The sequence below is a fragment of the Vreelandella arcis genome (assembly GCF_900103865.1).
In the GTDB taxonomy this organism is placed as follows: domain Bacteria; phylum Pseudomonadota; class Gammaproteobacteria; order Pseudomonadales; family Halomonadaceae; genus Vreelandella; species Vreelandella arcis.
The window spans coordinates 1-56,526 of record NZ_FNII01000001.1; the positions used below are offsets into that span (position 1 = coordinate 1).

60 protein-coding genes (1 of these 60 only partly in view) are annotated in these 56,526 nt (G+C 53.2%); 33 read left to right on the top strand and 27 right to left on the bottom strand.

The window, feature by feature from the left end; genetic code table 11:
• Window positions 1-289: 289 nt before the first annotated feature.
• From BLR97_RS00005 to rdgB, 7 genes are all read right to left on the bottom strand, one after another.
• Window positions 290-1,009 (bottom strand): hypothetical protein, encoded by a 720-nt coding sequence (locus tag BLR97_RS00005; protein WP_089701221.1) that lies wholly within the window; start codon window positions 1,007-1,009, stop codon window positions 290-292.
• Window positions 1,010-1,026: 17 nt separating this feature from the next.
• Window positions 1,027-2,040, bottom strand: coding sequence for an AAA family ATPase (locus tag BLR97_RS00010; RefSeq protein WP_089701224.1), 1,014 nt, complete (start codon window positions 2,038-2,040; stop codon window positions 1,027-1,029).
• Window positions 2,041-2,106: 66 nt separating this feature from the next.
• Window positions 2,107-2,436 (bottom strand): HigA family addiction module antitoxin, encoded by a 330-nt coding sequence (locus BLR97_RS00015; protein WP_089701226.1) that lies wholly within the window; start codon window positions 2,434-2,436, stop codon window positions 2,107-2,109.
• A gap of 489 nt (window positions 2,437-2,925) precedes the next feature.
• Complete coding sequence (locus BLR97_RS00020) at window positions 2,926-3,771, bottom strand: 23S rRNA (adenine(2030)-N(6))-methyltransferase RlmJ (protein ID WP_089701229.1); 846 nt, start codon at window positions 3,769-3,771, stop codon at window positions 2,926-2,928.
• 74 nt (window positions 3,772-3,845) lie between these two features.
• On the bottom strand, window positions 3,846-4,529 hold the full coding sequence (locus BLR97_RS00025; RefSeq protein WP_089701231.1) for a YiaD family glycine zipper/OmpA-like lipoprotein: 684 nt from the start codon (window positions 4,527-4,529) through the stop codon (window positions 3,846-3,848).
• A gap of 34 nt (window positions 4,530-4,563) precedes the next feature.
• On the bottom strand, window positions 4,564-5,733 hold the full coding sequence (gene hemW / locus BLR97_RS00030; RefSeq protein ID WP_089701233.1) for a radical SAM family heme chaperone HemW: 1,170 nt from the start codon (window positions 5,731-5,733) through the stop codon (window positions 4,564-4,566).
• Entirely contained in the window at window positions 5,726-6,334 is a 609-nt protein-coding gene (rdgB, locus tag BLR97_RS00035; protein ID WP_089701235.1) for an RdgB/HAM1 family non-canonical purine NTP pyrophosphatase, read from the bottom strand. Before rdgB ends, hemW begins: the two co-directional genes overlap by 8 nt.
• Before the next feature lie 268 nt (window positions 6,335-6,602).
• On the opposite strand from rdgB, the gene BLR97_RS00040 reads away from it, so the two are divergent.
• The gene (locus tag BLR97_RS00040) at window positions 6,603-7,295 is read left to right on the top strand and encodes a response regulator transcription factor (protein ID WP_089701237.1); all 693 of its coding nucleotides are present in this window, start codon (window positions 6,603-6,605) and stop codon (window positions 7,293-7,295) included.
• Window positions 7,296-7,512: 217 nt separating this feature from the next.
• On the opposite strand, the gene BLR97_RS00045 is transcribed toward BLR97_RS00040, so the two are convergent.
• From BLR97_RS00045 to BLR97_RS00090, 10 genes are all read right to left on the bottom strand, one after another.
• The gene (locus BLR97_RS00045) at window positions 7,513-8,592 is read right to left on the bottom strand and encodes a transporter family protein (protein WP_244511078.1); all 1,080 of its coding nucleotides are present in this window, start codon (window positions 8,590-8,592) and stop codon (window positions 7,513-7,515) included.
• Between the two features lie 189 nt (window positions 8,593-8,781).
• A complete protein-coding gene (locus BLR97_RS00050) occupies window positions 8,782-9,594 on the bottom strand; it encodes a hypothetical protein (RefSeq protein WP_089701241.1) in 813 nt (270 codons plus the stop codon).
• A 32-nt stretch (window positions 9,595-9,626) separates the two neighbouring features.
• Complete coding sequence (locus BLR97_RS00055) at window positions 9,627-10,334, bottom strand: C39 family peptidase (RefSeq protein ID WP_211605008.1); 708 nt, start codon at window positions 10,332-10,334, stop codon at window positions 9,627-9,629.
• 76 nt (window positions 10,335-10,410) lie between these two features.
• On the bottom strand, window positions 10,411-11,328 hold the full coding sequence (locus tag BLR97_RS00060; protein WP_089701243.1) for a hypothetical protein: 918 nt from the start codon (window positions 11,326-11,328) through the stop codon (window positions 10,411-10,413).
• A 64-nt stretch (window positions 11,329-11,392) separates the two neighbouring features.
• Complete coding sequence (locus BLR97_RS00065) at window positions 11,393-12,142, bottom strand: hypothetical protein (protein ID WP_089701246.1); 750 nt, start codon at window positions 12,140-12,142, stop codon at window positions 11,393-11,395.
• Between the two features lie 387 nt (window positions 12,143-12,529).
• Window positions 12,530-12,895: a hypothetical protein gene (locus tag BLR97_RS00070; protein ID WP_244511080.1), complete on the bottom strand. Its 366-nt coding sequence runs from the start codon at window positions 12,893-12,895 to the stop codon at window positions 12,530-12,532.
• 75 nt (window positions 12,896-12,970) lie between these two features.
• On the bottom strand, window positions 12,971-14,251 hold the full coding sequence (hemL, locus tag BLR97_RS00075; RefSeq protein WP_089701248.1) for a glutamate-1-semialdehyde 2,1-aminomutase: 1,281 nt from the start codon (window positions 14,249-14,251) through the stop codon (window positions 12,971-12,973).
• 35 nt (window positions 14,252-14,286) lie between these two features.
• Window positions 14,287-15,096 (bottom strand): bifunctional hydroxymethylpyrimidine kinase/phosphomethylpyrimidine kinase, encoded by an 810-nt coding sequence (gene thiD / locus BLR97_RS00080; protein ID WP_089701250.1) that lies wholly within the window; start codon window positions 15,094-15,096, stop codon window positions 14,287-14,289.
• A complete protein-coding gene (hemJ, locus tag BLR97_RS00085) occupies window positions 15,096-15,527 on the bottom strand; it encodes a protoporphyrinogen oxidase HemJ (RefSeq protein WP_089701251.1) in 432 nt (143 codons plus the stop codon). The genes thiD and hemJ overlap by 1 nt, the downstream gene beginning before the upstream one ends.
• Window positions 15,528-15,536: 9 nt before the next feature.
• Complete coding sequence (locus tag BLR97_RS00090; protein ID WP_089701253.1) at window positions 15,537-17,342, bottom strand: chloride channel protein; 1,806 nt, start codon at window positions 17,340-17,342, stop codon at window positions 15,537-15,539.
• Between the two features lie 135 nt (window positions 17,343-17,477).
• Here BLR97_RS00090 and argC point away from each other — a divergent pair, with 135 nt between their 5' ends.
• The 5 genes from argC (at window position 17,478) to BLR97_RS00115 (ending at window position 21,506) form a co-directional block, all read left to right on the top strand.
• A complete protein-coding gene (argC, locus tag BLR97_RS00095) occupies window positions 17,478-18,512 on the top strand; it encodes an N-acetyl-gamma-glutamyl-phosphate reductase (protein WP_089701255.1) in 1,035 nt (344 codons plus the stop codon).
• A 134-nt stretch (window positions 18,513-18,646) separates the two neighbouring features.
• Window positions 18,647-19,000 (top strand): iron-sulfur cluster insertion protein ErpA, encoded by a 354-nt coding sequence (gene erpA, locus BLR97_RS00100; protein WP_089701257.1) that lies wholly within the window; start codon window positions 18,647-18,649, stop codon window positions 18,998-19,000.
• 186 nt (window positions 19,001-19,186) lie between these two features.
• Entirely contained in the window at window positions 19,187-19,960 is a 774-nt protein-coding gene (locus tag BLR97_RS00105) for a transporter substrate-binding domain-containing protein (RefSeq protein WP_089701259.1), read from the top strand.
• 104 nt (window positions 19,961-20,064) lie between these two features.
• The gene (locus tag BLR97_RS00110; RefSeq protein ID WP_089701261.1) at window positions 20,065-20,736 is read left to right on the top strand and encodes an amino acid ABC transporter permease; all 672 of its coding nucleotides are present in this window, start codon (window positions 20,065-20,067) and stop codon (window positions 20,734-20,736) included.
• An 11-nt stretch (window positions 20,737-20,747) separates the two neighbouring features.
• Window positions 20,748-21,506 carry an amino acid ABC transporter ATP-binding protein gene (locus BLR97_RS00115; RefSeq protein WP_089701263.1) on the top strand — a complete coding sequence of 253 codons (759 nt, stop codon included), beginning with the start codon at window positions 20,748-20,750 and terminating at the stop codon, window positions 21,504-21,506.
• 2 nt (window positions 21,507-21,508) lie between these two features.
• Here the strand turns inward: BLR97_RS00115 and BLR97_RS19495 are convergent, their stop codons facing one another.
• Window positions 21,509-21,754: a hypothetical protein gene (locus BLR97_RS19495; protein WP_139172865.1), complete on the bottom strand. Its 246-nt coding sequence runs from the start codon at window positions 21,752-21,754 to the stop codon at window positions 21,509-21,511.
• A 309-nt stretch (window positions 21,755-22,063) separates the two neighbouring features.
• On the opposite strand from BLR97_RS19495, the gene mnmG reads away from it, so the two are divergent.
• From mnmG to mgtE, 14 genes are all read left to right on the top strand, one after another.
• On the top strand, window positions 22,064-23,968 hold the full coding sequence (gene mnmG / locus BLR97_RS00120) for a tRNA uridine-5-carboxymethylaminomethyl(34) synthesis enzyme MnmG (protein WP_089701265.1): 1,905 nt from the start codon (window positions 22,064-22,066) through the stop codon (window positions 23,966-23,968).
• The gene (gene rsmG / locus BLR97_RS00125) at window positions 23,965-24,630 is read left to right on the top strand and encodes a 16S rRNA (guanine(527)-N(7))-methyltransferase RsmG (RefSeq protein WP_089701267.1); all 666 of its coding nucleotides are present in this window, start codon (window positions 23,965-23,967) and stop codon (window positions 24,628-24,630) included. The genes mnmG and rsmG overlap by 4 nt, the downstream gene beginning before the upstream one ends.
• On the top strand, window positions 24,631-25,398 hold the full coding sequence (locus tag BLR97_RS00130; protein WP_089701269.1) for a ParA family protein: 768 nt from the start codon (window positions 24,631-24,633) through the stop codon (window positions 25,396-25,398). It begins immediately after the preceding gene.
• 38 nt (window positions 25,399-25,436) lie between these two features.
• Window positions 25,437-26,366 carry a ParB/RepB/Spo0J family partition protein gene (locus BLR97_RS00135; protein ID WP_089701271.1) on the top strand — a complete coding sequence of 310 codons (930 nt, stop codon included), beginning with the start codon at window positions 25,437-25,439 and terminating at the stop codon, window positions 26,364-26,366.
• A gap of 273 nt (window positions 26,367-26,639) precedes the next feature.
• Entirely contained in the window at window positions 26,640-26,975 is a 336-nt protein-coding gene (locus tag BLR97_RS00140; RefSeq protein ID WP_244511110.1) for an ATP synthase subunit I, read from the top strand.
• A 16-nt stretch (window positions 26,976-26,991) separates the two neighbouring features.
• Complete coding sequence (gene atpB / locus BLR97_RS00145) at window positions 26,992-27,819, top strand: F0F1 ATP synthase subunit A (protein WP_089701273.1); 828 nt, start codon at window positions 26,992-26,994, stop codon at window positions 27,817-27,819.
• 64 nt (window positions 27,820-27,883) lie between these two features.
• Complete coding sequence (atpE, locus tag BLR97_RS00150; protein WP_089701275.1) at window positions 27,884-28,111, top strand: F0F1 ATP synthase subunit C; 228 nt, start codon at window positions 27,884-27,886, stop codon at window positions 28,109-28,111.
• 77 nt (window positions 28,112-28,188) lie between these two features.
• Complete coding sequence (locus BLR97_RS00155) at window positions 28,189-28,659, top strand: F0F1 ATP synthase subunit B (protein ID WP_089701277.1); 471 nt, start codon at window positions 28,189-28,191, stop codon at window positions 28,657-28,659.
• Between the two features lie 11 nt (window positions 28,660-28,670).
• Complete coding sequence (locus tag BLR97_RS00160) at window positions 28,671-29,207, top strand: F0F1 ATP synthase subunit delta (RefSeq protein WP_089701279.1); 537 nt, start codon at window positions 28,671-28,673, stop codon at window positions 29,205-29,207.
• Between the two features lie 16 nt (window positions 29,208-29,223).
• Entirely contained in the window at window positions 29,224-30,768 is a 1,545-nt protein-coding gene (gene atpA / locus BLR97_RS00165; protein WP_089701282.1) for a F0F1 ATP synthase subunit alpha, read from the top strand.
• Between the two features lie 68 nt (window positions 30,769-30,836).
• The gene (atpG, locus tag BLR97_RS00170) at window positions 30,837-31,724 is read left to right on the top strand and encodes a F0F1 ATP synthase subunit gamma (protein WP_089701284.1); all 888 of its coding nucleotides are present in this window, start codon (window positions 30,837-30,839) and stop codon (window positions 31,722-31,724) included.
• A 73-nt stretch (window positions 31,725-31,797) separates the two neighbouring features.
• Window positions 31,798-33,177, top strand: a complete 1,380-nt coding sequence (gene atpD, locus BLR97_RS00175; RefSeq protein WP_089701286.1) for a F0F1 ATP synthase subunit beta — start codon at window positions 31,798-31,800, stop codon at window positions 33,175-33,177.
• Between the two features lie 24 nt (window positions 33,178-33,201).
• Window positions 33,202-33,630, top strand: a complete 429-nt coding sequence (locus BLR97_RS00180) for a F0F1 ATP synthase subunit epsilon (protein WP_089701288.1) — start codon at window positions 33,202-33,204, stop codon at window positions 33,628-33,630.
• Between the two features lie 131 nt (window positions 33,631-33,761).
• Window positions 33,762-35,144 carry a magnesium transporter gene (gene mgtE, locus BLR97_RS00185; RefSeq protein ID WP_089701290.1) on the top strand — a complete coding sequence of 461 codons (1,383 nt, stop codon included), beginning with the start codon at window positions 33,762-33,764 and terminating at the stop codon, window positions 35,142-35,144.
• A gap of 2 nt (window positions 35,145-35,146) precedes the next feature.
• On the opposite strand, the gene BLR97_RS00190 is transcribed toward mgtE, so the two are convergent.
• Window positions 35,147-36,340 (bottom strand): cation diffusion facilitator family transporter, encoded by a 1,194-nt coding sequence (locus BLR97_RS00190; protein ID WP_089701292.1) that lies wholly within the window; start codon window positions 36,338-36,340, stop codon window positions 35,147-35,149.
• 188 nt (window positions 36,341-36,528) lie between these two features.
• Between BLR97_RS00190 and BLR97_RS00195 the strand changes: the two genes are divergently transcribed.
• The 5 genes from BLR97_RS00195 (at window position 36,529) to nhaD (ending at window position 43,368) form a co-directional block, all read left to right on the top strand.
• Window positions 36,529-37,329: an undecaprenyl-diphosphate phosphatase gene (locus BLR97_RS00195; protein WP_089701293.1), complete on the top strand. Its 801-nt coding sequence runs from the start codon at window positions 36,529-36,531 to the stop codon at window positions 37,327-37,329.
• Between the two features lie 15 nt (window positions 37,330-37,344).
• On the top strand, window positions 37,345-38,463 hold the full coding sequence (locus BLR97_RS00200) for an FAD:protein FMN transferase (RefSeq protein ID WP_089701296.1): 1,119 nt from the start codon (window positions 37,345-37,347) through the stop codon (window positions 38,461-38,463).
• Window positions 38,464-39,831: a bifunctional UDP-N-acetylglucosamine diphosphorylase/glucosamine-1-phosphate N-acetyltransferase GlmU gene (gene glmU / locus BLR97_RS00205; RefSeq protein WP_089701298.1), complete on the top strand. Its 1,368-nt coding sequence runs from the start codon at window positions 38,464-38,466 to the stop codon at window positions 39,829-39,831. It begins immediately after the preceding gene.
• A 15-nt stretch (window positions 39,832-39,846) separates the two neighbouring features.
• Complete coding sequence (gene glmS, locus BLR97_RS00210; RefSeq protein ID WP_089701300.1) at window positions 39,847-41,676, top strand: glutamine--fructose-6-phosphate transaminase (isomerizing); 1,830 nt, start codon at window positions 39,847-39,849, stop codon at window positions 41,674-41,676.
• Between the two features lie 225 nt (window positions 41,677-41,901).
• Window positions 41,902-43,368: a sodium:proton antiporter NhaD gene (nhaD, locus tag BLR97_RS00215; protein WP_089701302.1), complete on the top strand. Its 1,467-nt coding sequence runs from the start codon at window positions 41,902-41,904 to the stop codon at window positions 43,366-43,368.
• 94 nt (window positions 43,369-43,462) lie between these two features.
• On the opposite strand, the gene BLR97_RS00220 is transcribed toward nhaD, so the two are convergent.
• The 3 genes from BLR97_RS00220 to BLR97_RS00230 all read right to left on the bottom strand — a co-directional run bounded on the left by BLR97_RS00220 (window position 43,463) and on the right by BLR97_RS00230 (window position 46,248).
• Window positions 43,463-44,062, bottom strand: a complete 600-nt coding sequence (locus BLR97_RS00220; protein ID WP_089701303.1) for a CBS domain-containing protein — start codon at window positions 44,060-44,062, stop codon at window positions 43,463-43,465.
• Window positions 44,063-44,182: 120 nt separating this feature from the next.
• Window positions 44,183-45,574, bottom strand: a complete 1,392-nt coding sequence (locus BLR97_RS00225; protein ID WP_089701305.1) for an ATP-binding protein — start codon at window positions 45,572-45,574, stop codon at window positions 44,183-44,185.
• Window positions 45,571-46,248, bottom strand: a complete 678-nt coding sequence (locus BLR97_RS00230) for a response regulator transcription factor (RefSeq protein ID WP_089701308.1) — start codon at window positions 46,246-46,248, stop codon at window positions 45,571-45,573. The genes BLR97_RS00225 and BLR97_RS00230 overlap by 4 nt, the downstream gene beginning before the upstream one ends.
• Window positions 46,249-46,385: 137 nt before the next feature.
• Between BLR97_RS00230 and BLR97_RS00235 the strand changes: the two genes are divergently transcribed.
• Window positions 46,386-47,309: a GNAT family N-acetyltransferase gene (locus BLR97_RS00235; protein WP_089701310.1), complete on the top strand. Its 924-nt coding sequence runs from the start codon at window positions 46,386-46,388 to the stop codon at window positions 47,307-47,309.
• 170 nt (window positions 47,310-47,479) lie between these two features.
• Window positions 47,480-47,926 (top strand): c-type cytochrome, encoded by a 447-nt coding sequence (locus BLR97_RS00240; protein WP_244511082.1) that lies wholly within the window; start codon window positions 47,480-47,482, stop codon window positions 47,924-47,926.
• Between the two features lie 132 nt (window positions 47,927-48,058).
• On the opposite strand, the gene rep is transcribed toward BLR97_RS00240, so the two are convergent.
• Entirely contained in the window at window positions 48,059-50,128 is a 2,070-nt protein-coding gene (rep, locus tag BLR97_RS00245) for a DNA helicase Rep (protein WP_089701313.1), read from the bottom strand.
• 96 nt (window positions 50,129-50,224) lie between these two features.
• On the opposite strand from rep, the gene BLR97_RS00250 reads away from it, so the two are divergent.
• The gene (locus BLR97_RS00250; protein ID WP_089701314.1) at window positions 50,225-50,686 is read left to right on the top strand and encodes a tRNA (cytidine(34)-2'-O)-methyltransferase; all 462 of its coding nucleotides are present in this window, start codon (window positions 50,225-50,227) and stop codon (window positions 50,684-50,686) included.
• A gap of 12 nt (window positions 50,687-50,698) precedes the next feature.
• On the opposite strand, the gene pyrE is transcribed toward BLR97_RS00250, so the two are convergent.
• On the bottom strand, window positions 50,699-51,364 hold the full coding sequence (gene pyrE, locus BLR97_RS00255; RefSeq protein ID WP_089701316.1) for an orotate phosphoribosyltransferase: 666 nt from the start codon (window positions 51,362-51,364) through the stop codon (window positions 50,699-50,701).
• Between the two features lie 138 nt (window positions 51,365-51,502).
• Between pyrE and BLR97_RS00260 the strand changes: the two genes are divergently transcribed.
• Window positions 51,503-52,270 (top strand): exodeoxyribonuclease III, encoded by a 768-nt coding sequence (locus BLR97_RS00260; protein WP_089701318.1) that lies wholly within the window; start codon window positions 51,503-51,505, stop codon window positions 52,268-52,270.
• A 97-nt stretch (window positions 52,271-52,367) separates the two neighbouring features.
• Here BLR97_RS00260 and BLR97_RS00265 read toward each other — a convergent pair whose 3' ends face one another.
• The 3 genes from BLR97_RS00265 to BLR97_RS20060 all read right to left on the bottom strand — a co-directional run bounded on the left by BLR97_RS00265 (window position 52,368) and on the right by BLR97_RS20060 (window position 54,296).
• Window positions 52,368-53,117: a transporter substrate-binding domain-containing protein gene (locus BLR97_RS00265; protein ID WP_089701320.1), complete on the bottom strand. Its 750-nt coding sequence runs from the start codon at window positions 53,115-53,117 to the stop codon at window positions 52,368-52,370.
• Window positions 53,118-53,182: 65 nt separating this feature from the next.
• Window positions 53,183-53,635 carry an FAD-dependent oxidoreductase gene (locus tag BLR97_RS20055; protein WP_089701322.1) on the bottom strand — a complete coding sequence of 151 codons (453 nt, stop codon included), beginning with the start codon at window positions 53,633-53,635 and terminating at the stop codon, window positions 53,183-53,185.
• On the bottom strand, window positions 53,526-54,296 hold the full coding sequence (locus BLR97_RS20060; protein WP_089701324.1) for an NAD(P)/FAD-dependent oxidoreductase: 771 nt from the start codon (window positions 54,294-54,296) through the stop codon (window positions 53,526-53,528). The genes BLR97_RS20055 and BLR97_RS20060 overlap by 110 nt, the downstream gene beginning before the upstream one ends.
• A 97-nt stretch (window positions 54,297-54,393) precedes the next feature.
• On the opposite strand from BLR97_RS20060, the gene BLR97_RS00280 reads away from it, so the two are divergent.
• The 4 genes in view from BLR97_RS00280 to BLR97_RS00290 are tightly spaced (at most 47 nt apart) and all read left to right on the top strand, a layout consistent with a single transcriptional unit that may run on beyond the window.
• Window positions 54,394-55,326: a LysR family transcriptional regulator gene (locus tag BLR97_RS00280; protein WP_089701326.1), complete on the top strand. Its 933-nt coding sequence runs from the start codon at window positions 54,394-54,396 to the stop codon at window positions 55,324-55,326.
• Entirely contained in the window at window positions 55,323-56,231 is a 909-nt protein-coding gene (locus BLR97_RS00285; protein ID WP_089701328.1) for a LysR substrate-binding domain-containing protein, read from the top strand. The genes BLR97_RS00280 and BLR97_RS00285 overlap by 4 nt, the downstream gene beginning before the upstream one ends.
• A gap of 47 nt (window positions 56,232-56,278) precedes the next feature.
• Window positions 56,279-56,419, top strand: coding sequence for a hypothetical protein (locus BLR97_RS19675; protein WP_155705954.1), 141 nt, complete (start codon window positions 56,279-56,281; stop codon window positions 56,417-56,419).
• Window positions 56,416-56,526, top strand: partial view of an ABC transporter substrate-binding protein gene (locus tag BLR97_RS00290; protein ID WP_027958524.1) — the 5' end (the start) only. 924 nt of this gene lie beyond the right edge of the window; only the first 111 of its 1,035 coding nucleotides appear in the window; it begins with the start codon at window positions 56,416-56,418; the stop codon falls past the right edge of the window. The genes BLR97_RS19675 and BLR97_RS00290 overlap by 4 nt, the downstream gene beginning before the upstream one ends.

Sequence of the window (56,526 nt, forward strand, 5' to 3'; positions counted from 1 at the left end):
ACGCCCGTCGCATCACGGTGCATCTCGGCGATGCCGCCGACAAATGGTGGCCGACCTTGCTGAAGGGCCTGCCTCGGCTGACGGCCCTAGCCTGACACTCGGCATCACATGAACCAATCAGCCAGCAGAGCGGCCACAACGAAGGTCGGCGGGCGCGGCTGCGCCAGTGCTCGATATTGATGCTTATAAGGTATGAATGGACGAGTTGTGAGTCGGATAAGGAATAGACTACCCGGCTATCAAGTGGCTTGATGACGTTGAAGTAGGCCGGTACCGGCAATCCCGCGGTTCAACACCCCCATTCGGCTTCCTGATGAATGAGGCGGGCTAAAAGCTGAGTAATAGCGCTCTCAATTCGCGATCTAACTTGCAAACTCTTTCTATAGAACAGCTCTATTTGAAAAGAAATTCTCTCGTCCGGATCTATTGGGTTTAAATAATCTTCCCACCTATCGATCATGCCTGTCTCAATAAGTGTCTCTTCTATCCCCCATCTACGAATCGTCACTAATTGATTAAATACATCACGCCATTTTGTCTTACCTGTTGGCAGTTTCTGATTTTTTTTCCATTTCTCCCAGAGGCTTAGGAGTTCTTCAAGAGATGATTGGCTTGTCATCGAGAGAAACATTCTCCCAGTTACCAGCTTATCGACTCGCTGCCCTTTACTGTTTAATTCGTAAAAGTCATCTGTTGGTTCTATATCGTCAATGTCCCATTCACCGAGCCATTCCATACCGGCTGATTCTATTGCTTGCTTAAAGTCATCAACGCTACCCGCTATTTCTATTACCAGCACAGTTTCAGGCTCTAGACCAGCAACTGCTCCAGATACATTAACCGTATACTCTTGAAAGTCTCTCTTAAGAGAGTTAATTTGACCGCTAAGTCTTCCTACTTGGTTAGCATGGCTTGGGAAACTAGGTTGACTTATGGGGAAACCCTTTCCCTTTTCAGGAGAAATTACCGAAGCGTTAGGAAATACTATAAGTGGAAGATGATCAGCCATACTAAATCCTTTTACTTTTATCCGTTAGTTTCTAATTCAAAAGAGATTTTTTCACTTTTCGGCATTAACCTACTACGCCACTGCTCAATTTTCGTCTTAACTATTGATCTTGCGTTGTCTGTTTTCCTATCTAGTACAGCTCGTCTTATAATACTTAAAGAGAATTCCTCTACCTCAGCGAAATTAGATCCAAGTAGGTGTTTGGCTATTGTTTCATGCGCATAACCGAAGTTAACACCAGACCGACTAGCTATCGATTCGATAAAATCTGACAATTGTGCTCTACTAGGCTTAGGAAGCTCTATTCTTAGTTGAAACCTTCGCCAAACAGCTCTATCTAAAAGTTCTGGATGGTTACTAGCAGCAGCGAGCACAACATAGTCTGGCAGCTCATCAAGTTGCAATAATAGTGAGCTCACGACCCGCTTTATTTCTCCTGTCTCGTGGATGTCTCCTCTTTCTTTTCCTAGCGTTTCAAACTCATCAAAAAACAACACACATCGTTGACTTTTCACATACTCTAGTAGGTTTTTTATCCTCGTAGATGTCTCTCCTAGATAGCTTCCAATGAGTGACTCGTAACGAATCACTATTAGCGGACACATCAACTCAAACGCTAAAGCTTCGACTAGTGTTGTTTTTCCATTTCCAGGAGGACCAGCTAACAATATACGGTTTCGAGGACTAAGATTATAAGCATGAAGAAGCTCAGCTCGCTTCTGTTCTTCTACCAACTCACTAATAAGGGGTCTAATTTTTTCAGACAGCATTAAGCTGTCGAGACCTCGTTCCGGTGTTAATTCGTAAAACAAATCTTTTACCGAGCTTGAAGGTGCAGATCGTTTAAAAGCGTTGCTCCTGGCACTTATGTTGGCACCTTGCTGGAGCGACTTTAGTAACCGCTCTGCAAGGATTCGATGACCTTTATCTTTCTCTTCTTGAACTAACTTTTCGGCTACTTTCCGAAAACTCTGCTGATCGCCAGAGCTGGCTGTTTTCAGAAGCTCAACCAATGTATCAGCTTGTGCCATAAGGGAAGATCCATATGTTTATTAAAATATAAATAAGTCATTGTATAGCAGCTATACGGAACTACTCTATCCGAACTTAGCATCTACTCTTTCGTTTTTTGATTTAACGCGTTTAACATTTTTTGACTCTTTTTCAAAAACCTTATTCCTTATGTCCCATACGTCAACTGCGTACTGAATTTTCAGCCAAAACTCTGGCGTATTACCCAAAGCTGTAGCCAGTTTTATAGCTACTGGCGCAGTAAGCCTACCTTTATCGTGAATTATTCGACTTATCGTATTTCTGTGGACACCCATAGCTTCAGCTAATTCACTGATTTCTATATTCATAGGTTTTAAAAATTCAGACACTAAGATTTGACCGACAGTAATTGGACGATATTTCGAATTTTTCATGACTATTATCTCCAACTACTAATAACTTTAATTTCTGGCTTAGAAGCCCAGTCTCCGTTATTTCGGAGAGGGGCGCCTAAGAAGTTTTCTTTGGTAAAACCGTTAGGAGGCATTAGTCCGAGCCGCAGGTACTGATACTAAATTACCACAATATGCACAATATCATTGTGCGTCAAGTGATGCATAAAATAACTGATTGCGCCACTAATTAGTAATAGCATCTAGGCTGTTTAGGCGAGGCTAAAGAGCAAACAGCATTATCCTGTCTGCGAGATATGAAGTGAGGATTTTTAAGGGTATTGATATCCAACTTTCCCACTTTGGAAATTGATGGTCAGGGGCCTGATTTTAAAAAAATTTGCTTAAATTCACACTTTTTTCGCAAATCTTCTGCACTCCGAGGTGCTTCGAAATATATATAATCTATTGTTTTTAAGAGAAAAAAATATTATACATCGAAAAATAAGCCTCTCGACCTGAGATGCCGTGTTATTCCGGAACCCACCAGTCGGCGTGATAGTGACTCTGCGCACCCAGCAGCGGGGTTAGCTGCGCCATGGCCCCCGCTAAACGCTCATCTAGCCCCCAGGGCGGATTAATCACCAGCATACCGCTGCCGTACATGCCGCGCTCATGGGCATCGGCGGCTCGCAGGTGCAATTCGCTGCGCCATATTTTACGAATGCCACTACTGGCAAGCGCGTCGAGCAGCGCCTGATGATGCCCGGCGGGGAGCAGGGGGTACCAGATTAAGATAACCGCGTGACGTGCCTTCGCCATTGCCAGGCTGAGCGTAGCCGCTACCTCCCAGTATTCGTCTTTACGCTCGTAGCTTGGATCAATCAGCACACATACCCGGGGTGTTGGGACCGGCAACCGTTGGCATAATACCGCCAAGCCGTCCCCATGAACGCGTTCAACTCCTGCCGGTAGCAGTTGGTCGTCCAAATGTTGGTGCTCGCCAGGATGCAGCTCAAACCCATAAAGACGCTCCTTAGCCCGTAGTGCCTGGCTTATCCACCACGGAGAGCCGGGATAATGGGTCAGTTCGGCTGGGTCACGTTGGGCCCTAGACAGGGTGGCTAGCCAGTCGCATAACAAGGGGTCGGATATCGACGCCGAGGCCTGCCAAAGCGGCCATACGCCATCGCGATACTCCTGTAACCGCTGGGTTTCATCGCTCGACAGTGGGTAAAGCCCACGGCCGGCATGGGTATCGATATAGGTCACCGGAGACGGTTTACGCAACAGGTAGTCAAGGGTCGCAAACAGCGTCAAATGTTTATGTACATCGGCAAAATTGCCTGCGTGGTAAGCGTGTTGATAAGACAGCATTTTGGCTCGACAACTCATAAAAAAGCCCGCTACATCAGCATAGCGGGCATGGGGTAGCGCAAGGTAATTAATGCTTAGCCTTGGCGTTGGCCTTCCCCAGTGGGCGTTAAGGTAATTTCGACGCGGCGGTTTTGGCTACGCCCTGCTTCAGTATTGTTACTGGCAACCGGCTGTGATTCACCATAGCCGCGCGTACTTAAACGCGCTGACGACACGCCATTCTGGCCCAGATAGCTGCCCACTGCTTGAGCACGGCGCTCAGACAAGCGTTGATTATAGGCATCGTCACCAGTGCTATCGGTATGGCCGGCAATATTAACCCGGGTGTCGGCATATTGGCTCACCACGTTGGCCACTTCGTTTAGCGAGCTGCGCGCTTGGCTGGTCAACTCGGCGGAATCAAAGCCAAAGGTCACGCTACTAGGCATGTTCAGCACAATATCGTCGCCACGACGATCAATTTCAATGCGTGAACCCTGCAGGTTTTCACGCAGCTGCTGTTCTTGACGATCCATGTAGGCACCGATACCTGCACCGGCAGCAGCGCCTACGGCAGCACCGATTAGCGCCCGGTCGCGACGACTAGTACTACCATCCCCGGACAACGCACCGGCTACAGCCCCGACCGCAGCACCTATGCCCGTGCCGGTGGCTGTACTGGAGCGCTGAGTTTCACCACCACCGTAGGGGCTTGAGGTTGCACAACCGGCAACAAACACAGCCGCCGCTAGCGGGGTTAGTAGTCGAGAAATACGCATCGCTCACTCCTTAACATATCTTGCATCTATGAGATTACTCTTCGCTGACCAACGCCAGCAATTCATTCAAGAATAATAGACCTTGAGGGGAAGCTTGTAGCCTTTTAGGCATTTCCATCAAAAGTCCTTTTTCCTGGGCATTGTGCAAGCGCGCCAGTAACGCATCATCTGGCTGCCCTGTATGGGCCGACCATAGTGAAAAAGGCACGCCCTGGGTTAAACGCAGCGCATTCATCGCAAACTCCAACGGCAATTCGCTCTCGGCGATTGCCTGTTTGCCGGCAATAAATCCGCGGGGATCATTGACGCGCCTTAAATAAGCGTCAGGCTGACGCGTTTTCCAGCGGCGTTCGATGTGCCACGCCCCCTCGAGGTCAATGCGGCTCAGCTTAGCGTGCGCCCCAGCGCCAATCCCCAAGTAATCGCCGAATTGCCAATAATTAATATTGTGCTGACTCTGACAAAGCGGCTTTGCGTAAGCAGAAACCTCATAGCGCTCAAACCCAGCCTGCTCAAGGCGCTGATGACCCTGATCCTGGATATCCCAAAGGGTCTCCTCCTGAGGCAACACAGGCGGATGAACATAAAATGCCGTATTGGGTTCAAGGGTTAGCTGGTACCAGGAGAGATGCTCAGGCGCTAATGCCAGGGCGTGGTCGATATCGTCTATCGCCTGCGCAGCGCTCTGCTGGGGCAGGCCGTGCATTAAATCCACGTTGATATTCATAAAGCCAGCAGCACGGGCTTGCTCGACGGCGTTGATCGCCTCGTTACCGCTATGAATACGGCCAAGCGCTTCAAGCTGAGCGGGTTGAAAGCTCTGAATCCCCAACGATAAGCGGTTAATCCCGGCTTCCCGATACCCGATAAAGCGCTCTTGCTCGGTCGTGCCTGGGTTCGCTTCGAGGGTTATTTCAATGTCATCGGCCAGTGGAAGCCGCATACCTATTGCTTCGAGTAACTGTTGATAAAAACCAGGTGAAAGCAGGCTTGGGGTGCCACCGCCAATAAAAATAGTTTGTAAAGTACGCCCAGCCGCTAGTTCAAGATCGCCATCGAGATCCTGTAACAACGCTTTCAGATAAGCGGCCTCGGGCAATTCTTTGGCTTGGGGCTCGTGTGAATTGAAATCACAGTAAGGGCACTTGCGTACGCACCAGGGCGTGTGGATATACAGCGATAGCGGCGGCAATGGCTCAGCCATGGGCCACCCGTAAAACCTCGACCAACCCGGCAAGGGCACGACCACGATGGCTGAGGCGATTTTTCGACTCGCTGGGAAGTTCCGCCACGCTCATCCCCTGGTCAGGCAGCCAAAAAAACGGATCGTAGCCAAAGCCACCCTCTCCGCGTGGATGAGCAAGCACCTCGCCTTCCCAGCTACGCTGGACAATGACCGGAACCGGATCCTCGGGGTGGCGCAAGTAAACCAGTACGCACCAATAGCGCGCCGTGCGTTGGCCTTCTGGGCAGTCATGTAACGCATCAACCAGCTTGGCGTTGTTGCGTTGGTCGCTTTTGGGTTCGCCGGCATAACGGGCAGAGAAGATACCCGGCGCGCCCTGTAAGGCATCAACTTCTAGGCCAGAGTCGTCAGCTAGGGCGGGCAACCCACTATGACGACTCGCTTCGCGGGCTTTGATAAGCGCATTTTCAACAAATGTCATGCCCGTTTCTGCGACGTCATGGACACCAAAGTCGGCTTGAGGACGTACATCAAAGCCAAGCGGGGATAGTAACTCGTTGAACTCTTTCAACTTACCAGCATTACCGCTGGCAAGCACAAGGGTTTGCGTACTGGTCATCCGGCGACCTCCTGGGGTGAGTAACCAGTTTACGCACGCTAATGGCACGACAAAAGCGATTATCGTGTAACTCGGTGTACTTTATAAAAAATATTTTATTAGTAGGGAAAAAATAATAAACAAATATATTCAATTACTTGCTGTTAATAAAATTATTCAGAGCCACCTTTTTTGATGATTTACTAGTAACATATATTTACATTTTAAAACTAATAGACAACACTTAACGGGTTACCTGCTCATTCGTTATTTCTATGAGGGTTCTCCAATGCCGCAGGAAAAGGCTACCAACACGGTATTCGTCGTTACCGAAAAAAGCCCACAATCACAACTATTTGCGGAATATCTAGGAACTCATACTGAGTGCCGGGTGCATATTCAGCCTCCCCATGAACCGATCACCACACCGGCATCGGGGAACACCTTGATGCTGATCGACAGTGATCACATCAGCGCTGAAACTCTGCCGGACTGGCAGCATCGGTTACCCGAGGCACTCAGCAACACCCCTATAGCCGCCTTTAATATCCGCGATATGGATCACGCCCTAGAAGCCTTGTCCTGCGCGCAATTAAAAGGGGTGTTTTATCGCCATGAGAGCCTGGATGTCATTTGCAAGGGAATCCATGCGTTACTCGAAGGTGAACTCTGGATGTCCCGCGAGCTGATGACGCGGCTGATCCTGTTTTATCGCAAGTATCAGAACAACGCTTTTCGACCCGCCTGCGGCCTTACCAACCGAGAAATGGAAATTATTTCGTTGCTAAGCGCGGGCGCATCTAACCACCAAATTGCCGAAAAACTGTTTTTAAGCGAGCATACCGTTAAGTCTCACCTTTACAACATTTTCCGCAAAATCAACGTGCACAACCGTATTCAGGCGCTGAATTGGATACATCAGAATTTGGGGCCCATTTTACCCAACATTGAAACCGCGCGAAGCTTGCAGCGCCACCGTTAACGTCTAACAAGAGTGAACTGGCTAAGATAACGCCGCACTATAGCTGAATAGCGATACCCGCTAAAAACACGCCTCGCCAGCATACGAACCAGGTCACCACAGTGTGTGGTGATCCGTTTGTCTGTCGGTGGGTATTTATCTTAACTAGTCACTAATATTGCAATGAGCCGTACCACCTGAGTTTATCAAGACTCAGGTGGTACGGTTTAATTAAGGTTTAGATCTGGAAAGGCATACGGAAATTGAGCGTGAAGTCTGGCGCATCGTCGGTCAAGCCAATACCCATACTGGTAACGATCGAGGTAGAGTCCGACAAGCCATATGTAGCCCCAAAATTAAACGAGGCGGCGTTAGCGCTGCTACCGATGACCGACCGCTCAGCCCCTCCCTCAGGAGTAACGTTTGTTTCCAAGGAATGCTGATGGGAAAAAGACATGGAAAGACTGAAGCGCTCATTCAAAGCGAAAGCCGTGCCAAACCCTAGACGAATGCTATCGCCTAAATTTACGTTGGCATTGATATCATCAAAGTCTCGGGCGATGTTATGGGTATAGCCAACATTGGCAAAAATGATGGCCGGATCGACTGTCTTGAGGAACGAAAGCCCAGTGCTTACCCCCCAGACACCATTACCAGTAGGTAAGTCATTCGGCACAGTCAGGTTTTCCACCTCGCCCTCTCCCGAATCTACCGTAGTGGTTTCTATACCGTATGGATGTTTGCCTGTCGGTGCCAGAACGGAAAAATTCCATACCACATCGGGCCGGGACGGAGTTTCAGCCAAGACACGATAGTAGAGGCCAGCACTGATGTCCCCCAAATCGCCTTGACTGACGGTTTCTTCGACTCGCTCGTTTGTCGCCCCACCGGCACCGATGGTTTCATAGTGACTACTACGGTAGACATAAGGGATCACCAGCTCCACTTCTAGCCGGTCTGTTACCCCGTAACGGGTACTCACATCGAAAGTGGTCGTGTGGCTTTCCACCGTATCGACGCTGATATCACCCAGAAAGATGGCATCCAGCACAAGAAACCCGCTTAGCCCCAATTCACTGCGATCAGAATATGAGTAGCTGATGCCTGGCTCAATGGTCAAACGGTCAGAGAAAAGCGCGTGCTCCTCACGTAACACGTTCTGGACGCTCTGGCTGGGCTGGGCCTCTCGGACGACCTCTTCATCGCTACTCTGTGCCATTGCCCCCGTCGACAGACTCCCCGCCGTGAAAAGACACAGCGGGAGCAAAAATCGGTGACCCGCAGACAGCGACTTGCTTGTGGAATTATTATACTGCATTGGTGATCCCCTTAAACTTTAGCTCGGTAAGAGCCTTTCGCCTTCACCCCTTCGATCGCGAAGGAAGACCCTACTTCTTGATACCCTCAGTCAGCTTAACAGGCAATAGCATTAAGCCTATAAGCATGAAAAAGGCCGAAAATAATCGGCCTCTTACGCAATTAAAGCAGGTTGCGATGTTTTTTTTGATTACAGGCGCTCCAGTGCGCGAACTGATTTCAACAAGCTTTTGAAATCGCGGTTAACACCCGCATCTGAGACTTTACCCAGTTGGACATTCAAGCGCGTCATGTTTCTGATTTGCTGATGGTCACTGGTAAGCTGGATGGATTGATGCAGACCACGGCCCGGGCTTATATCCTGGCTTACCACCCCCGCGCCGGGTAGCGTCATCGTCATCCCTATCCCGCCGGCCTGTCTGCCAACCGTCACAAGAGCGCCGCTATGTGCCAACTCTGTTTCGCCATTTACAGGTTCGCTGCTGTTATGCCCGGCACCTTGCCCTACATTCACCAAGAAGGCGTTATTGGCCTTATTGAAATCACCGCCAGCCTGTACTAACTGTACAATTCCTCTTCCTCTGCCCTCAGGCAAGCCCTTATTAGTCAAAGAAGAAGTGTTGGCTATATTCTGCTGATATGCGGCGTACTCCTCCGGGGTGGTAGAGGTGATATGTGTGGAAAACCTTGGCGAAGGCTGACCGCCCGACATATCGATGCCCAAATTCGCCCGCGCATGAATCTTCTCACCCAGCGGCGTTTGCCAGTTCGTTGACATTTCCACACCGAAAAAGAGCACCTGGCGGCCGTTGACGGCCTTACCCCGCAATTGCGCCAACTCATGATCGGTCAATTGCTTGCCATGCTGATACGTTGGATCATTGAAATCAGTCGCCACGGTTGCCGCCTGCACCGCCGGAATGGCGGTTAGCATCATAGAGATGCCTATTATCGGCACGGTTACCGCGTTGCCCCATCGCCGAATACTTTTATGCCCGTCCATGTTTCCATCCTCACGATTATTGCGCCAGGTGCTTAGAACACCTCAGCATGGCGAAACCCGAAATCCAGCAGTTGTTGCTTGGGGACTGGTGAGAAGACGTCCGTGAGTCGGCGTGCCGTCAGTGGCTGGGCCGGATCAAGCAGTACCGTGCTGGTATCGAAGTTCTCCCCCACCACAGCGAAGATGACGTTGTTCCAAGCCTCAACAAATTCGGAGCGATTCATTACCTTATTACCTAACGCAGGGTCGCCAACGTAGACCCGGTCGCCCTCAACTTTTTTCAGCACCACAAAGTGCTGATAGCCATCCAGATCCAGCAGCACAATGACCGGAATCGACACCGTATCCAGGGAGGGCACATCAATCTTATAGCCACGACCGCGCAGACCTACCGTTTCCACATAATTATTGAGATCGAGCAACGAGAAGCCCAAACGCTTGGCCTGATCGGCATCGGCGATTTCAAACATGCCCTGCAGAACCGTTTCCTCAGTAACATCAGACCGCCCATAGGCGTACTTGAGGATAGTGGCTAGCGAAGCCGCACCGCAGGAAAAATCCGTCTCCTGGGCCACCAGGTTCTCGAATTTCAGCTCCCTCATGGACATCACTTGTTTGGTTACCTGGGTACCGGGCACGACGTTACCCATTTGGATCGACGCCGCTGCAACAGGGTCGGCAACACCCAAAGCCGCCATAGACAAGGATAGAACCTGCAGGGAACCCCAAAAGGTCTTCATACTCGCCTCCGGCACGCTGTTAAATTCGAAAACCCGGCCCGCCAAGCAGCGGACCGGGAACAACCTGAGCATCAACTCACTTGGAGCGAGCGATAGACAGCGTATTGCTCTGCAGGTTGGCATTGCCGGAAGCGATGTTGACGCCGATATTACCGTGAGCGCCACCAAAGCTGTTTTTCAAGGTTGCATCATTACTGTTGGATGTGGGAGTACAGTTGCAAGTAACGTCGTTATCCAGATCGTTACCATAGAGCGTTTGAACGGACACCCCGGTGGCTTCAGCGGAGCTATTCTGACCCAGAGCGAGTGACATGGCATTATGCTGCCCATTGCCAAACCCTGATGCCACGTTGACTCCGATATTACCGGCTGCACCGCCAAACGACCCTTCTACCAAGGCACTGTTCTGCGTTGCATCATTGTCGTACTCATTATTCGATGAGGACTGAATCGAGAAGGTAGCAGCCTTGGCAAAGACCATAGCTTCATCAGTAGTAGAAGTGCTGGTAGTTGTTTCCTCTTTATCCTTCAAACCACCCCAAGGATAATAAGAGTACTCGGTTTCAGTGACAGTGGTTTCTGTGGTCATCTCTCCTGTACTACCCTTGGAGAGGGCAGCATCATTACCCTGGGAGTTCAGCCCACCGCTGGACACGTTGACACCGATATTACCCTTGGCGCCACCGCCCGAGCCATACACCTTTGATGTGTTGTCCGTTTGATCATCTTCGACAGTGTTATCGTCGGTAAACTGCTCCCGGTTAATGGTCGCCATCGAGAAGTGGTTCGGATCCAGCACATCGGCTTTCATATCCAGTTCCACCCAGACATCGCTCTCGATCTCATGGCCGATCTCGACGGTAATCTCTTTTTCGAAATCCACATCGAGTTTGGCATCAGTATCGAAAGTATTGTTGTCAGTAGCCAGCGCATAGGGAGCTGCGAGAAGGGCAGCGATAGCCATGGCGAGCGGTGCTTTTGCGAATGTTTTCATGATCTTTCTCCTGAATGAACCTGCAAATAGTGCTTTTGATGTTATGAAGGCACGTCTACCACTGTCAGCGAGCACCAGATGTCATCTGGATACCCACACGGTTCCCGGTAACGTTGCCCCTTCCCGCCGACTGATTCACCTGAATGACACCGCGCGACCCAGCAAAAGCCGTATCCTCAATGGCGACTTTGCGTGACGCCTCGCTGTCATCCGACTCACCGGTCGGCACCTGCGTACGGGACAACACCTGGCTCAGCGACTCGCTGTTCAGTGAACTGCCCCTTATGCCCAGAGCCACACTTAACGTGTTGCTCTGCACATTCTCTTGCCCCGCTGCCTGGTTGACGGAAATCCAGCCAACCGCTTGGCTCAACGCCTGATCTTTGATCACGGCGCTCGCCAGTTCCGGCGCGAGGCGATTATTCGATTCGACCACCTGCACGACAATGTTATTGGCCAGGGCGTAGTCGCCCATGGCAATCACACCGGAGTTACTTTGTAGATTGCTATTACCGGCTGCCATATTGATGTTGATTGCCCCCTGTACGTTGCTCAGGGAGTTACCATCGATGAGCGAGACAGCACGATAGGTGGTGAAAACCCGGTGGTAGCTGTCATCTGTAAGGCGCTCCTGGCCCCAGGCGCTCGCGATGAAGCCGGTCATGACAAGCGTCGACAATCCTTTTGCCAGCATGGACTTAAGTCCTTCAGCACGTTGAGCACGCTTGACCAGGCACTTATTTACGTTACCTGCAGGGCAACTACTGCTAACCTGATCACGCTGCTGATTGGCTGTCGCTTGTGTGGAAATCATCGTTTTAGCCTTTGATCCTGGGGTGAACCCATCGACTAGATACTCAAAGTTACATAAAGATCTAATTCTGTAATATTGATTTACATACTAGGAGAGGATCACAAGAAGGCACACCTGATATTCGTCAAATTGGCAGGTGTTTTTATTCATACGGGAAGGCAAAGAAAAAATGAGATTATGCGACTGGGCTAGTATTATTTTTTTAGTTAAGTGTTATAAAAATTCTTTAAATACAATGTTATAAATAGAAACTAACTACGTTTTCCCCTCCTTTTGGGAGGCCCACAATGTCAGCCGCCATAATCGACAAGCCTCTAAAACGACAGAACCCCACGAAAATGTGGGGTTCTTAAGCAATTTGACTGTTTTTAAGGAGCGTTTTTTTTGTTAACGAATTGATACTATCAAGGTGCCACCTTTGCCTTGGGTAGATGAGTGCGAGCGGTTAGTGCCTTTTAGAATATCCACCGTTAACCGTTCTCCTTCGCTTAGCAGGGTAATGGTTCCTTCCAAAGCTGACCCCTCATAGCTAAATTCCGCCGGTACGCGGCCCTGTTCCTCACGGTATTCCGTGGTCTCACCGTTGTGGGTTACCCGCCAATGAGCAGAAAAAACAGCCCCATCGCTACCGCCCATGGTGATATGGATCTGAGACATCGAATGCTCCTGCTGCGACTGTGCCATTAGCGGTAGGTGAAAAGTTAATCCGATTGCCAACAGGGCGGCGCTGGGTAACGTTAAAAGTCGTTTCATAATGGCTCCCACGACGCAAAGAGCCGCTGGATATCAGCGGCTCTTTGAGTATAGCGGGATTTTCGTTACTAGCTGTTACATAGAGGCAAAGGCTTTCTCGGCAGCATCCAGAGTTAACTGGATGTCTTCCGGCGTATGGGCGCTGGACATAAACCCGGCTTCAAACGCCGACGGCGCGAGGTAAACCCCATGATCCAGCATAGCGCCAAAGAAACGCCGGAACGCTTCAGGGTCACAGGCAGTGGCCTGAGCAAAGTTATCCACACGGCGTTGGCCGGTGAAAAACACACCAAACATACCGCCGACTGACTGCGTCATCATCGGCACGTTGGCGGCATTGGCGCGTTCTTGCAGACCGTTGCAAAGCGTTTCAACTCGCTGTGCCAAGGCATCGTGGAAGCCAGGCACTTTAAGCTTGGTTAATAGCGCAATACCGGCTGCCATGGCCAGTGGGTTGCCGGAAAGCGTTCCCGCCTGGTAGATCGGGCCCATCGGCGAAATGTTTTGCATAATCTCGCGTTTGCCGCCAAAAGCGCCCACCGGCATACCGCCGCCGACAATCTTACCCAAACAGGTGAGATCGGGGATGACGCCGTAGTGGGCTTGCGCGCCACCGAGTGCCACACGAAACCCCGTCATCACTTCATCAAAAATCAGCACGCTATCGTGCTCATTACACACCCGGCGCAGGGTTTCTAAAAACCCAGGCTGGGGGGGAATGCAATTCATATTGCCGGAGACCGGCTCAACGATAATACAGGCGATCTCATCGCCCATTTCCTCAAAGCACGCCTCAACGCCTTCAGGGTCGTTGTACGAAAGCGTAATGGTATGCGCTGCCAGCGAGGCAGGCACCCCTGGTGAGCTGGGTTCGCCATGGGTTAACGCGCCAGAGCCGGCTTTCACCAACAGCGAATCAGAGTGGCCGTGGTAGTTGCCTTCAAACTTGACGATTTTGTCGCGCCCTGTGGCGCCGCGTGCCAGACGAATCGCTGACATCGTCGCCTCGGTGCCGGAACTGGTCATACGTACCATTTCCATGGACGGGATCATCTCGCAAATCAGATCCGCCATGGTGGTTTCGACGGCCGTCGGTGTGCCGAACGACAAGCCGTTATCCAGGCGAGCGCGCACGGCAGCCAGCACATCCTGATCCGCATGTCCGGTAATCATGGGGCCCCAAGAACCCACATAGTCGACGTAGCGGTTACCTTCGACGTCAAACAAATAGGCGCCTTGCGCCCGCTCCATAAAAACCGGCGGACGATGCAAGCCTTTAAAGGCCCGCACAGGAGAGTTAACACCGCCCGGAATATGGCGGCTGGCAAGTTCAAACAGTTCAGCAGAAGTCGTCATGGCGTCCTCTTCATTTATCGCATGGCGTCATAAGGTCAAAAACGTGAAGCACGCGGGGTACGGTTGGGTAAACACTGTCCGCTTGCTGGCTGATAGCCATGTGACAAGCTTTGCCAGGTATAGTGCTGGGCCTGTTCACAGGCAGTAAGTAAGCGCTCACCCACAGCCAAGCGAGCCGCAATGGCAGATGATAATGTGCAGCCCGAGCCATGAAACTGCTCAGGTAAACGCGGCCATTGCCATTGGCGGGTGTTGTCCGGTGAATGCAGCGTCAACTGTACCTGGTCGTCAGTGCCTGGCAGCGGATCATCGGTGGCCGATACCAATACCGCTTGGCAACCTAACGATAGCAACGCTACCGCCCGCGCGGTATCGTCATCGGTTGTCTGGCACTCAGGGGTAAGCATCGCCAGTTCAGCCCGATTAGGCGTCAATATATCCACATGCGCTAGCAGTTGATCCCGATACTGCTGACGTAATTCAGGGGTCGAGAGTTCAGTGCCACCCCCTGCTTTTAACACCGGGTCAGCCACCACCGGTACCCCAGGAAAGCGCCGAATAATCGCAATGGCAGCCTGGAGCGTTGAGGCGCTGCTAATTAAACCCAGCTTAATGGCGGCCACCGGCATCATGGCAATCTCATCGACCATTTGGCCCATTAAGGCAGCGTCGGTAGGCACCACACGCACCACGTTATGGCAATTTTGAATGGTAAACGCGGTGGGGATGGTAACCGCCCAGCCGCCGCAAGCCGCGATCGACTCGCTGTCCGCAATTAGCCCAGCGCCGCCAGTCGGGTCATGTCCCGCCAGCACAAGTACAACAGGGGGTAATGGTTGGCGCATCAGAATGGTTTCACGACCGCCAGCAGGATAATCCCGATCAGTGCAATCACCGGGGCCTCGTTAAACCAGCGGAAAAATACATGACTTTTGCTGCATCGCGCCTGGCTGAACTGCTTGAGATAAATTAAACATACGTGATGATAGGCAATTAACAGAACAATCAGCAACAGCTTCGCGTGCATCCACCCCTGGCTCAACCACGCAGGCGCAAGAAACAAAAGCCAGCCACCAAAGATAAGCACAGCAATCATCGACGGCATCATAATGCCCCGATAAAGCTTACGTTCCATGGTAGTGAAGTAGCTCATCGCCTGGCTATCATCGGCGTCGCGAGCCTGGGCATGGTAGACAAACAGCCTGGGTAAATAAAACAAGGCGGCAAACCAAGTCACCATCGCGATTAGATGAATCGCTTTGATCCATAAATACATCGTTACTCCTTAGGCTGAAGACTCTTTGTTAGCTGAATCGCTGTCGCGAGGATCGCTGTAATGGTAATAACGCTCGATAGCGCCTCGTGTGATGATACCTGAAATACGCCGTTGTTTCGGTCGATATCCATGAACCACGTAAAGCGCCCCCAGCGAATTATCTTGCAACGCCAAAAAAGCCTCGGAAAGGGTGGCCTGCAGTGCAATCGGCGCCATTTCCAGTCGTTGTCCGGGAATTTCCAATAGGTCGATCAGTTCGTTTTGCGTTACGGCATCAGCCGTCGGCGAATTATCGTGTTCGATCATCCAACGCGCCAACTCGGCGGCTTTCAGTCCGAGTGCTGGTTTATCGTCGCGGGAGCGTTCAATCACCAGCCACACCGGGTTGGTTTCGAGTAATCGGCGCGCTTGGTCAGGGCTTATCATCCGCGGGGTACGCACCAGATGACGCTCCATAACCGCCGGCACCGACACCCTCGACAGTGCTTGCATGAGGGGTTGCTGTAACGGATGCAGGCCATAGCGCACGCTGCTTATGAAAAATCCTTCGCACCCGGTGAGTTGGCGCGACGTTAAACAGGCGACCACCACCGCTAACATCCCCGGCAACATAATACCCGGCGTATGCGTGAGTTCCAGTAGCGCCATCAACGCCGCCAGCGGTGCCTGTAGCACTGCCCCCATCATCGCGGCCATACCCAGCATGGCATAAACCCCTGGGTCAGCCGCTTTAGCTTCCCATATCCACCCGCCAAATAAGCCACTTAGCGCCCCGGACGCCGCCCCTACGACTAACACGGGACCAATAATGCCAATGGGCACACCCCCGGCGACCGTTAAGGCAGTAACCACCAATTTTACCGCCATTAGCGCCAGTAATACCTGAACGGTTAATTCGTTATTGAGCGCCGCGGCCACGCTGTCGTAGCCGATACCTTGCACCTCGGGAAACCAGAAAGCAGCCACTCCGGTGATGAAGGCAACCCCGCCCAATCGTCCCCAAAGCGGCCATTGTTGTACGCGTTGCAAACGCGAGAGATGAATAAATCCACCGGCCAGTAAACCAATCACCAAGCCCAACATGACCACCCAGGGCAAATTCATTAGCGAACCCAGTGCGACATCGGGGATATGGAACGCCGGTTGGTTGCCGTATACCAACTGGGCCACCAGCGCGCCCATCATAGAAGCCAATATAACCGGCATAAAACTCATCAGCGTATATTCCATCATCACCACTTCCATGGCGAAGATTACCCCGGCGATGGGCGTATTAAACGAGGCAGAAATAGCCGCCGCTGTACCGCAGGCCACCAGCACACGTAAACTATTGTTGGGCAGCCGCATCCGCTCGCCCAAGCCACTCGACGCTGCTGCCCCAAGGTGAATGGCAGGCCCCTCACGACCCGCCGACAGGCCTCCCAATACAGCAACCACCCCGACCCACCACTGATTGAGCCAATTGCGTAAGGGAAAGCGGCCCTGATGGTAGGTTAAGCGTTCAATCACATGGCCGACACCCAACTTACGCGCGGTGGTTCTTTGACGATAGAGCAAAATGCCGATCAAGCTAACGGCAATAAACGGCAATCCAGCTCGCACCCACGGCGATAGCGACTCAAAGGCCTCCGAATCACCGTCAGGCATGTAAAGCAACGCCCCCGCTGACAACAGCAGACGAAATATCACCATCAACGCCCCGGTAATCGTCCCCGACACCAACCCCAACACACACAGCTGGGGTAAGGCGTCGACATTCGCCAACTGACGTCGAAAACGCTCTAACGTAAAATCGGACCGAGAAAAACGCGCCACAGGCGACCTTCCTTACTCTTGTGTCTTTACACTCTTGTGTATCATAGCTGGATACGCTTAAACAGCTTGGTATCCTATGCTTAGGCTATAGGCGAGTTCGATTTTCTGCTCAGCGACATCCGCAAGGAGTGATGTGTGATTAAGGTAGGTATTGTTGGCGGCACGGGCTACACCGGGGTTGAACTGCTCCGGCTACTCACCCAGCACCCGCATGTCAGTGTGGAAGCAATCACGTCACGCTCAGAAGCAGGCGTTAAGGTCAGCGACATGTACCCTAACCTGCGTGGTCATTACGACACTTTGGCGTTCAGCGAGCCCGATGCCCAACAGTTAGGCGCGATGGACGCGGTGTTTTTTGCCACACCCCACGGCGTGGCTCACGCGTTGGCAGGCGAGCTATTGGACAACGGCACTCGCATCATTGACCTGTCAGCGGACTTTCGCCTGCGCGATGCGGCCGAATGGGCTGCCTGGTACGGCCAGCCCCATGGTGCGCCCGCGTTGCTTGATGAAGCCGTCTACGGTTTGCCTGAAAAACACCGCGAAAAAATCAAAACCGCCCGTTTGGTGGCGGTACCCGGCTGTTACCCAACCGCCGTTCAATTGGGTTACTTGCCGCTATTAGAAGCCGGCTTGGTGGATACCGATCGGCTGATTGCCGACTGCAAATCCGGCGTGACCGGCGCCGGTCGCGGTGCCAAAGTCGGCTCCCTATTGGCCGAAGCCAGTGAGTCCATGAAAGCATATGGCGCCTCGGGCCACCGCCATTTACCCGAAATTCGTCAGGGACTGGCGGATATGCAGGGAGGTTCTGTGGGATTAACGTTCGTCCCCCACCTAACGCCGATGATTCGCGGCATTCATGCCACGCTCTACGCCACACTTAGCCAAGAACCCGGCGATCTTCAGGCGCGCTTTGAACAACGTTTCGCAAACGAGCCGTTTGTCGATGTGATGCCTGCAGGGAGCCATCCAGAAACGCGCAGTGTCAAAGGTATCAATACGTGTCGCATCGCCATTCACCGCCAGGAAAATAGCAACACCGTGGTGGTGCTATCGGTGATCGATAATTTGGTCAAAGGGGCCTCAGGCCAGGCGATTCAGAACCTCAACCTGATGTTCGGCTTTGACGAAACCACCGGGCTTAATGCCCCGGCTATCATGCCCTAATGTTAACGCCATCGGGTAATAGTTGACCCTTTTGCTGGGTATTACTCATAATCATTGCTGATACAGACTATTTGTTTAGGGGCGTGCGTTTTACACTAAGCATTAACCGCCCCACTCGCTCACGGGAGGTAGCCATGAGCAGCGCAGAATCCTTTGTTCCTACACCGTTGTTATTGTCCGATAGCGCCCAAAAGCGCATCAACGCTTTGATGGCAGAAGAAAACAACTCAACGCTTAAGTTACGCGTCTATGTCACCGGCGGTGGCTGTTCAGGCTTCCAGTACGGCTTTGATTTTGCCGATAGCGTGGCGGATGACGACACCATTATCGAATTTGGCGACGCCGCGCTGGTTGTCGACCCGCTTTCTTACCAATACTTGGTGGGTTCAACCGTCGACTATGAAGAGGGCTTGGCGGGTGCACGCTTTCGGGTACAGAACCCCAATGCCACCACGACCTGCGGATGTGGCGCTTCGTTTATGGTGTAACCACCGCCCGCCCACCTCACCGTGCGATAACATCAACCCAACGTTTATCGCAAGCCAATACCCGTGACTTGACGCCCTGAGCGTTTCTCGCCAAGGTTATAGTGTCAATAACAGACTCAGAAACCTGCTGCGGAGCAGTATCAGCTGTCTTCCCAGCACTGGGCCATACAAATCACGGGGAAAAACATGAAATCACTATTACGCACTTTCCTTCCCATGTCAGCGCTTGCGCTGGCATTAGGCAGCACTGCCCACGCACAAGAAACACCGAGCGTTAATGTCGCCACTGATCCAAGTTTCGTGCCGTTTGAGATGATGGATCAAGAAACTGGCGAAATGATCGGCTTCGATATGGATATCATCAACGAAGTCGCCGACCGTGCTGGTTTTGAGGTCAACCTCACCACTATGGAGTTTTCGGGGATTATTCCCGCTGTGCAAACGGGTAGCCAAGAAATCGCCATTGCCGGCACCACGATTACCGAAGAACGCGCAGAAGTGGTCGATTTTTCCGACCCCTACTACGATTCAGGTCTTCGCATTATCGTGCGAGACGATAATGACAGCGTCGAGACACTCGAAGATCTTGAAGGCCTCAGCGTTGCGACCAAAATCGGCTCCACCAGCTACGATTTCCTTCAGCAAGAGCTAGGCGATGATGCCGATATTACCCCCTACCCGGGTACTGCCGACATGTACATGGCACTGCTAGGCCGCAATGTCGACGCCGTTCTGTATGACGCCCCTAACGTCGGTTACTTCTCGAAAACTCGTGGCGAAGGCCGTACCAAAGTCGTTGGCCCGTTATATGAAGGCCAGCAGTACGGCATTGTTTTTCATAAAGGAAGCGAATGGGTAGAACCTACTAATAAAGCGCTAGCTGCTATGAAAGAAGATGGCACCTACGATGAGATCTACACCAAATGGTTCGGTGAAGCACCAAGCGCAAGCGAAGAGTGAGCGTAAAAACTCACTGACAGCGTAACGCCGTTACAGGGCCGGGTGGCCACAACCCCCGGCCCTGCTGCGTTTCTCATCTGTATTTTTGTTTCAGGAGCCTACGCGTGGAAGTCAATTTTCAGTTTGATTGGTTGGCAGCGTTTGAGTCTATCCCTCATCTGCTGCCGGGTATTCCCTGGACGCTGCTTATCTCATTTGGCGGTTTGGCCATCGGGTTTTTTATCGGTATTTTCTTTGGCCTGTTACGCATTAGCCCATTACGTTGGCTTCGCTGGCCCGCGATTTTTTACGTCGAGGTATTCCGCGGCACGCCTATTCTGGTGCAAGTGCTGTTTATTTTTTACGGTTTGCCGCAGATTCTCGGCGGGCCGATTAATGCCCTCGTCGCCGGCATTGCCGCCATTGCGGTGAACTCAGGCGCCTACATCTCAGAAATCGTACGCGGTAGTGTGCAGTCGATTGAGCGCGGCCAAGGTGAAGCTTCCCTCTCCCTGGGCCTTTCCCGCACACAGGCATTTCGCTACGTTATCTGGCCCCAGGCCTTTCGGCGGATGATTCCACCATTGGGTAACCAGGCCATTATCAGTATTAAAGACACATCGCTATTCTCAGTGATTGGCGTCGGTGAATTGGTGCGTCAGGGGCAGATCTATATCGCGACCACCTTCACGGCCCTTGAGGTCTATTTCATGGTCGCCCTGATGTATCTAGCAATTACCTGGACCCTCTCCATCGTACTGCGCCAACTTGAGCTCAGAGGCCTGGCAGGACAATAAGGACACGCGCAATGAACAACACAACGCAGCCAATTGTGCGTATGCAGCAGCTCAATAAACATTTTGGCAGTCTGCACGTACTAAAACATATTGATATGCAGATTACCCCTGGTGAGGTCGTCGTGGTTATCGGCGCAAGCGGCTCGGGTAAATCCACCTTAATTCGCTGCATCAATGGGTTGGAGGAATTCCAAAGCGGATTCCTGGAGGTCGATAGCAATGAACTGCGGCCCTATGGGAAGAGCAGTGAGGCGCTGCAAACCATCCGAACCGAAGTCGGCATGGTGTTTCAGCAATTCAATCTGTTTCCCCATTTGAGCGTTATCGACAATATCACCCTCGCCCCCATGAAAGTACGTGGTTGGAGTCGAACTGATGCCGTAGAAGCCGCTAAGCGCCTGCTAGAGCGTGTGGGTATTGCTGACCAAGCGGATAAATACCCCAGTCATCTTTCAGGCGGCCAACAGCAGCGGGTTGCCTTAGCACGCGCACTGGCAATGGAGCCGCGGCTGATGCTGTTTGATGAACCTACCTCGGCCCTTGACCCCGAAATGATCGGGGAAGTGCTAGACGCCATGCGAGAGCTCGCTAAAGAAGGCATGACCATGGTGATCGTTACCCATGAAATGGGGTTTGCCCGGGAAGTTGCCGACCGCGTGGTATTTATCCATCAAGGAGAAATTACTGAAGAAGGGCCTCCTGAAAAACTGTTTGATACCCCACAACACGAACGTACTCAATCGTTTTTGGCACGCGTACTCAAGCACTAAATTTAGCCCACAACCCGATTAATTGATGATTTTTGATGGCCTGTGATTACCACAGGCCATTTTTTTGCCTGTGGATAAACTTTTTTTGTTGTCTTGTTAAACAGGCCTCTAGCCCCTGCGGTGAAGGGATTAACGAGCATGCCAACCATTGATAGCCAATTGTTCACCGTTGCGGTAACAACCCTGGTATGCAGCGGTGGAAAAGCCGTGCGGGCTTGTATCGGTGGATAAGTGAAGGTTTCATCCACAGGACTAACACCGCTTGTGCGCAGCTAGTCCGCCGTTTAATCATGTAAAGGTCAACATCGTAACATCATGAAATATAGTTAAATAAGTAGCTTATCAACAGATTTTGTCCACACCAGTAATTACAACATTAACAGAACTTCTCTTATTTTATTTATATGTAGTTATTAATAGCAGCTGATGAACAAATTGGCATGTGGAAAAACCTGACGGTTACCCACAGGGGGTTTATACTGGCGGGCTTATTGAATTAAGGTGCTTGCGCACCGCGCTCAACTCATCCGTGCCCAAGGCACAAGACGAGGTGTCTCTTGAATTACCCCGACCGCTTTGACGTGATTGTCATCGGCGGTGGCCATGCGGGAACTGAAGCCGCATTGGCCTCTGCTCGTATGGGCTGTCAGACCCTGTTGCTAACCCACAACATCGAAACCCTCGGCCAGATGTCGTGTAACCCGGCGATCGGCGGGATTGGCAAAAGCCATCTCGTCAAGGAAATCGATGCGTTAGGCGGCGCGATGGGGCTAGCCACCGACGTCGGTGGCATCCAGTTTCGTGTTCTGAACGCACGCAAAGGGCCCGCTGTTCGAGCCACTCGTGCTCAAGCAGATCGTGTGCGTTACAAATCCGCTATTCGCAGCATGTTGGAAAACCAGGCGAATTTGACGATCTTCCAGCAAGCGGCTGGGGATCTGATTGTGGATAACGACACCGTTCGGGGCGTGGTGACTGAGACGGGCATTCGCTTTCATGCCGAATCGGTCGTGCTCTCGACCGGGACTTTCCTAGGCGGCGTCATTCATATTGGCCTGGATCAAAGCCACGGTGGCCGTGCCGGCGATCCACCTTCAAACGCCCTGGCCCAGCGGCTGCGCGCACTGCCGTTCCGCGTTGATCGGCTAAAAACCGGCACACCGCCGCGCATTGATGCTAAAAGCGTTGATTTCTCACAGCTCGAAGAGCAACCCGGTGACACGCCAACACCGGTGATGTCTTACCTCGGCTCGCGGGACATGCACCCCGAGCAGATGAGCTGTCACATTGCGCACACCAACGAGCGTACCCACGAAATCATCATGGCAAACCTTGAGCGTTCGCCGATGTATTCGGGCGTTATCGAGGGCATCGGGCCACGCTACTGCCCGTCCATCGAAGACAAAGTGCATCGCTTCGCCGATAAAACGAGCCATCAGGTGTTTATCGAACCCGAAGGGTTGGATACCCATGAGCTATATCCCAATGGCATCTCCACCTCCCTGCCTTTTGATATACAACTGCAGGTGGTTCGCTCAATCAAAGGGTTGGAAAACGCGCATATCACGCGGCCGGGTTATGCCATTGAATACGATTTCTTTGACCCACGAGATTTGAAGCATTCTCTGGAAACAAAATTTATCCACAACCTGTTTTTTGCCGGGCAAATTAACGGCACGACGGGTTACGAAGAAGCCGGTGCACAAGGTTTGTTGGCGGGCTTGAATGCTGGACGGCGTGCTAAGCAGCTAGACGCTTGGTATCCGCGCCGCGATGAAGCTTATCTCGGGGTGCTGGTGGACGATCTAATCACCATGGGCACCAAAGAGCCTTACCGCATGTTCACCTCTCGGGCGGAATATCGCTTGCTGCTTAGAGAAGACAATGCTGATTTGCGTCTCACCGAAAAAGGCCGCGAACTGGGGCTGGTGGACGATGCGCGCTGGGCAGCGTTTAGCCAAAAACGCGACGCCATTGAGCAAGAGTCAGCCAGGCTTTCTAGCCTTTGGGTACAGCCGAAAAGCCCGGCTGCAGCGGCGGTTGCGGAACATACCGGCAAACCGTTAAACCGCGAGTATCGTGTAAGCGATCTGCTTAAACGCCCGGAATTAACCTATGCCACGTTGACCAATCTGCCTGGGCTTGACGGTTCACCAGTAACCGACGAAGCCGTGGCTGAACAAGTCCAAATTCAGGCCAAGTACCAGGGGTACATCGATCGTCAGCAGGACGAAATCGATAAACTGAAACGCCATGAAGCCATGCCGCTTCCGGATGAGCTGGATTATCATCGCGTCGAGGGGTTGTCCCACGAGATTCGCCAAAAGTTAAGCGAAGCTCGTCCGGAAACGTTAGCTCAGGCAGCTCGCATCTCAGGCGTCACACCGGCGGCCGTGTCGATTTTGCTGATCCATCTGAAAAAACGCCGTCTGGTCTCGACGTCCGAGGTAGCGAACGGATGAGTGGGATAACCACACCGTTGTCCGGGGTGCCCAGCCAAGTCGTCACTCGGCTGGAGGAAGGGCTTTGCGCTATGAACACGCCGGTAAATGCCCTTCAGCGCGATCAACTATTGGGCTTGCTGGCGCTATTGCACAAGTGGAACCGGGCTTATAACCTCACGGCAGTACGTGATATAGGCGATATGGTGTCACGCCACGTGCTCGACAGCGCCGCCGTATTGCCCTATGTGCAAGGGCCGCGGCTGCTGGATGTGGGCGCAGGCCCTGGGTTACCTGGCTTGGTTTTAGCCATTTTAATGCCCGATCTTGACGTAACGTTGCTGGACAGCAATGGCAAAAAAGTGCGTTTTCAACGCCAAGCGGTGATGGAGTTGGGGCTTTCGAATGTCACACCGGTTCAGGCGCGGGTAGAGCAATTTGCTGAAACGTCTTTCGATCAAGTGATTTCGCGAGCGTTCGCCAGCTTAGTGGACTTTGTTAATCTTACCCGGGGGCTAACTAGCGCTGACGGACAGTGGTTGGCGATGAAGGGCCCTGGTGCTAATGATGAACTGCTTGGATTACCGGATGGCATTGAGCTTTACGCGAGACACACGCTGAACGTCCCTTTCGAGACGGCCGAGAGACAGCTGTTGATTCTGACCCCACAAGGAGTTGAGTAAGTGAGCCAGATCATTGCTCTGACCAACCAAAAAGGCGGCGTGGGCAAGTCCACTTCAGCCGTTAATCTGGCGGCGAGTCTCGCTGGCCTTGACCGTCGGGTGCTGCTGGTGGATCTTGATCCACAGGGGCACGCCAGTATGGGCAGCGGCATCGACAAGCACGGCTTGGATAAAAGCGTTCTCGACGTCCTGTTGGGCGAGGCCACGGCCGCCGAGACGATTGTCCGCAAACTGCCCGTCAAGTATGACGTTTTACCCAGCAACGGTGACTTAACTGCCGCGGAAGTGGAGCTCATGCACGCCGAGCAGGGCGAAAGCGGCTTATCGACGGCGCTGGCGAGTGTCTTTTCTCAGTACGATGTGGTGCTGATTGATTGCCCGCCATCGCTCAATATGCTCACTGTGAATGCCCTCGCGGCGGCGCACGGTGTATTAATTCCACTGCAATGCGAGTTTTACGCCCTGGAAGGCCTATCGGCGTTATTGGACACGGTTGAGCAAATTAAACAAAGTATTAACCCTGATCTGGCCGTTTCTGGGATATTGCGCACCATGTACGACAAACGCACTAGCTTGACCCGTGAAGTCGATAAGCAGTTGCGGGATTATTTTGGTGATGCGCTGCTGAAAACCACGATTCCGCGTAACGTTAAAGTGGCAGAAGCCCCCAGTCATGGCCTGCCGGTCACCCAGTACGCGCGCTTTTCTCGCGGTAGCCAAGCTTACCGTGTGTTGGCTAAAGAGCTAATTCGCCGACTCGCGCTATAATCACCGACGACTGATCTATTTATCACGAGGGAATGCCCATGACGCGTAAACCCGCGCTAGGACGTGGCTTGGATGCTCTGATTGGTGCTGGTGCCCGTCGCCGCGATAGCCTTGAATTCACGGCAGATAAAGCGCCGACGGCGTCTGAAGGCAATGATCGTATAGAGTCAATTGCCCCACAGAACCAAGAACGTCTTGAACGCCTACCGTTAGGCCAATTAACCCGCGGTAAATATCAACCCAGGCGGGATATCCAGCCCGAGGCGTTGGAAGAATTAGCCGATTCGATTCGCGCACAAGGGGTTATGCAGCCCATCGTGGTGCGCCCGATTAGTCAAGATCGCTATGAGATCGTTGCTGGTGAGCGGCGTTGGCGAGCGGCCCAGCTTGCCGAGTTAGATGTCATTCCAGCGGTTATCCGTGAGGTCAGTGACGAAGTCGCATTAGCGTTAGCACTGATCGAAAACATTCAGCGCGAGAACCTCAATGCCATTGAAGAAGCGATGGCGCTGAAACGTTTAGGCGATGAGTTTGAGTTGACCCAGCAACAAATTGCAGACGCAGTGGGTAAATCGCGTACCCAGGTCGCTAATTTATTACGCCTACTCGCGCTGGATAGTGAAGTACAGACGCTACTTGAGCGCGGCGATCTGGATATGGGTCATGCCCGTGCACTGTTGACACTCAATAGCGCGCAACAACGCCAGGTGGCTCACGAGGTGGTGAATAACGACTTGACCGTGCGCGCCACCGAAGCATTAGTAAAGAAAGTACAACACCAGCCAGAAACCACCGCGGCTGCAAAACGCCAGACAAAAACGTCTGATGTCGCCAGGCTAGAAACCCAACTAGGTGAGTTACTCGGCGCACCGGTTTCCATCGATCATGGCCAAAAAGGCAAAGGTAAAGTCACTATTCGTTATGCTAGCCTGGAAGAATTAGATGGAATTTTGGGGCATATTAAATAGCAGGCTTAACACATATTAATAGCAAGCTTATTAAATAAATGTATAAAGTTGACTACTTTTTCCCCCTTTGGTCGCAAGCCACGACTGAAACGAGCGAAATACGCATAACGTCAGTTGAAGGTGGGATAGCCCTTCCCTATAATCGCGCAAGATTTGTGCAGGCTGCCCAAGGATGTTCATGCCTGTAAACGTATTTCGGTGGGCCCAAATGTCATGCAGCGATTGGAAACCTTACGACGACGGACGTATGTCATACGGCTGACAATCGCTCAAATGCTAATTACGTTAGCCGGCGTGCTGCTAGCATTCATCGTAGTCGACGGAGGTAGTGCAATTTCGGTAGCGTTAGGGGCGTTGGTAGCTATGTTGCCCCAGGCGTTTTTTGTCCAACGAATGGCGATTTTTAAGCAACGCCACGCCACTTCGCGCAATGAGCTCCGATTATTTCGCGCCGAGGCAGGTAAGTTTGGTTTGACGGTAGCACTTTTCTCACTTGTGTTTGTTCTAGTGCCCCCCTCAAACCCCGCTTTCTTTTTTAGTGCTTATGTTGCGGTTGTCCTGACGCATTGGCTAACACCTTGGCTAATGCCCAAGAAATCGCACAATTAATTGAGGTGACATCTCTATGGCCGCAGGAAACGAAGTCTCATCGACTTACTATATCCAGCACCACTTGCAGAATCTGACCTTTGGTAAACACCCGGATAATGGTTGGTCGCTGGCAAGTTCTGCTGAAGAAGCACGCGAAATGGGCTTCTGGGCGATTCACCTGGACACCATGGGCTGGTCAATCGCCATGGGGGTATTGTTTATTTGGGTATTCCGCAAAGCGGGTAAAATGGCCACAACTGGTGTGCCGAGCGGCTTACAGAATGCCGTTGAAATGGTGGTTGAATTCATCGAAAACTTGGTTAGCGCCACTTTCCATGGACGTAATCCACTGATTGCCCCCCTCGCTTTGACGCTGTTCGTGTGGATTCTACTCATGAACACGCTAAAGATTATTCCCGTCGATTATTTCCCGGAGCTATTCGCCCGTCTGGGGGTCGACTATATGAAAATTGTCCCGACGACTGACCCTAATGCCACGTTAGGCATGGCGCTGGGGGTATTTTGCTTGATTATTTATTACAGCCTCAAAGTAAAAGGCGTGGGAGGCTTCGCAAAAGAATTGTCATTAACACCGTTCAACCACTGGGCTTTGATTCCTTTCAACTTAGTGCTTGAAATCATTGGTTTACTTGTAAAACCCTTAGGACTTGGCCTGCGTCTATTCGGCAACATGTTTGCCGGCGAAGTCATCTTCATCTTGATCGCCCTGTTGCCGTTCTGGGCCATCTGGCTGCTGGATGTACCATGGGCCATCTTCCATATTCTGGTGGTAACGTTGCAGGCCTTTATCTTTACCACGCTCTCCGTTGTATATTTGAGCGCGGCGCACGAACACCACTAACCTAGCAACAACGTTTTCATTAACCCACAACCCTTAACCAAAACTTAAACTCAGGAGTAACATCATGGAAATGGTTTATTTGTCAGCCGCTATCATCATCGGTCTTGGTGCACTGGCTACCGGTATTGGTTTTGCCCTGTTGGGCGGCAAATTGCTCGAGTCGACTGCCCGCCAGCCGGAAATGGGCGACCAGCTGCAAACCAAAACCTTCATCATGGCCGGTTTGTTGGATGCGGTACCGATGATCGGTGTGGGTATCGCGATGTACCTGATCTTCGTTGTTGCCGGTTAATGACAGCTTAGCCGAGCGGCTTTCCGCTCGGTTTTGTTTCACTCCGGTCGCCACGAACTTGTCAGAGGTACATCCCTGTGAATATCAACATGACGCTAATCGGACAGACGATCGCTTTTGCGGTCTTTGTCTGGTTTTGCATAAAGTATGTGTGGCCACCGATCAGCAACGCGCTTCACGAGCGTCAGAAAAAAATTGCTGATGGCCTGGACGCAGCTAGCCGTGCTTCTCGTGACCTTGAAGTCGCCCAAGAGAAAGCCGAGCAAACCCTGCGTGAAAGCAAAGAACAGGCATCTCAAATTCTTGAGCAGGCAAACAAGCGCTCTGCTCAGATTGTTGAGGAAGCCCGCGAGGAGGCCCGCGCTGAAGGCGAGCGCCTGGTGGCAAGTGCACGTTCTGAGATTGAGCAAGAAGTAAACCGCGCCAAAGAGGATCTTCGTGCCCAAGTCTCTCACCTTGCCATTATCGGTGCTGAGCGCGTCTTGGAAGCGTCGGTCGATGAACAAGCCCATCGCAAGTTACTCGATGAGCTTGCTGCCGAACTGTAAGGAGGTGATCTATGGCGGAATTACTGACCGTCGCTCGTCCTTACGCTAAGGCGGCGTTTGAATACGCGCGTGATCATGAGGCGCTGGATAGCTGGTCACAAGCGCTTGCAATCTTAAGCTATGCGGTCACCGACAGTGACGCGCATCGTGTGCTAAGTAGTCCGAAGCTAGAAGCTGAACAGAAAGCAGCGTTGTTGGCGGGCACCCTGCCCGAGCAAAGCGACGATGCTTTACGGCGGTTTTTGGACAATTTGGCTAACGAGGGTCGGCTTAATGCATTGCCATCAATTGCTGATCAGTTTGAGCGCCTACGCGCCGAGCATGAGCAGCGAGTTGAGGTGATGGTGACATCGGCCTACAAGCTTGATAGCAAGCAGAAAACCAAGCTTAAAAACGCGCTCAAGAAACGTCTGAATCGCGAAATCTCCATTACCACTCAGGTGGACAAGTCGCTTATTGGCGGTGTCATCCTACGTGCCGAAGATACCGTCATTGACGGCTCGGTTCGTGGTCGACTTAACCGCCTAACTGACGCGCTAACCGCTTGAGTTTGAGGGACATGGCATGCAGCAACTGAATCCTTCCGAGATCAGCGACATCATCAAGCAACGAATTGAAAAGCTTGACGTCGCATCTGAAGCCCGCAATGAGGGCACCATCGTTAGCGTTTCTGACGGTATCGTGAAAGTACACGGCCTTGCAGACGCAATGTTTGGTGAAATGATCGAATTTCCCAACAGTATCTTCGGCATGGTACTTAACCTGGAGCGTGACTCCGTGGGTGCCGTGGTGCTGGGTGACTACCTGCAACTTGAAGAGGGTATGACCGCAAAGTGTACCGGTCGCATCCTGGAAGTGCCGGTTGGCCCAGAGCTAATTGGTCGCGTTGTCGATGCGCTGGGTAACCCCATCGACGGCAAGGGCGATATTAACGCCAAAATGACCGATGCCGTTGAAAAAGTGGCGCCCGGGGTTATTACCCGTCAATCCGTCGACGAGCCGATCCAGACGGGCTTGAAGTCGATTGACTCCATGGTGCCGATCGGCCGCGGTCAGCGTGAGTTGATCATCGGTGACCGCCAGATCGGTAAATCCGCCATTGCCATTGATGCCATCATCAACCAGAAAGGCAAGGGCGTGACCTGTGTTTACGTTGCCATTGGTCAGAAGCAGTCGACCATTGCCAACGTGGTGCGCAAGCTCGAAGAGCACGGCGCCATGGATCACACCATCATCGTCGCGGCTGGCGCTGCCGACCCGGCGCCGATGCAGTTCCTGGCAGCCTACTCTGGTTGCACCATGGGTGAATACTTCCGTGACCGTGGTGAAGACGCACTAATCGTGTATGACGACCTTTCCAAACAGGCCGTTGCCTATCGTCAGGTATCGCTGCTGTTACGTCGTCCGCCGGGTCGTGAAGCTTACCCCGGTGACGTCTTCTACCTCCACTCGCGCTTGCTTGAACGTGCCGCTCGGGTCAACGTCGACTACGTTGAGAAGGCAACCAACGGTGAAGTGAAAGGCAAAACCGGTTCCTTGACCGCGCTGCCGATAATCGAGACCCAGGGTGGCGACGTTTCGGCGTTCGTACCCACGAACGTAATCTCGATCACCGATGGTCAGATCTTCCTGGAAACCAACCTGTTTAACTCCGGTATCCGTCCGGCGATTAACGCTGGTTTGTCGGTATCGCGTGTGGGTGGCTCGGCGCAGACCAAAATCATCAAGAAGCTCGGTGGTAGCGTGCGTTTGGCCTTGGCTCAGTACCGTGAACTGGCGGCGTTCTCGCAGTTTGCGTCTGATCTGGATGAAGCCACGCGTAAGCAGCTTGAGCACGGTGAGCGTGTCACCGAGTTGATGAAGCAGCACCAATACTCGCCGATGTCAGTAGCCCAGATGGCGCTTTCGCTATATGCCGCCAACGAAGGTTACCTGGATGATGTTGAAGTCAACAAAGTGTTGGACTTTGAGCGTGCCCTGCACGACTACATGAAGTCCGAGCACAGCGACTTGCTTGATAAGATCAACCAGACCGGCGACTACAACGACGAGATTAAAGACGGCTTGAAGTCGAGTCTCGAGCAGTTCAAGGCGACTCAGACCTGGTAATGCCCCTAGCCCGCCTACCGGGCGGGCTTGCATGCTTTCTGAGAGCCACGAACGAAAGGTAGATCGCTATGGCAGCTGCAAAAGAGATACGCACCCAGATTGGGAGCATTAAAAATACGCAGAAGATTACCAGCGCCATGGAAATGGTGGCTGCATCGAAAATGCGTAAAGCGCAAGAGCTGATGAAAGCGAGTCAGCCTTACGCCAAGCAGATCCGCAATGTGGTTAGCCACCTTGCCGACGCTAACCCCGAATACACCCACGACTATATGGTCGAGCGGGACGAGGTAAAGCGCGTTGGTTTCATCGTGGTGTCCACCGATCGCGGTTTGTGCGGTGGTTTGAACCATAACCTGTTTAAGGCCGTGCTGAGAGATGCCAAGGCTTGGAGACAGGAAGGCGCGGAACTAGATTTTTGCGCCTTAGGCTCGAAGGCCAGTAGCTTTTTCCACAAATATGGGGGCACCTTAGTTGCTGCCAAAAGTGGATTAGGCGAGGCCCCATCGGTCGAAGGTTTGATCGGCAGTATTAAGGTCATGCTCGAAGCGTACGATGAAGGCCGTATTGACCGGCTGTACGTGGTGCATAACGAATTTGTTAACACCATGACGCAACAGCCGGTGGTACGTCAGCTTCTTCCGCTGACGACCGCTATTGGCGAAGACGCAGAGCAAGACGACGAAAACGCCCGTCCCGGAAGCTGGGACTACCTGTATGAGCCGGATGCCAAGGCGTTGTTGGATAACTTGCTGATTCGCTTCATTGAATCGCAGGTGTATCAGGCGGTCGTGGAAAACGGGGCTTGCGAACAAGCTGCCCGAATGATCGCGATGAAGAGTGCTACCGATAACGCGGGTGATCTGATTGACGATCTGGAAATGGTTTATAACAAGGCCCGTCAGGCCGCTATTACCCAGGAAATTTCCGAGATCGTCGGCGGCGCTGCTGCCGTATAACGCCTAGGGAGCCACTACTGCTAGGGGCTCCCGGCAGACAGGTTTCATTTGCAGGTTTTAGAGAGGAACCAAGATGAGCGGACGTATCGTACAAATCATCGGCGCGGTGATTGACGTAGAGTTTCCGCGGGACTCTGTGCCCAAGGTCTACGACGCGCTGAAGGTCTCCGAAGTTGAGACTGTCCTCGAAGTCCAGCAGCAGCTGGGCGACGGCGTGGTGCGCACCATCGCCATGGGCTCCACTGAGGGCTTAAAGCGTGGCATGGACGTGACCAGCACAGGTGCTGCTATTTCCGTACCCGTGGGTAAAGCCACGCTGGGTCGGATCATGAACGTACTCGGCGAGCCCATTGATGAAGCGGGCGAAATCGGCGAAGACGAACGTATGCCGATTCACCGTAAGGCCCCCGGCTATGCCGACCAGGCAGCGTCTGAAGAGCTGCTGGAAACCGGTATCAAGGTAATCGATCTGGTCTGCCCGTTTGCCAAGGGCGGTAAGGTTGGTTTGTTTGGCGGCGCCGGTGTGGGTAAAACCGTTAACATGATGGAGCTTATCCGCAACATCGCCACCGAACACAGCGGCTACTCGGTTTTCGCCGGTGTCGGTGAGCGTACGCGTGAGGGTAACGACTTCTATCATGAAATGACTGATTCCAACGTTATCGACAAGGTATCGTTGGTTTACGGTCAGATGAACGAGCCGCCGGGTAACCGTCTGCGCGTGGCGCTGACCGGTTTGACCATCGCTGAGAAATTCCGTGATGAAGGCCGCGACGTACTGTTGTTCGTCGACAACATCTACCGCTATACCCTAGCGGGTACTGAAGTGTCAGCCCTGCTGGGTCGTATGCCGTCTGCGGTAGGTTACCAGCCGACCTTGGCCGAAGAGATGGGCGTTCTGCAAGAGCGTATCACCTCGACGAAGACCGGCTCGATCACCTCCGTACAGGCCGTGTACGTACCGGCGGATGACTTGACCGATCCGTCGCCGGCCACCACCTTCTCGCACTTGGACGCCACCGTGGTACTGGCGCGCTCCATCGCCGAGCTAGGTATTTATCCGGCGATCGATCCGCTGGACTCTACTTCGCGCCAGCTAGATCCGCTGGTAGTGGGTGAGGAGCACTACAACGTGGCTCGCGGCGTGCAGGGTGTTCTTCAGCGTTACAAGGAACTGAAGGATATTATTGCGATTCTGGGTATGGATGAGCTGTCTGATGAAGACAAGCTGGCCGTTTCCCGGGCGCGTAAAATCCAGCGCTTCCTGTCGCAGCCGTTCTTCGTGGCCGAGGTGTTTACCGGTGCGCCGGGTAAATATGTGTCGTTGAAAGACACGATCACTAGCTTCCAGGGCATTCTCGCGGGTGAGTACGACGAACTGCCGGAACAGGCCTTCTACATGGTCGGCTCCATCGACGAAGCGGTCGAAAAAGCCAACCAGATGAAGGCGTAATCCCGTCCATTAGGGGGATTCGCTATGGCGAATAGCTTCACTTGCAATATCGTCAGCGCTGAAGCGTCCATCTACTCGGGAACGGTCGAGATGGTGGTTGCGTCTGGCATCACGGGCGATCTGGGGATTTTACCCGGACACGCGCCGCTGTTGACGGAACTCAAGCCTGGCCCGGTACGGGTGATTCACGATGGCGGCGAAGAAGAACACTTCTTCGTGACGGGTGGCTTCATGGAAGTTCAGCCCAACATCGTGACCGTCTTGGCCGACTCCGCGTCGCGTGCCAGTGACCTCAATGAGGCCGCGGCAGAAGAAGCGCGTCAGCAAGCGCTGAAAGCCTTTAACGACAAGTCATCGGAGCTCGACTATACCCGGGCTGCCGCGGATCTTGCCGAAGCCGTTGCCCAGCTGCGAACCATCCAGCAGCTGCGTAAAAAGGCGGGTAAAGGCTAACGATCACGCCTGGCGTGAACCACGACGCCCCTTAAGCCTGTGATTAGGGCTTAAGGGGCGTTTTTTTTGTCTGGTAGTATGGTGTGAAGGATATCGGCCGTGTAGCGCTCGTCAGCGTAAAGGGGAATGCCATGTCATTGAACGATGAAAGCCTAAAGGAATTGAAAGCCGAACTGCTCGACGAGTTGGCCAAGGAAACACCCAGTAAAACACTGCTCTCTTTGCGCTTAGCCGAAAATCGCTCAGCGGATATCGGTGAAGTGCTCGAAGAGATAATAGAAGATGATGAGTTGCTCACCGAAGCACTGGCGATTCTCGATATTCTCTCGACCGAGCGGGCAGCCAACGTGTTGGGCTACCTGCCAGGCGATAGCCAACTGGAAGTCGTGGGTGGGCTTTCAGATACACACGTACTAAAGCTGTTAGAAGAAATGGGCTCTGATGAGCGGGCCGATTTGTTTAACCTGCTTGATGAAGACCGGCGTGAGGGGCTTCTTCGGCGCATGGCCCATAAAGAGCGCGAAGATCTCAAGCGTCTTGCCAGCTATGAAGAGGGCACCGCTGGCGCCATTATGACCTCTGACTATGTGTCCATTGCCAGTGGCATGACGGTTTCAAAAGCGATGATGCGGGTACGCCAAACGGCCCCTGATGCGGAAACGGTCTATCAGCTTTACGTGTTGGATAGCGACGGCCAGCTAATTGGCACCATGTCGCTGCGCCAGTTGATGGTGTCTCGCCCGGGAGCGCTGGTCGATAACATTATGATCAAAGATGTGATCAGCACGTCGGTGGACGAAGAGCAGGAGGAAGTCGCCAAAATTGTAGCGCGCTATGACTTGATAGCGCTGCCGGTAATAGATGCCGATGGCCGGATGGTGGGGATTGTGACCCACGATGACGCCATGGACGTGGCCGAGTCAGAAGCCACCGAAGATATCCACAAGGGGATGTCGATTGGCCAGTTGGAGAATGGCGTTAGCCGTGTGCCGATATGGACGCTATATCGCAAGCGGGTATTTTGGTTGGTGCTGCTGGTGTTTGCCAACTTGTTTTCCGGTGCTGGCATTGCCTATTTCGAGGATACCATCGCAGCACAGGTCGCCTTGGTGTTCTTTTTGCCGCTGTTGATTGGTAGCGGGGGGAACGCCGGCGCCCAGGCGGCCACTTTGATGGTGCGTGGTATGGCGACGGGTGACGTTGGGGTCAAAGACTGGGGGAAAATGCTCGGGCGTGAACTTCTGGTGGCAGGTTCTCTCGGGATCACCATGGCAATTGCTGTCGCCCCCATTGGGGTAATGCGGGGTGGCGAGGCAGTGGCGATTATCGTCGCGTTAAGTATGGTGACGATTGTCCTATTCGGCAGTTTAATCGGCATGTGCCTGCCGTTTGTGCTCGAGCGCTTCAAGGTGGATCCTGCCACGGCCTCGGCACCACTCGTCACGACACTTATCGATGCCTCGGGCGTGTTGATTTACTTCAGCATTGCAACCGCCATACTCACGCCGCTCTGACACTAGCGCATGCTGTAGCTAGCCGCGCGGGTAATGAATAGCACTTCCACATTGCCCAGCCATTCAATATCGCTGGCCAGCGCCTTCAACTGGCTGGCAAGGCATTGAGGGGGCTGATGGACGGCATCGCTAATGATCAACGACACCGAGATTTTATCGTTCAGATAATGCAGCTGTAGCTCGCTGAGCGTACGCCATACCGGATGTTTGTACCAACGCGCATCAAGCGCTGCTTCGACCTCCGGGCGTAGTGGGAGACCGGGCAGACGGCTTGGATCGCCTTCACCGGCGTCGTCCTCGGGATCGATATGGAAGATAACGTCGGTCAACGCCGGGAACTGATAGCGCAACCGCCGGCTAACCTCGTTACCGATCTCGTGGGCTTCTGACACGGTGATTTTGGGGCCGACCACAACGTGTAAATCAACCATCACCCAGCCGGCGGATTGGCGGGTACGCAGATCGTGCACGCTATCCACGCCGGGTACGCCGCAAGCCACGTCGTGCATCTGCTGCTGGGCATCTTCAGGCAGCGCTGTATCGACCAACTCGCGGGCCGACTCCCAAAGCAAGTCCCATCCGACCTTGCCGACCAGTAACCCGACAATAATGGCCGCCACGCCATCCAGCCAGCCTAGCCCAAACTGGGCACCCATCAGGGCAATTAATACCACGGCAGTGGAAAGGGCATCGCTGCGGGAATGCCAGGCGTTGGCCTCAAGCAGTTTAGAGCCAACGCGTTTGGCAACTTGCATGGTGTAGCGGAAGATCCATTCTTTAGCGAATAGGGCTGCAATGGTAATTAAAATGGCCACCAAGCCCGGAGCGGAAACATGCGCACCGCTAAACAGTCGATCCAAGCTGGACCAGGCAATCCCCCCTGCCACGAAGATAAGAACGCTGCCTAGCAACAGCGTAGTGAGGGTTTCAATACGGCCGTGGCCGTAGTGGTGGTCTTTATCGGGTTCCTGGCGTCCGTAGTGAATGGCAGCCAGGACGAAACCATCGGTGACCAAGTCAGAAAACGAATGAACCCCATCGGCAATCAATGCAGCGGAACCCACCCAAAAACCCACGAGCACCTTTACGATACCCAACAGTGCATCTAGCCAAGCACCAATATAAGTGACGCGCTTAGACTCGCGGCTTTGTAACTGCGGGTTTTGAACCACTGATGAGTCGACGCTCTGAGTCATGAGGTACCTTGCAGGGACACACGCTGGAAAATATCGCTATTGTAGCGCACTCACCCGCCTGCTCTATAGCCCTAAGCGGGATTGGCACCAATAAGGAGCTCAATGCTTACAGCGGACAAGTTTGTCAGGGATGTGTATCCTTAAGCGCCAACTTATCCCCCTCAACCAAGCGTAGATTAGGATCATCAATGGATTGGCTTCAGGTAGTGGTATTAGCCCTGGTTCAGGGGATATCTGAGTTTTTGCCGGTGTCGAGTTCTGCCCATTTGATTTTGGTGCCTGTACTTACCCAGTGGGAGGATCAGGGGCTGGCCTTCGATGTCGCGCTGCATTTGGGTAGTCTTTTAGCCGTGGTTATCTACTTTCGCCATGAATTATGGCAGATGGCGATGAGCTGTTTTAGCGCATTGAAAGGACAACGCGTCGACCGCGATGCGCGTCTGGCCGGCTGGGTCATACTCGCCACCTTGCCAGTATGTGTTGTGGGTCTCTTAATGCGCGACGTGGTATCAGAATACATGCGCTCTCCACTGATTATTGGCTTGAGTTTGGTCTCGTTTGGCCTATGGCTTGGCTATGCCGATTGGCGAAAACGCGGGACGCGTAACGAGTACCAGCTGACGCTGAGTGATGCACTATGGATTGGCGGAGCTCAGGCGTTGGCCTTAATTCCTGGTACGTCCCGCTCTGGCGTTACCATGACCGCGGCGTTAATGCTGGGGATGAGTCGCGAAGGCGCGGCGCGCTTCTCATTTTTGCTATCTATTCCCGTCATTGTGTTAGCCGGCGGATTAGAGGCGATAGAACTCATTGGCCAGCCTAATCCCATCGATGGGACAGCGATGTTGGCTGGTACGCTGTTATCTGGGTTGAGTGCCTACGCGTGTATTCATGTTTTCTTGGTGCTGATTAAACGAGTGGGGATGCAGCCATTTGTGGTATATCGCGTGCTTTTGGGTATTTGGCTGCTATGGTTTTTTCATGGTTAGGGTGGGGTAATCACGATGCGACAAGAGGGTCATGTGCGACGCTATGGTGGGCTCATTGCGCTGCTGATGCTAGCGTTGGTCGGCTGTTCGGAAGCGGATCGAGAGTTGGATTCACCGGTGACATTAGAGGGCAATATTTTTGGCACCTTCTACCAAGTCACCATGGCCGATTCGCTCACCCAGGGGCAAGTCAACGATATTGAAGCAGGTATTCAACAGGAATTGGAAAGCGTTGATCAGGCGATGTCCACCTACCGAGATGACGCCGAGCTGATGGCGTTTAACCAATCACCCTTAGGTGAATGGCAGCCGTTATCGGATGGCCTTATCGACGTATTGGCGATTAGTCAGTCGATAGCTGAAGCAAGCGACGGTACCTTCGACATTACCGTGGGGGACTTGGTTAATCTATGGAGTTTTGGTCCTGAAGCGCGCCCCGAAGAGGTGCCTTCACAAGAAGCACTCAATGAGCGGCTGGAGCGGGTAGGTTATGATGCAATAGATATCAATAGCCACGCACTTGAAGCGCGGCGAACACGGGATGTGTTTGTCGACCTATCGGCGATTGCCAAAGGGCACGCCACCGATCGCGTCGCCGGGTATTTGGACCAGCAAGGTATTGAACATTATTTGGTTAACCTCGGCGGTGATTTGATCACCCAAGGCTATCGCGATATAGACGAGCAAACAGCGTGGCGCATTGGTATTGAAGTGCCAGAAGACCACGAGCAGCGCGTCCAGCATGTGCTGCCGCTTGAGTCGATCTCGGTGGCCACATCGGGGGATTACCGAAATTACTTTGAAGCGGACGGCCAGCGTTATTCGCATACCATTGATCCGCGTAATGGCCGGCCGATTACCCACGATTTGGCGTCGGTGTCGGTCTTTCATCCTTCCAACGCTTGGGCGGATGGTTGGGCCACGGCGCTAATGGTGGCCGGGGATGAAGAAGGCATGGCGATGGCCCGCGAGCATGACTTGAATGTGCTCATGCTGGTTCGTGAGGGCGACCACTGGCGCAGTGAGGCGAGCCCCGCTTTTGCCCAATATTTCGGCGATGAACTCGTCGAATCGTTAGCGATAGAGATTGCGTCTGCCGGCGCGGACGATCGTGAAACCGCGACAGGTGATTAAATGGAAGAACTCGATATTGTCATTCTCGCCGCCGGTAAAGGCACGCGAATGCGCTCCCAAACGCCCAAGGTACTGCACACGCTGGCGGGTAAGCCGATGGTGCAGCACGTGCTCGACACGGCCGCCGGGTTAAACCCGGCGCGCACGCATGTGGTCATTGGCCACGGCGCAGAGCAATTACGCCAAGCGTTGGTGGACTACCCCGTTAAGTTTGCTGTTCAAACCGAGCAAAAAGGCACGGGACACGCCGTTGCCCAGGCGCTTCCGCAACTGGGTAGCGGTAAGGTTCTGGTGCTCTATGGTGATGTTCCATTGATTCATCGCGAGTCGCTGGCGGCCTTGTTGGCTGAAGTAGACGATCAGCATATGGGGCTGTTGACGGTGACCATGCAGGACCCGACAGGTTACGGCCGCATTGTGCGTAATGCGGCAGGCGAGGCCGAAGCGATTGTCGAGCAGAAGGAGGCGAGCGAGGAGCAACGGGCGATCACTGAATGCAACACCGGTATGATGGCGATGACCAGCGATCAGTTGAAACGCTGGATGCCGTTGCTTTCCTCAGACAATGCCCAGGGCGAGTATTATCTCACCGACGTGATCGCCATGGCCGCAAGCGATGGAGTCAAGGTAAGCACTGTCCAGCCTTCAACCGCCATTGAGGTCGAAGGGGTTAACAATCGTGCCCAAATGGCACGCTTAGAGCGCGCTTATCAGCGCCAATTAGCCGAAAAACTCATGGAGCAGGGCGTGGCACTGGCCGACCCGGCTCGGCTTGATGTGCGCGGTCGGCTTAGCTGTGGCCACGATGTGTTTATCGATGTGGGCTGCGTATTTGAAGGCGAGGTCGAATTAGGTGAGGGCGTGCGTATTGGCCCCTACTGTGTGATTAAAAATAGTACCATCGGGGCTGAGAGCGTTGTCGATACGCATAGCGTTGTCGATACAACCGTAGCGGCCGGGCATAACCAGATCGGTCCCTTTGCGCGGTTACGCCCTGGCACCCGGTTAGCGGTGAGGGCAAAAGTCGGTAATTTTGTCGAGACGAAAAATGTTGATGTTGGTGAATCAAGTAAAATCAATCATTTAAGTTATGTAGGCGATGCTCGGTTAGGGCGTGGCGTGAACATAGGCGCGGGCACGATTACCTGCAACTACGATGGCATGAACAAGCACCATACGGCGATTGGCGATCATGCGTTTATTGGCTCCAATACTGCCTTGGTGGCACCGGTTAGCATTGGGGAAGGTGCCACAGTAGGGGCCGGCTCCACTATCGCGAAGGACGTCAGCGATCATGCCTTGGCCGTATCGCGAGGACGTCAATTAGAGAAAAGCGATTGGCAACGTCCGCGCGAGCATCGCGAATAATTTAGGAGAAAGCCTATGTGTGGCATTGTTGCCGCCGTTGCCCAGCGCAACGTCCAAGGTATCTTATTAGAAGGGTTGAAACGTCTCGAATACCGCGGCTACGACTCGGCAGGCATGACGGTTTTCAACGGCCGTGAGCTGACTCGCCACCGAGCCGTCGGTAAGGTCGCCGCGTTATCCAGAAAACTGGATACAGCCGCATTACCCGGTACGTCTGGCATTGCTCACACGCGTTGGGCTACCCACGGCAAACCTTCTGAAGCCAATGCACACCCCCACCATAGTGGTGAGCAGGTCGCCGTTGTACATAACGGCATTATTGAAAATTACGAGACCATTAAGGATCAACTGCAAGCCAGCGGCTACCACTTCAGTTCCGAAACTGATACCGAAGTTATTACTCACTTACTGGCTGAAAAGCTGGATAGTGGACTGAGTTTGTTTGATGCGACCCAGCAAATCGTCAACGGCTTAGGCGGTGCTTATGCGCTAGCCGTGATCAGCCCGCAAGCACCTGGGGTGGTCATTGGCGCTCGTCAGGGTAGCCCCTTAGTGGTGGGCGTGGGGATTGATGAAGCCTTTTTAGCCTCTGATCCGCTGGCGCTTCTCCCCGTCACGGATCGCTTCATTTATCTGGAAGAAGGCGACTTGGTCGAGCTGAGTGAGCAGGGCGCCATCCGCATCGTCGACTGTGACGGCAACGATGTCGAGCGTCCTATCCAGACGTTTGAGCACGGTGATGGCGCGGCGAGTAAGGGCGATTATCGTCATTACATGCTAAAAGAAATCTATGAACAGCCCGAGGTGATTCGCGCCGCGCTTGAGGGTCGGTTAAGCGACGATCATGTGCTGGTGGAAAGCTTCGGTCCCGATGCCCAGGCCATTTTCCAAACCACCAAGCAAATTCATATTATTGCCTGTGGTACGAGTTATCACGCTGGGCTGGTGGCGCGCTATTGGCTAGAGCGTTATGCCGGCATACCGGTGCAGGTGGAGGTCGCGTCTGAGTATCGTTACCGCTACCCTGTGGTGCCTGAAGGTACCCTCTTCGTGACGCTTTCCCAATCCGGCGAAACGGCCGATACCCTGGCCGCACTACGCTATGCCAAACAGCTTAATTACATCGGTACGCTGGCCATTTGCAACGTACCGGGTAGTTCGCTAGTGCGGGAATCGGATGTGACTCTGATGACCCGCGCAGGCCCCGAAATCGGTGTGGCTTCGACCAAAGCGTTTACCACGCAGCTCATTGGGCTGATGTTGTTGACCCTGTCGATTAGTCGAGTGCACGGCGGTCACCAACATCATGCGGATATTGTGTCGGCGTTAAAAGCGTTACCAGCGCTCTGCCAGCAAGTGTTGGCGTTAGACCCGGCGATTGAAGTGCTGTCGGAGGCGTTTGCTGAAAAACACCATGCGCTATTTTTGGGGCGTGGTGCTCACTTCCCGGTGGCGCTCGAAGGTGCGCTCAAGCTCAAAGAAATTTCCTATATTCACGCTGAAGCGTACCCGGCCGGTGAGCTAAAGCACGGGCCGCTGGCGCTTGTCGATGCCGATATGCCGGTGATTTCAGTAGCACCCAACGACGACCTGCTGGAAAAGCTCAAGTCGAACTTGCAGGAAGTCCGTGCCCGGGGCGGGCAACTGTTTGTGTTTGCCGACGAGCAGGTGGGTATTGAAGAACGCGACGACATTCGGGTGCTACGTTTGCCCCACATCCACGAAGCGCTTACCCCGCTGCTATATACCCTGCCGCTTCAACTGCTGAGCTATCATGTGGCGGTTTTGAAAGGCACTGATGTAGATCAGCCGCGTAACCTTGCGAAAAGCGTCACGGTCGAATAACGACGGCACGGTTGACCACTACTGTCGACTTAGTCGGTAGTGGTCTTCAATGGTGGTTCTACTGCACTTCTAATCGGGGTTGGGAAACGCTACCCGCGCTTGCAATCGCAAAAAGAAGGCAGCTTACATCCTAGCGCGTTAATGTTGCATTGCGATAAATAATTAGTCGACTTATTATTATGGCGGTTTATCTTTCCTCCGTTCCACCGCAGGGATTTTTCTGCCATGAAATCACCCGACTTCTTCATCGCTGGGCGTTATAGCCGTCGAGTGATGGGGCTGCTATTTGCATTATGTTGTATTGCTGTTCCTTCCTTGTCCTATGCCGCCGCCGGTCCACTTGATCTTACCCTCTCGCTTGCCGGTATTTCTTCTGTCGTGATCTTCGTGCTCGCCTATGCGTTGGTGATGAGTGAAGAGCTACTGCACATGCGCAAGTCTAAGCCTGTGCTGGTCGCAGCAGGGCTCATCTGGGCACTAGTCGCTTGGGTCTATGTTCAGGCGGGGATGCCGGAAGAGGCCGAAGCCGCTTTTCGTGAAACGCTGCTTGAATACGCCGAGCTATTACTGTTTTTGCTAGTGGCGATGACCTATATCAACGCCATGGAAGAGCGTCGTGTGTTTGATGCGTTGCGCTCTTGGTTAGTCCGCAAAGGATTTAGCTATCGTAGCCTGTTCTGGATCACCGGTGTCATGGCATTTGGTATTTCGGCGATCGCCAATAATATGACCACCGCTATGCTGATGTGTGCTGTGGTGCTCAAAGTGGCCGAGGGAGATAATAAGTTTATCGGCCTTTGCTGCGTGAACGTAGTGGTGGCTTCCAACGCGGGTGGTGCCTTTAGTCCGTTCGGCGATATCACCACGCTAATGGTGTGGCAGGCAGGCCAAGTGCCGTTCGAGGGCTTCTTCGCGCTACTGGTTCCCGCAATAGTTAATTTCATGGTGCCCGCGGTCATCATGAATTTCTTTATTGTTAATCGTAAGCCGGCATCGCTTAAAGAGAATGTTTGGCTTAAACGCGGTGCGCGGCGGATTATCGTGCTGTTTTTGATCACCGTGGCCATCTCGGTGCTGTGCCACTCTGTACTGTATTTACCGCCTGCCATGGGCATGATGTTTGGTTTAGGCTTACTGCAGTTCTTTGGTTACTACCTGCGCCGCAGCCTGCCGCGCTCGCTTGAGCGCAAGCGCGAGCGCTACTCGCGTCGGGGCGATTGGAAGAAGCTGGAGCAACTGGGTAGTGTCGTCCCGTTTGATATTTTCAGCCGGATCGCGCGTTCCGAGTGGGACACACTGCTGTTCTTCTACGGGGTCGTCATGTGTGTGGGTGGCCTGGGCTTTATGGGCTATCTCAGCCTGCTTTCTGAAACGCTCTACGGCGGTTGGAACCCGGTGTGGGCTAACGTGGTGTTGGGTATTATTTCGGCGGTGGTGGACAACATACCGGTAATGTTCGCGGTACTTTCCATGGCGCCGGATATGTCGGAAGGCAACTGGCTGTTGATTACCCTTACCGCCGGCGTGGGGGGCAGCTTGCTCTCGATGGGTTCGGCGGCAGGTGTCGCCCTTATGGGCCAGGCGCGGGGCATTTATACCTTTGCCGTTCACCTGCGCTGGATGCCGGCAATTTTGTTGGGCTATATCGCCAGTATCGGCGTCCATTTGCTGATCAACGCCGAATTGTTCTAACTCTGAATCGTAGCGTCGTCCCTACCTAAAACGCCCTTTACCGACTTTTCGGTTAAAGGGCGTTGTGCGTTAAAGAACCATCAGTGGCGACGGCTTACAGGTCGTGACCGGTAATGACCTGGCAAATGTCGGCAAAGCTTTTCGCCCTTGGTACTGGGCTGATCTCTTTACCGATCGCGTTCTGGATATCGGTTGCGGAGATAAGACCGCGAATCCTCAGTTCGTGGTGATCGTTCTGCTCGGTGACCAACAGATGCTGATCGGTGACCGCTTCCATCGACAGCACCAGATCCTCGATGGTCAGCGAGGCCAATTGGGCGACCGGCATGGCGCTGAGCTTGTGCCACGGCGTCATGATCATTTCCGCAGTGATGTCTTCGCGAGGGAGATCGCGCTGCTGCATGGCGAGATTGATACGCCGAGTACCAATCACTTCTTTTGAAGTAACAATGCCGATGCAGTGGGCCTGCTTGTCCATCACGAATAGCAGCCTCACACCGCCGTAGCGCATCTTGAGGTGCGCTTCGTCGATAGGCGTATCGGCATCGACCGATTGAGGTACCACCTGGGAAAAGTCGGTCAGTACGGTCATGGCCGGGCTGGTGGGCGCCAAGCGTCGCGCCGCCGGCATCGCCAGCAACGGCGTTGAGCCAAGCTGAATCAAGGGTTTGGGTGAAAAGGTGACTTGGTTCATTGGGAACCTCCTTGTGGAGAAAAGGGCAAGCCGTGATTTCTGGCTCACTATGCACTTCCACAGTTGCACGCAATTCTTATGGCAACCTTAAGAGATCCATCAAATAAACGAATAGGTTGATTATGGGGTTTCAGACTCGAGGTACGGCAGCTCAATACGTACCCGTAACCCTCTCCCGGGGGCCTCATCAAGCTGCAGGGTGCCGCCGTGACGGGCAACCAGCCTCTCAACGATGGAAAGGCCTAGCCCGGAACCGGCGCTGGGCCCTGCGCGCTGAAAGCGCTCAACGACTCTTTTACGCTCACTAAGCGGGATGCCAGGGCCTTGATCGTCCACCCACACGACAAAGCCGGACGGCGCCGTTGCCAGGGTAATGCTGATGGCGCTCTGGCGAGGGGAGTGCTGGATGGCATTGCCGACCAGGTTCTGCATCAGGATTTCCATGGCGCCGGGTTCTTCCCCTATTGACCAATCTGCCTGCTCGTCCGCGTTGAGCAATAGCTGCTGTTCGCGCTCGGCGGCAAGGGGCGAAAGCTTAGCCAGCGTCTCGCGAACCTCGCTGAGCAGATTGGCGGTTCGGTACTCGGCGCGTGATGCGTCTTCAGGCGCCAGGCGAGCCAGGGTTAACAGTTGGGTGACCAAGCGCGTCGCGCGGGCAACGCCACCGCGCAGGAGGTTGAGGGCTTCTTCACGATCCTCGCGGTTATCGGCGGCCAGAGCATTCTGGGCGTGTAGATCAAGTACCGCCAGGGGCGTGCGCAGTTCATGGGCGGCATCGGCAATAAAGCGCGTCTCACGCTCGCGCATCCTGCGGATTCGCGCCAACAGCCTGTTGAGGGCGCCAGCGATAGTGCCGAGCTCCTGGGGGAGCGGGCTAAAAGACAGGGGTTGTAAATTGTGCGGGTCACGACGGCGTATCTGCGCGGCCATGCGCGATAGGGGAGCGAGCCCCCAGCCGATAGACCACCAAAGCAGGACGGCGAGAAACGGCAGGCCAATCAGGTCGGGCATCAGTGTACGCATTGCCACCGCGCTGATAATATCGCCGCGCACATCTTCCCGCTCGCTAATCACGATGCGCCGGTCCGAATCGGGGACGTCATGGATATAAAGGCGCCATTCGTGTTCGCCGATGGGTTGGCTGGTGAAGCCTGCTGGGTGATCGGGAAGCGCCACGTCAGGTGCATGGGCAGAGCGCAGCAGGAGACGCTCGTTCTCCCACAGCTGAAAGCCCAGTTGGCTATCTTCGCGCCGCGCGGTCGTAGCTTGGTCGCCGCTCGCAAGATTGCCAAGCGCCTCTTCCAGGCTAATGAGCAGTTTGTCCTGCGTCTCTTCCGGTAGAGGGGCTTTCAATAAGCCTTCCAGCAGCCGGGCGGTTTGGGCAAGGCTTGAATCGTACAGCGCTTCGACTTCATGGGTGGCATAGCGGTAGCTGGTGAACCCAATCACCAGCATGCTGATCCCGAACACCAGCAGCGCCAGCCCCAGCGTGCGTTGGCGGATCGAGGTCATGCGTCTTCCTTTGGCGGCTTATCCATCACGTAGCCGATGCCGCGCACCGTGCGAATGACCCCGGGAAACAGCTTGCGGCGTAAATGGTGGATATGGACCTCAATGGCGTTGCTTTCGACATCTTCGTCCCAGCCGTAGACCAGACGGGTCAGCGTATCGCGGGTAAACACCCGGCCGGGATGACTCATGAACTCTTGCAACAGCGCGAGTTCACGGCGTGATAACGCCACGTCTTTACCCTGATAGCTAACGGTCAGGGTATGCGGGTCAAGACGAATGCCCCAGCCGCTCAGTACGCTGCTGATTTGGCCTTGACTGCGGCGTAGCAGGGCGCGTAAACGGGCTTTCAGCTCGGCCACTTCAAACGGTTTGGTCAAGTAATCATCGGCGCCGGCATCCAGCCCGGCGATCAGGTCGTCCACCGCATCGCGGGCGGTCAGCACCAGAATGGGCACTTGGCTGCCATGGTGCCGGACCGCGTTCAACACCTCTTTTCCGTCAAGATGAGGCAGGCCTAAATCGAGGATCACCGCGTCAAACGGCTCGCCTTCGGTTAAGGCATTCAATGCGGTCGCACCGTCGCTAATATGATCGACCGTGAAGTGTTCGGGCTTTAAGGCCAAGCGGATACCCGAGGCTAAACTTGCGTCGTCTTCTACCAGCAAAATGCGCATGACGCGGATGTCTCTTAGCCGAGCCAGGGGATGCCGTCCTAATAAGAAATGGCTGGCATGCCAAGGCGTAGACGGTCAGGATAAACGTATAAGTTAATAACGTAGCACGTTTTGTTGCGTATTCGGAGCCTACATTGATGGAATCCCATAAGCATACCGTCGGCTCTTCCTGGGTAATCCCCTGTCCGCCGGAAAAACGTCGTGAGGCCTTGCTGCAACTGGCGGCCGCCCATGACCCGGCACAGCAAGCCGCGCTTAGCGCCGGGGTAAAGGCCATGCAGCAACAGCCTGATGCCCAGTGGGGAGGGCTATGGATCAGCCTTGAAGGGCAGCAGTTAACGGGCGCTATCTGGGTGCAACCTCTGCCCTTGAACATGGCGCAGCTGTGGCTACCCCACGTCGAGGGCGTTCATCGCAACGCGCTGATTGAGACGGCACGCGCCTGGGTAATGGATCAACAACTGACGCTCTGCAATATCGAGATAGCGCCCGACGCCACCCGCACTAAAGCGCAATTACTCGCCCATGGAATGGCGCCTCTCGTATCGCTGCGCTGTTTGAGAGCCGCCACGGACAATCGCCTTCCTGGTATGACACCTGCTGTTTCACTGCGCTGGACGCCCTGGGAAGCGCTGACGCCCACGCAACAGCACGCGCTGCTGAAGGCGGTAGAGCAGGCATCGCTGGATAGCTGTGTGTTGCGCGAGATCCTCTCCGTGGAGGATTTGTTGGCGGGTTTTTACCAGCAAGATGCCCACGCCCCTGCGCATTGGTATGCGTTATGGGTGGATGAATCGCCGACGCCGGTGGGCGTATTGTTACTGGCGCCGCGTCATGAGGTTAACCGCTGGGAACTGATGCTCATGGGCGTGGTGCCCGAATGGCGGCGTCAGGGGCTGGGCCGATATATACTCAATGACGCCCTGGCGCTGGCCCAGCAGGCGGGCGCCCATGAGCTGCTGCTGTCGGTGGATCAAGATAATACACCGGCCTTCGATCTCTATTCGCGCGCGGGTTTCACCGAATATGCCCAACAGCACGTATTGGCCTGGCGTGGCTAAACAGGTGTCAGTGACTGAGAGCGTTGTTAACGCGTTGACCTGGTGGGGCGGTTGCTTTTCTTGCGCTTTGAATTGCCACTATACTGCTAGCATTCGCTAATTGGGCGTATTGGCAGCCTCGCGTTATTCAGCCGCCAGACGCCGATAACAATAATGACGAGGGGGTGAGCGTGAAGATTAAGCTAATGTTGGGTGGTCTCGTGGCGCTGGTGATGGCAATGGTGGGTGGGTCAGTTGCTCTGGCCGAAACATCACGGGAGGCGATTGCCGAACGATTAGCTCCCGTGGGGAGTGTCTGTTTAGAGGGTCAGGATTGCGGTACGGCCGCAGCCTCGGAAGCCCAGGCCCAGTCCGGGGCTCAAAGCGGCGGCGGTGAAGTAGACGGCGCCACGCTTTACTCCAATATTGGTTGTGCGGCGTGTCACGATAGCGGCGTGGCCGGCGCCCCGACGCTAGGCGATACGCAAGCGTGGGCGAGCCGATTAGACCAGGGTACCGAGGCCCTCTATCAAAGCGTGTTTAACGGAAAAGGTGCCATGCCGCCTCGCGGGGGCAGCAGCGCTTCCGATGAAGAGATTGAAGTGGTGGTGGACTACATGGTTGCTGAGGCGGAATAAACCGGTCTAAGTCTTTTAGGTTTATATAAAATTATCCACAGTGGTGTTGCAAAACCCTCTGTGGATAATTCTGAATGGTGTCTCGCTGGAGAACCCTCAATCCCGTAACGTCGTCAGTCGAATAAAGAGCCTTCAGCCTAGTAAAGAGCGCAGCCCAGCAATGGCGTCTTTGCCACGGGCCTGCTTTTTCTCTGGGTCTTCTTTGTCGGCGCGGCCTTCCCACTCCAAATCTTCGTCGGGTAATTCGTCCAGAAAGCGGCTGGGCTGGCAATCCATGAGTTCCCCATAGGCCTTGCGCTGGCGGGCAAGGGTCAGCGTCAGCGAGCGGCGTGCCCGGGTAATGCCCACGTAGGCCAGGCGGCGTTCCTCTTCCACGGTGTCCATTTCAATGGCGTTACGGTGGGGCAGCAAATCCTCTTCTAGCCCCATCAAATACACGTGGGGAAATTCCAGCCCCTTGGAGGCGTGCATGGTGAGTAGCTGTACGCGGTCGGAGTCATCCTCTTCGGCCTGCTGTTCGAGAATGTCGCGTAGCACCAGGCGGGAAATAGCTGCTTCGACGCCATCGGTTTCAGTGGTGTCAGACGCTGTATCGTCTTCCGGGTCGCGGTTGAGCGACTTTTCTAGCTGGTCGATCAAGATCCACACGTTAGCCATGCGCCGCTCGGCAACCGTCGGTGCGCTGGCGTTTTGATACAGCCATGCCTCGTAATCCATATCGCGCAGCATATCGCGGATGGCGGCAATAGCGTCACCTTGATCCATACGCTTGCGCACCCCGTCGATAAAGTGGGTAAAGCGCCCCAGGCGTTCCACGGCGCGGGTGGGTAGCTGTTGTTCCAAGCCGATCTCATGGCAGGCCGCAAATAGCGAATTCGAGCGCTCGGTGGCATAGTTCGCCAATTTTTCCAGTGTGCCGGGGCCAATTTCCCGGCGCGGCACGTTCACAATGCGCAAAAAAGCGTTGTCGTCGGCAGGGTTAATCAGCAGTCGCAGGTAGGCCATCGCGTCTTTGATCTCATTGCGTGAGAAAAACGACGTGCCCCCGGACAGCTTGTAGGGAATTTGATAATGCTGCAGCTTGAGTTCTAGAAGACGCGCTTGAAAATTGCCGCGATAGAGAACCGCAAAGTCACGCCAAGCGGCATTCTCTTTAATACGACGGGTAAATATTTCGCTGGCCACTCGCTCGGCCTCGGCTTCTTCATGGCGATTCATTATTACCCGTATCGGTGCGCCGTCGCCCATGTCGGACCACAGCGTTTTATCGTATACGTGGGGATTATTGGCAATTAGCGTATTGGCGGCGCGCAAAATCGTCCCGGTCGAGCGGTAGTTCTGCTCCAGCTTGACGACTTTCAAACGCGGGAAGTCATCGCCCAGGGTAATCAGGTTTTCCGGCCGTGCACCGCGCCAGGCGTAGATCGACTGGTCATCGTCGCCCACCACGGTGAAGGTCGCCCGCTCTGCCATGAGTAGTTTCACCAGTAAGTACTGGGAGACGTTGGTGTCCTGGTACTCATCCACCAGCATGTAGTGGATTTTGCGCCGCCAGCGAGCCAGTGCTTCAGGGTCGCGCTGAAGCAGCACCACCGGCAGCAAAATAAGATCGTCAAAATCCACCGCGTTATAGGCTTTTAGGTGGCGCACGTACGCTTCGTATACCCGGGCGGCAAAGTGTTCGTCGTCATCCGCGGCAAACGAGAGCGCATCGCTGGGCAGCACTAAATCGTTCTTCCATGTGGAAATCTTGCTCTGTACGGCGTTGATTTGCTCGGCATCTACCTGGGCATCTTTGTTCATTAGATCGCGTAGCAGCGCCTTGGCGTCTTCCGGGTCGAACAGCGAAAAGCCGGGTTTGTAGCCTAAGGTTTTAAGCTCGCCGCGGATAATGTTCAGCCCCAGGGTATGGAAGGTCGAAACCGTCAGCCCATGGCCTTCTTTGCCTTTGAGCATCTGGCCCACGCGTTCTTTCATCTCCCGGGCGGCTTTGTTGGTAAACGTCACCGCGGCAATTTTGCGTGCGCTCATTCCGCATTCTTGTACCAGGTAAGCGATTTTGGTGGTGATCACGCTGGTTTTGCCCGATCCTGCGCCCGCCAGAACCAAGCAGGGGCTATCGATGTAACGCACCGCTTCCTGCTGGCGCGGGTTTAACCCCTTAATGCGGCTAAGGATGCTTTTCGGCGGTTGGGGCGTCATGGCGAAGGCTGGCCTCTACAAGTGTTTCGGGATAGTTTCCATTACAATCGGCGGTACTGGGCGAATGCACAATGAGCTAACAATAGGCAGGTAGTGATGTTCGAGGTAGCGTTATTTGAACCGCGTATGGCACCCAACACGGGTAACATTATGCGTTTAGTGGCTAACAATGGTTGCCGATTACACCTAATTGAGCCGCTGGGCTTTGATCTCGAAGAAAAAAAGCTTCGCCGTGCTGGTTTAGACTACCGTGACCTGGCTAACGTTACCCGCCATGCGGATTTTACGGCTTTTCAAAGTGCGATGCAGGGGCGCACCGTTTGGGCAATAACCACCAAAGGGACGCGACCCTACAGCGAAGCTGCTTTTGCACCGGGCGATGTGCTGCTGTTTGGCTCGGAAACCGCCGGCCTTTCTGCCGAGGTACATGCAGCCTTACCCGCTGACCAAAAGCTGCGTATTCCCATGCAGCCCAATAATCGGAGCCTCAATCTCTCCAATGCGGTTGCCATCGTGAGCTATGAAGCGTGGCGCCAGCAAGGATTTGTTGGCGCCTAGTCGATCCCATCATTAGCCTGCAATACCATAGCGGTCACGATAAGCCCGCACGGCGTTTGCGTAGGCGAGCATTTCGCCACCGGCGTGCTCTTCCAAGTAAGTCAGCACTTGTTCAAGGGTGACAATGCTGACCACCGGTATGGCGTATTGGGCCTGGACTTCCTGAATTGCGCTCTGCTCGCCCTGGCCACGTTCCTGGCGGTCTAGGGCAATGATGACACCACCCGCGCGGGCGCCGCTTTGCTCAATCAGGCTCATTACCTCACGAATCGCAGTGCCGGCGGTGATCACGTCATCAATGATTAAAATATCGCCGGCTAGCGGCGCGCCCACAATATTGCCGCCTTCGCCGTGGGTTTTGGCTTCTTTACGGTTAAAAGCATAGGGCATGTCGAGGTCGTGGTGGTCGGCCAGTGCGGCGGCGGTAACGGCCGCAAGCGGAATTCCTTTGTAGGCCGGGCCGAATAGCACATCGGCTTTCAGGCCGCTATCGACAATCGCCTGAGCGTAGAAGCGGCCCAGTTTGGCTAAGGCGCGCCCGGATTGAAAAAGCCCGGCGTTAAAAAAGTAAGGGCTCACTCGGCCTGATTTGAGTGTGAATTCGCCAAACTTGAGTACGCCTTGTTCAATAGCGAAAGCAATGAAATCGCGCTGGTAGGGTTGTAGAGTGGTGGCCACGTCGATTTTCTCTTTTCGTTAGAAATGTAAGGCAAAAACAACAATAAAACGGGGGTAAATAGCAAGATTTGGTTTGTCAATTTACCCAAACGTCTAAACGTCGGGTATCATACAGCAGCGACGCAAAAGGGACGATTTATGAAAATTGCCAGCATCAATGTCAATGGTATACGTGATGCCGTCGACCGTGGCTTCCTGGACTGGCTGGCTCAGCAGGATGCCGACGTGGTCTGCGTGCAGAACATCAAGGCAAAAAGTTTTGAATTGGATGACCATATTCTCTATCCGGAAGGCTATGAAGGCTATTTTCTGGATGCCGAAGAAGATGGCTTCGCCGGTGTGGCGCTGTATTGCCGCAAAATTCCTAAGGCGATCATGTACGGTCTGGGCTTTCCCCAGTGCGACCATGAAGGGCGCTTTCTGCAAGCGGATTATGACCGCTTCAGTATTGCCACCTTCCTGATGCCCGACGGCAGCGACCAAAAGGCTAAACAGTCGTTTATGGATCAGTATCAGGAATATCTGACGAAGATGTCGCGCAAACGTCGCGAGTACATCATCTGCGGAACCTGGAACATTGCCCATAAAACCGTCGATTTGGCTAACTGGTCGGACAACCAGCTCACTTCGGGTTTCCGCCCGGAAGAACGCGCCTGGATGGATCAGGTGCTTGGCCCCACCGGGTTTATCGACACCTTCCGCGAAATTAACCGCGATGCAGGTGAATATACCTGGTGGCCGAAGCTTGACCAAGACGTGCCCCGTGAGCGCCAGGAAGGCTGGCGGATCGACTATCAACTAGTTGGCCCCAACTTCCGTCGCCACGTGGTCGATGCGTGGATTGATTACGATGCAACCTTCTCCGAGTTCGCACCGCTAATCGTTGAGTATGACCTAGCGCTTTAGGCGCTTTGCCCGCGTTGCCGTCTGTTAGTAAGCAACAAGCCGACCTTGGGTCGGCTTGTTGCGTTGTGGCTAGGAAAGAATATAAATAACCATTAGGTTACTGATCTTTAAAATAATCGTTATAAATATTGTCGAATGTTCCATCTTCTTTAATTTCTTGCATCGCCTTATTAAAAGCTTCTATTAGTGCTTCATCTCGTGGGCGGAAAGCAGCACCAATACCGGGCCCATAAATCGACTCAGGGCCGGTAATTAAGTCCCCCGTTTGTATAAAACGCTCGTCCTGGAGCATCGTTTCTTGAGCAAGAGAATAGGCGGTGAAAACCAGATCAAGGCGCTCAGCATGCATGTCGGTGACTACAGTTCCTGAATCACCATATCGACGAATATCCGCATCAGGATAGTAGGTAGTAACATATTCATCTTGGATAGTTGCCTGCTGCACGCCGATTGCGACGCCTGCCAAGTCATCTTCTAGATTGTACTCATTGCTTATGTTTTTAACCCAAACGGATGGTATTTGGTAGTAGGGAGCCGAGAAGCTAACTTGTCGCGAACGCTCTTCGGTAATGTTCATTGCTGACGCTATAAGGTCGTATTTTCGTGCCATTAATCCAGGAATAATTCCATCCCAACCTTGTTCCACCCACTCGCACTCGCGCTCCATATGTTCACAAGCAGCATTGACTAATTCTACTTCAAATCCTGTGATGGTACCGTCAGGCTCTTTATATTGATAAGGTGCATAGGGAACATCCACCCCTATGCGTATAGGTTTACTATCAGCATAGGCGATACCGCCGATCAATACTGTCGTAAAAAGTAAGCAGCAGGTAGCTTGACGCATTTTGCATTCCTCTTGGTTTTATCGATGGTTGTGTGAGGCGTCGTACTCTCGGTATAAAGTTTTTATTAGTTAATCTTGCTAAAGCGTGCACTAGAAAATTCGCTAATTTCATAGCTCAATCGGTCATGCAGCAAGGCTTGAGCCAGCTCTTCGGCGTGGAAAGCAGCCAAACTAATTCCGCTATGACAATTGATGTTATAGGCACCTGGGTAGGCTTTGGACGATTCATAAAGTGGAAACCCATCGGGTGTCATAACTCTTAACGCACCCCAAGCACGCACTATTTTGGCGTTCTTCAGGTGCGGGTAAATACGTACCCCTCGAGCAGCTAATTTCGCCATGATGCTGGTAGTCGCATCCCTGTTTAGGCCTGCGTGCTCATGGGTGTCACCGATCAAGTAGCTACCATTATCGGTTTGCCTTATCTGTGGTGTAGGAAGTTGCGATATCAGAGGCATTTTTTCCGTTACGAGGATCTGCCCTCGCAATGGGAATACATCTCCGCTCAGACCCAGCATGGGGGAGAGGGTGCTTCGCTCCTAGGCCTGCAGCTACGATAATACGCTCGGCTGAACAGTTACCGCCTAGGGTACTGGCAGTGAAGCCTGCTCTATTTGGTTCGAGATGCTGAACCGAGCAGCCTGGATGATAGCTAAGACCCATCTTAAGGCTGGCTGTTAATAGTGCGCGCAAAAGCAATAGCGGATTGCAATGACCATCATGGGGAGACCAAGTGCCCCCGTGAATGCTTTCGCCCAAGCCAGGGAGATAGGTTAACAGAGCCCGTCTATCTAAGTATTCCCATTGAAAATAGCGTGCGAGATAGGGTGATGAAGCCTGAAGTTTACGATAGTTGGCCACACGTGCCTCGGCTTCCTGAACGTCAAAGCAAATATCAATACCGCCCTGGCGAGAGTACTCAAGTGGTACACCACTGCGCTCGCTAAGCTCACTAGCAAAGAAAGGCCATGCATCGCTTGACTGTAGACTCAGCTCTGCATAACGAGGCATGCCCACACCTTTTCCCTGCACCCACGTTAGTCCGGCATTGCCTCGTGATGCGCGTAAAACATCATCTCCTTCGTCCAGCATGATAACTTTTTGACCTCTGCGCAGTAGGCCATAGGCAACAGCCATGCCTACTACGCCACCACCAATAATCAAGAAGTCAAATTGCATGCCGCTTGCTCAATCAAGTTTAAAGTAAGCTCGACTATAGGTAGGTATAGGCTATACGATCCAATACCAATGATTGGCCACCTTATGTGTAAAAGTTATGACTAATCCCTCTCTTCATCTGCGCGACCGTCAAGTCCTTGCATTTAAGCATGTCATGGAAATTGGCACTGTATCTGGTGCAGCACGACGTATGCTGATCGCCCAACCAGGTGTTACGCGTTTGTTAAAGCAACTGGAGCATGATGTGGGTTTTACGTTATTCGAACGTGTACGAGGGCGCTTGGTGCCGACACCTGAAGCACGCCTATTTCATCGCGAGGTGCAGCGAATGTGGAGTGGAATGGAACATCTCCGCGAGACCGCACGCCGTATTAGCGGAAGAGAAGTAGGTGGATTGCGTATTAGTGCTATGCCCTTGTTGGGGATTACTTTTTTACCTGATGTGTTGGCGGCTTTTTCCCCTCAGCACCCTGATGCACGACTTGAACTGGCTACTTTTCGTTCGGAGCAAGTCATTGAGGATGTGATTACACAACGTTGTGATATGGGCTTTGCTATTGTTGCTGAAGCCGATGATCGAGTGGATAGCGAGGTATTTAGCCTTGGTAGTCTATGCGCTTTACCTCGTCACCATCCTTTGGCAGGCCATGAAATAATAGAAGTAGATGATTTAGATAACCAGACGATAATCAGTTTTGAACCTCAGGATCCTTTGCGACTTGATCTGGAAAAACTCATGGAAACTCGTTGTATCAAACCCAAAAGTTACTTGGAGGTTTCTCTCGCTCTTCAAGCTGTTCGATTGGTTCGACAAGGTGTTGGAATTGCGATTATTGATCCAATCAGCGCAAAAGTTTTCGAAGGAGAAGAACTAATTTTGCGCCCCTTCAAGCCCGCCTTGAGTGAAAATTTTGCGCTGTTAACAACACGAGATCAGCCTATATCTCAGCTTGCAAAGGATTTTATTATTCTGTTTAGAGAGCATTTTAAACAAGCATCCGTATTTTCAACTTGGACAGATAGCGCATGATTAATCTTAGGCAGATAGAAGCCTTTCGTGCGGTGATGATACATAAAACCGTTACTAGGGCAGCACAGACTCTGCATGTTTCACAACCTGCAGTAAGCCGTTTGATAAACGACTTAGAGTATTACGTAGGGTTTTCATTATTTCAGCGAAGCAAGGGTCGCTTAATTCCAACACCTGAAGCCTTAGCGCTATATGAGGATGTTGATAGAGCATTTGTAGGGCTTGATAAAATTACCGATACTGCTAAAGAAATTAGAGAATTTCGAACGGGTAGGCTTTTCTTAAGTTGCATGCCAGCTCTCGCGCTTAGTGCATTACCTCCTATCATCCACTCCTTCACATCACGTCATCCGGGAATAACGGTCTCATTACAAGCACATAGCTCGCAACGAGTATTAGAGTGGGTGGCAACTCAGCAGTGTGATGCAGGTTTAATAGGCATGCATTTGGAGGATCCCTCTGTCACCGTACTCCCTATTGCTAGCGGTGAGTTGTGCTTAGTAATGTTGCCTGAGCATAGATTGGTGCAGCAAGCAGCTATTACTGCAGAAGATTTGGAAGGCGAGCCGTTTGTTTCACTGGGTCAGACACAGGATGTCAGACCCCTTATTGACCATGTTTTCCATCAAGCAGGTGTTGCGCGGCGTATGCGTATCGAAACTCAATTATCGAGCGTTGCTTGTGAACTCGTTTTGTCGGGTGCAGGCGTTTCATTAATAGATCCTATTACAGCAGGTAGCTATGCCTCGCGTGGCCTAGTTATACGTCCTTTTTCACCCAGAATACCTTTTCATTACAGTGCCGTGCTTCCTGCATTTCGACCTCCATCACGTCTAGTTTTGGAATTTCTGGATGAAGTAAAAGTTTATCTGGCTAATCAGCTTGATAATCCCTTTTTTGGCTAACCCATAACATTAGCGAATAAGGTGCCTAACAAAAGGCATTAGTCCTGATGCCTGAAGCAGTGCTAGCTTCATTGAAGGTCGCACTGCCCACGCCTTCTGACCGTTTTCTAGCAATACCAGAAGCGGTGGCGGCCATTGATAACAACAAGCAAAACACCAACATCAATGACAGGACACTGCAAATATGAAAAGACTGAATAAGCAAACGACCGCAATGGCAGGACTGGTATTTCTTGGCATGAATACAGCTCTTGCTGAACCGCTATACGTAGGTTCCTATGGTGGTTCTACCGAA

Excerpts from the sequence above, each read along its gene's own strand:
- BLR97_RS00285 (WP_089701328.1), top strand. The coding sequence starts at position 55,323 with ATGATTAATCTTAGGCAGATAGAAGCCTTTCGTGCGGTGATGATACAT.
- BLR97_RS00135 (WP_089701271.1), top strand. The coding sequence starts at position 25,437 with ATGACGCGTAAACCCGCGCTAGGACGTGGCTTGGATGCTCTGATTGGT.
- thiD (WP_089701250.1), bottom strand. The coding sequence starts at position 15,096 with ATGCGCCAACCATTACCCCCTGTTGTACTTGTGCTGGCGGGACATGAC.
- BLR97_RS00040 (WP_089701237.1), top strand. The coding sequence starts at position 6,603 with ATGCCGCAGGAAAAGGCTACCAACACGGTATTCGTCGTTACCGAAAAA.
- BLR97_RS00020 (WP_089701229.1), bottom strand. The coding sequence starts at position 3,771 with ATGCTGTCTTATCAACACGCTTACCACGCAGGCAATTTTGCCGATGTA.
- BLR97_RS00065 (WP_089701246.1), bottom strand. The coding sequence starts at position 12,142 with ATGATTTCCACACAAGCGACAGCCAATCAGCAGCGTGATCAGGTTAGC.
- BLR97_RS00055 (WP_211605008.1), bottom strand. The coding sequence starts at position 10,334 with ATGAAGACCTTTTGGGGTTCCCTGCAGGTTCTATCCTTGTCTATGGCG.
- atpA (WP_089701282.1), top strand. The coding sequence starts at position 29,224 with ATGCAGCAACTGAATCCTTCCGAGATCAGCGACATCATCAAGCAACGA.
- glmU (WP_089701298.1), top strand. The coding sequence starts at position 38,464 with ATGGAAGAACTCGATATTGTCATTCTCGCCGCCGGTAAAGGCACGCGA.
- atpD (WP_089701286.1), top strand. The coding sequence starts at position 31,798 with ATGAGCGGACGTATCGTACAAATCATCGGCGCGGTGATTGACGTAGAG.
- atpE (WP_089701275.1), top strand. The coding sequence starts at position 27,884 with ATGGAAATGGTTTATTTGTCAGCCGCTATCATCATCGGTCTTGGTGCA.
- BLR97_RS00015 (WP_089701226.1), bottom strand. The coding sequence starts at position 2,436 with ATGAAAAATTCGAAATATCGTCCAATTACTGTCGGTCAAATCTTAGTG.
- BLR97_RS20060 (WP_089701324.1), bottom strand. The coding sequence starts at position 54,296 with ATGCAATTTGACTTCTTGATTATTGGTGGTGGCGTAGTAGGCATGGCT.
- BLR97_RS00070 (WP_244511080.1), bottom strand. The coding sequence starts at position 12,895 with ATGAAACGACTTTTAACGTTACCCAGCGCCGCCCTGTTGGCAATCGGA.
- BLR97_RS00005 (WP_089701221.1), bottom strand. The coding sequence starts at position 1,009 with ATGGCTGATCATCTTCCACTTATAGTATTTCCTAACGCTTCGGTAATT.
- BLR97_RS00180 (WP_089701288.1), top strand. The coding sequence starts at position 33,202 with ATGGCGAATAGCTTCACTTGCAATATCGTCAGCGCTGAAGCGTCCATC.
- rdgB (WP_089701235.1), bottom strand. The coding sequence starts at position 6,334 with ATGACCAGTACGCAAACCCTTGTGCTTGCCAGCGGTAATGCTGGTAAG.
- BLR97_RS00195 (WP_089701293.1), top strand. The coding sequence starts at position 36,529 with ATGGATTGGCTTCAGGTAGTGGTATTAGCCCTGGTTCAGGGGATATCT.
- BLR97_RS00280 (WP_089701326.1), top strand. The coding sequence starts at position 54,394 with ATGACTAATCCCTCTCTTCATCTGCGCGACCGTCAAGTCCTTGCATTT.
- mgtE (WP_089701290.1), top strand. The coding sequence starts at position 33,762 with ATGTCATTGAACGATGAAAGCCTAAAGGAATTGAAAGCCGAACTGCTC.
- BLR97_RS00105 (WP_089701259.1), top strand. The coding sequence starts at position 19,187 with ATGAAATCACTATTACGCACTTTCCTTCCCATGTCAGCGCTTGCGCTG.
- erpA (WP_089701257.1), top strand. The coding sequence starts at position 18,647 with ATGAGCAGCGCAGAATCCTTTGTTCCTACACCGTTGTTATTGTCCGAT.
- BLR97_RS00235 (WP_089701310.1), top strand. The coding sequence starts at position 46,386 with ATGGAATCCCATAAGCATACCGTCGGCTCTTCCTGGGTAATCCCCTGT.
- BLR97_RS19675 (WP_155705954.1), top strand. The coding sequence starts at position 56,279 with ATGCCTGAAGCAGTGCTAGCTTCATTGAAGGTCGCACTGCCCACGCCT.
- atpB (WP_089701273.1), top strand. The coding sequence starts at position 26,992 with ATGGCCGCAGGAAACGAAGTCTCATCGACTTACTATATCCAGCACCAC.
- rep (WP_089701313.1), bottom strand. The coding sequence starts at position 50,128 with ATGACGCCCCAACCGCCGAAAAGCATCCTTAGCCGCATTAAGGGGTTA.
- BLR97_RS00160 (WP_089701279.1), top strand. The coding sequence starts at position 28,671 with ATGGCGGAATTACTGACCGTCGCTCGTCCTTACGCTAAGGCGGCGTTT.
- BLR97_RS00265 (WP_089701320.1), bottom strand. The coding sequence starts at position 53,117 with ATGCGTCAAGCTACCTGCTGCTTACTTTTTACGACAGTATTGATCGGC.
- BLR97_RS00140 (WP_244511110.1), top strand. The coding sequence starts at position 26,640 with ATGCTAATTACGTTAGCCGGCGTGCTGCTAGCATTCATCGTAGTCGAC.
- atpG (WP_089701284.1), top strand. The coding sequence starts at position 30,837 with ATGGCAGCTGCAAAAGAGATACGCACCCAGATTGGGAGCATTAAAAAT.
- BLR97_RS00220 (WP_089701303.1), bottom strand. The coding sequence starts at position 44,062 with ATGAACCAAGTCACCTTTTCACCCAAACCCTTGATTCAGCTTGGCTCA.
- BLR97_RS00025 (WP_089701231.1), bottom strand. The coding sequence starts at position 4,529 with ATGCGTATTTCTCGACTACTAACCCCGCTAGCGGCGGCTGTGTTTGTT.
- BLR97_RS00225 (WP_089701305.1), bottom strand. The coding sequence starts at position 45,574 with ATGACCTCGATCCGCCAACGCACGCTGGGGCTGGCGCTGCTGGTGTTC.
- BLR97_RS00060 (WP_089701243.1), bottom strand. The coding sequence starts at position 11,328 with ATGAAAACATTCGCAAAAGCACCGCTCGCCATGGCTATCGCTGCCCTT.
- BLR97_RS00050 (WP_089701241.1), bottom strand. The coding sequence starts at position 9,594 with ATGGACGGGCATAAAAGTATTCGGCGATGGGGCAACGCGGTAACCGTG.
- hemJ (WP_089701251.1), bottom strand. The coding sequence starts at position 15,527 with ATGTATTTATGGATCAAAGCGATTCATCTAATCGCGATGGTGACTTGG.
- hemL (WP_089701248.1), bottom strand. The coding sequence starts at position 14,251 with ATGACGACTTCTGCTGAACTGTTTGAACTTGCCAGCCGCCATATTCCG.
- BLR97_RS00230 (WP_089701308.1), bottom strand. The coding sequence starts at position 46,248 with ATGCGCATTTTGCTGGTAGAAGACGACGCAAGTTTAGCCTCGGGTATC.
- BLR97_RS00260 (WP_089701318.1), top strand. The coding sequence starts at position 51,503 with ATGAAAATTGCCAGCATCAATGTCAATGGTATACGTGATGCCGTCGAC.
- nhaD (WP_089701302.1), top strand. The coding sequence starts at position 41,902 with ATGAAATCACCCGACTTCTTCATCGCTGGGCGTTATAGCCGTCGAGTG.
- rsmG (WP_089701267.1), top strand. The coding sequence starts at position 23,965 with ATGAGTGGGATAACCACACCGTTGTCCGGGGTGCCCAGCCAAGTCGTC.
- BLR97_RS00250 (WP_089701314.1), top strand. The coding sequence starts at position 50,225 with ATGTTCGAGGTAGCGTTATTTGAACCGCGTATGGCACCCAACACGGGT.
- BLR97_RS00190 (WP_089701292.1), bottom strand. The coding sequence starts at position 36,340 with ATGACTCAGAGCGTCGACTCATCAGTGGTTCAAAACCCGCAGTTACAA.
- BLR97_RS00045 (WP_244511078.1), bottom strand. The coding sequence starts at position 8,592 with ATGCAGTATAATAATTCCACAAGCAAGTCGCTGTCTGCGGGTCACCGA.
- glmS (WP_089701300.1), top strand. The coding sequence starts at position 39,847 with ATGTGTGGCATTGTTGCCGCCGTTGCCCAGCGCAACGTCCAAGGTATC.
- BLR97_RS00115 (WP_089701263.1), top strand. The coding sequence starts at position 20,748 with ATGAACAACACAACGCAGCCAATTGTGCGTATGCAGCAGCTCAATAAA.
- hemW (WP_089701233.1), bottom strand. The coding sequence starts at position 5,733 with ATGGCTGAGCCATTGCCGCCGCTATCGCTGTATATCCACACGCCCTGG.
- BLR97_RS00010 (WP_089701224.1), bottom strand. The coding sequence starts at position 2,040 with ATGGCACAAGCTGATACATTGGTTGAGCTTCTGAAAACAGCCAGCTCT.
- BLR97_RS20055 (WP_089701322.1), bottom strand. The coding sequence starts at position 53,635 with ATGCTGGGTCTGAGCGGAGATGTATTCCCATTGCGAGGGCAGATCCTC.
- BLR97_RS00200 (WP_089701296.1), top strand. The coding sequence starts at position 37,345 with ATGCGACAAGAGGGTCATGTGCGACGCTATGGTGGGCTCATTGCGCTG.